Here is a 52,200-nt window from a genome sequence, read left to right on the forward strand (position 1 = left end):
AGCACCGGCCCGCGCGCGGCGATGACCGCCGCGGTCAGCGCGACCAGCACGGCCGCGCCCAGCACGATCAACGAGTTCGGCTGCGCCGCGGCGAGGTAGAGCACCGCCCACGCGGCGATGACAAGGGCACATACCAGCACCACCGCCGTCCGAACCCGCGCAACCATGCGCCCGACACTACCCATAGATCACCCCACTCGCCCGGCACGTGACCTGATCAATTGATCACCGGGAACTCATGGCGGGACCGGGGGTGAAATCCCGCCGCGAGTTCCCGGTGATCGCATGTCCAGGTGGGTGTCACTCGGCGACGAGGCGGTGGATGATCATCGGCTCGGCGAGGATGCCTTCGAGCACACCCGCGATATGCCGGAAATGGGGAGTGTTGAAATGCTCCTCCAGGTCGGAGGCACTCGCCCATTCCTCGACCACGACCATGTGCGCGGGCTCGTTCGGGTTGCCGAACGGCTGATAGCTCAGGCAATTGGGCTCGGCGAGCGATGGTTCGATCATGGCTTCCAGCGCGGTGCGGAGGCGATCCTCCTGGCCGGGGTGCGCGCGGAGTTCGGCGACGACATGCAGGGACATTGGGGTGCTCCTCGGAGTTTCGAAAATGGCCAGCCACCAGGGAGTTGAGGCCGGGATCCGCCGAAACCCGTTGGGGGTCCGGGGTGTGGATCCCGGCCACAAACACGCCGGGATGACGAGGACGATGGGGGGAGGTGGGAAGTCAGGCGCGGCTGGGGCCGGTGCCCGCTCCGGTGGTGGTGATGGCGGTGGCGATCTCGTCGAGGTCGGCCGAGGTGAGCTCCAGGGCGAGAGCGCCTGTCCAGCCGTCGATCTGGGTGGTGCTGCGGGCTCCGACGATGGCACCGGTGATACCGGGCCAGGCGTTGACCCAGGCGAGGGCGACCTCGGCGACGGTTACGCCGTGGCGGGTGGCGATGGGGCGCAGGGCATCGACCAGGGCCAGGTTGGCGGGCAGGCCGGTGGTGAAATCGGCGCTGCCGGAACGCCAGTCGTCGGCGGCGAGTACGCGGTCGGCGGTGAAGGCGCCGGTGAGCAGGCCGGAGTGCATCGGCGAGTAGGCGATCACGCCGGTGGAATGCGCCTTCGCCCAGGCGATTTCGGGGGCGGAGCCGCGGTTGATGGCGGAGAACGGCGGCTGGATGGCATCCACGTGCGCCACCGCTTCGGCCCGAAGCAGTTCCGCCACCGAATGATTGGACAGGCCGATGGCGCGGACCTTGCCCTCCTTCTTGAAGTCGGCCATCAGCTGCCAGTACTCCTCCAGCGGGGTCGGCTCGGCCACACCCTCGCCCTCGCCGCCGTAGACGAAGACCGCGCCGGTATCCGGCCAGTGCACCTGGTACAGGTCGATATGGTCGACGCGCAGCCGGCGCAGCGACGACTCCAGTTCGGCGCGAATGACTTCCGGGCGCATGATGCGGCGCGGCGGACCGGTGCGATCGTCGCCCTCCTCCCAGATGAGCCCGGTCTTGGTGAACAGATACGGGCGGTCCGCCTCGGGGAGGTCGGAAATCGCTCGGCCGACCAGGGTTTCGGCATGGCCGAGGCCGTAGGCGGGAGCGGTGTCGAGCCAGTTGAGCCCGCTGTCCACCGCGTGCCGGATGGCGGCGATGGATTCGGCGTCATCGGTGGCGCCCCACGAGTACTCCCAGCCGGAACCCGCGATCACCCAGGTGCCCAAGCCCAGCGGGGTGATGGCCATTCCGGTGTCGCCCAGGGGCCGGGTGTTCGCCCGATCCGCGCCCTGGACGGAGTTGTCGCGTGCTGCTGTGGTCATTGCAATCTCCCGATGGAAACCTCTCGCGGCGAGCCGCGGAGCCGGATCCGTTCCGGCTGTGACCACTACTTTCGTACGGCGCGATCGGGGTAAACAGTGCCGCGCGAGCCTGGGCACGGTATGACCAGGATGCGACCGTGGGGGCAGGCCCGGACAGCTCCGCAGGGTGATGCGGGCGGATGCGCGCGATTCCTAGCGTCGATGGAGTGAAGAGCACATATCGTCTCGGAGCCCTTGCGGCACTTACGGTGCTGTCGGTTTCGATGATCTCGGCCTGCCGCACGTCCCCCGCCGCGGCGGCCCCGGAGTGGCAGACCTGTCGGGGCAGCGGACTCGATCCCCGGCAGGAATGCGCGAATATTCAGGTGCCGCTGGACTACTCCCATCCCGAGGGCGAGCAGATCACCCTCGCCCTCTCCCGTATTCGCAGCGCGCATCCGGAGTCCCGGCACGGCGTCATGCTGCTGGTTCCCGGCGGCCCGGGCGGACCGGGTCTGAACCAGCCGAGCGCCGCGAGCGCGACCCTGCCCGCGGCGGTGCGCGATGCCTACGATCTGGTCAGCTTCGATCCGCGCGGTCTGGGCGCGAGCACCACGGCCGATTGCCGGCTGAACCCCGACGACCTGATCCTGGAGCGATTCCGGGGCTGGCCGGGCGGTGACGGGGACATCTCGGCGAATATCGCTGTGGCCCAGCGCATCGCGAAGGGCTGCGCCGAGAACGGCGGTGCGCTGGTGCGCAGTATGAGCACCCGCACCGAGGCCCGCGATATGGATCGTATTCGAGCGGCGCTGGGCCAGGACAGGATCTCGATGTGGGGTGAGTCCTACGGCACCTACGCGACCTCGGTGTACGCGACCCTGTTCGCCGCGCGTACCGATCGAATCCTGTTGGACAGCAATGACGATCCCGCTCCGGGACGGGTGGAGCAAGTGTGGAACGCCAATTACGCCGTCGGCGTGACGGATCGGTTCCCGGATTTCGCACGCTGGGCGTCCGATCCCGCCAACCCCGATCGCCTCGCCGAGACCACTGAGGCGGTCCGCACCGAATTCCTCACCCTCGCAGCGCGACTCGACGGCGCACCACTGCCCTGGCCCGGATCGCAGCTGGGTCGGCTGACCGGCAATGGGCTCCGGCAAATGCTGCTGGACGGCCTCTACCGCGATGACCGCTTCCCGGATCTGGCGCGCATGATCCGGGCGGCTGCCACGGCCTCGACCACCCTGCCCGCCGCCGAGCCCGGCCCGCCGGAGAGCGCCGTCCAGCAGCGCACCGCGGTCGCGGTAGGCACCATCTGCAATGACGCCGCCTGGCCCACCACGATTTCGGACTATGTGAGCGCGGTGGCGCGGAGCCGGGCCGAGCATCCCCTCACTGCCGGTTTGCCGCAGAACCTGTCCCCCTGCACGTTCTGGCCCTACCCGGCGGTCGAGCAGACGGTCGTCACCCCCGACGGCCCGTCGAATGTGCTCATGATCCAGAACCTGCGCGATCCGGCCACACCGTACAGCGGCGCGCTCGAGCTGCGCCATGCCTACGGCGACCGCGCCCGCATGATCTCCGTCGATGCCGGTGGCCACGGCGCATACCCCTCCCCGAGCGCCTGCGCGAACGATGCCGTCGAACGCTTCCTCCGCGACGGCACACGCCCCGACCAGGACATCCTCTGTCGCTGACCGGCGCGCCCGCGCGCTCGAGGCCCTTCGTCATCCCGGCATGTCGGCGGCCGGGATCCACGCCAAGGATTCATCAACGGGTTGCGTCGATCCCTGCACAAGCGGCGCCGCGATGACGGTTTCCCCGCAGGATTGACAGCCACCCGGAAGGCTGGGCCTGACGTGACCAGGAATAGCCGCGGGCCGACCCGCGATACTGAACGCATGACCTTGGACCGTCGTGCCGAACTCGGTGAATTCCTGCGCTCTCGGCGGGCTCGATTGAGCCCGCAGGAAGTGGGTTTTATCGATCACGGGGCGCGACGCCGGGTCCCCGGTCTGCGGCGCGAGGAGTTGGCGCTGCTGGCCGGGGTGAGCGTGGATCACTATGTGCGTTTGGAGCAGGGTCGCACCCTGCACTTCTCGGAATCGGTGCTCGATGCGGTGGCGCGGGCGCTGCGCTTGAATCCCGTGGAGCGCGAGCACTTCTATCGGCTGGCCCGGCCGTGGTCCGAAGAGGAGCAGCCCGGCGAGCAGCAGGTTCGGCCGGGTTTGCGGCGGCTGCTGGAGTCGGCGTCGGATGTGCCCGCGTACATCGTCGGCCGGGGCACCAACGTCCTGGCCTGGAATCGGCTGGCGGCGGCGCTGATCACCGACTTCTCCGCCCTGCCCCCGCGCGAGCGGAACCTGGCCCGGCTGATCTTCCTGGACGAGGGCATGCGCGCGCTGTACGAGGACTGGCCCGCCAAGGCCGCCGATGTGGTGGCGTATCTGCGATTGGACGCCTCCCGCCATCCCGGCGATTCCGGCATCGCCGATCTCATCGCCGAACTGCTCGACACCAGCCCGGAATTCCGCGCGGTGTGGGATGAGCACGCGCTCAAGGACAAGACGCACGGCCGGTACGTGTATCTGCACCCGGTGGTCGGCCGGATCGATCTCGGCTTCGAAACCCTGCGCCTGCCGGACGATCCGGATCAGGGCTTGATCGCGCACACCGTCGAGGCGGATTCGCCCAGCGCCAACGCATTACGCCTGCTGAGCAGCCTGGCCGCCGAGACCCAATCCGTCTAGGCGCAGCGCGCCCGCAATCGGGCACACCGTCGCCGGAGAGGTCATCGAGTGCGACGATCCGGCCGACCATGGCCAGCGCCAAGGCTCCCCGGGTCCGCGCACCAGCGGTCCGGTACCGCGCGACCAGTCGACATCGGTTGCCTCCCAGCGCATCCCTTCCGATACCGCCGGGGCCGGGCGAACGGATCGGGATGGTCCAGGACCGCGATCAACCGTTCCGCCGGAACCTCGCGCTCGCGCCCGAGTGGTCGCCGAATATCCTGCTGGTGCACGAAGGCGGCCGCGAGCGCGGTCTTGGGCATATACCGCGAGAACCACCCGGGCGCCCGCTCCAGCCGATCCACCAGTTCGGCCGTGGGCAGGGTCGAGAACTGTTCCACCAGTGCGGCATTGGTGCCGTCGACCGATCCCGCCTGCGCTCCGATGAGCAGATAGCTCGGCAGCCCCACCGCATCGGTTTGCAGATGCCCCATCACATCTCGCACCCGCCGGCCCGCACAGAGCGACGGGGTCTCCCACTCCGCATCGCTCAGCGACCGCGACAACTCGACCGGTTCCCCGCGCTCATCGCTGAGCAGCCGGCGCACGTTCATATCGCCGGCCTAACCACCCGGGCAGGCGCGCAACAGCCCCGCGGAAACCGTGGCCCGGCCCGCAAACGCACTGCGCCGCACCGGAATCCCGGTGCGGCGCGGTGGTTATGCGATGGTACGACTACATCTTGGTATCGCTGTCGATCTTGAGGGTGCCGCCGCCCGCGTCGATCACCCGCAGGGTGAAGGATTTGGTCTGCCCGCCCGCCGAGACGCTGCCGACCGAAATATCGGCCGAGCCATCGGAATTCACGCTGTCCGAAGCTCCGCGCGCACCGGTGATGGTGGAGTACCGCTGCACGCGATTGTCGGTCCAGTAGGACTGGAAGGCCGACTGGCTGCCGTACACCTGCTGTGCGGCGGGGGTGAGCTTGTTCCAGGCATCGCCGAAGCTGAGGTAGACCAGCCCGTCGTAGAACGCCTGGACCGTATCCGCGCCGCTCTGCACGGTGACCTGTCCGGCGCTCTTGGTTTGGCCGAGTGCGCCCGCGGTGCCCTTACCGGTGGTGGTCTGCACCGAGGCCTTGGTGGCACTGGTGTCACCGGAGGTTCCGCCGGTGCTGTCCGAGCCCGAGGAACTCAGAATGCCCGCGACCACGGCGCCGACCACGACGACCGCCGCGATCAGGGCCGCCCACACGATCTTCTTGTTCGAGCGCGGTTCGATATCCGGACGCGGAGTGGAGCGCGTCGGCGGACCGCCGTTGACGGGCGGGCGCGGCGGCGGGGTCTCCAACAGCTGCGCCTGACTCATGGCCCCGGTCGGAATGTCCGCATTGGCGCCGCGGCGATCCAGTTGCCGGGTATTGCCGCGCTGCGGCGCGGGCCGAGCACCGGCGGGTTTGGCCGGCGGCGTCATGACCCCGCCATTGCGGCGTGCGGCCATGACCCGGGTGGCCTCGGCATCCGGGCCGATCTCCGCGAACTCCGCCATGATGTCGCGGACCTCGGTCATGCTCGGCCGGTCCTCCGGCTCGAAGCCGAGCAGGGCCAGCAGCAGATCGCTCAGCGGTCCGGCATTGCGCGGCGTGCTGATCTGACCATTGGCCGCCGCGTACAGCAGGGCCAGTGGGTTCGGGTTGGTGCCGTAGGGCGGTTCACCCTCGAGGGCATGGAAAAGCGTTGCGCCCAAGGCGAATACGTCGGCAGGCGGACTCGGTTCGGCGCCGCGCGCGACCTCGGGTGCGAGGTAGGCGGCGGTGCCGGAGATGAGTCCGGTGGCAGTGAGGGTGACATCGCCCTTGGCCTTGGAGATGCCGAAGTCGGTGATCTTCACCGCCCCGTTGTCGCCGAGCAGGATATTGCCCGGCTTGACATCTCGATGCACGATGCCGACCCGGTGCGCGGCGATCAACGCCGACGCGACCTGTTCACCGATGCGGGCGACCTGCGGCAGCGGCAGGGTGCCCTGTGAGGAGAGCACCACCGCCAGACTCTGCGATGGCAGGTACTCCATCACGAGGCATGGATCGCCCTCGTGCTCGGTAATGTCGAACACCACGATGGCGTTGGGATGCTGGAAGCGAGCGGCATTGCGGGCCTCGCGGGCAGCGCGCTGACGCACGATGTCCTTGTCGGCCGCGGACAGGCTCGGCTGGGTGATGATCTGTTTGATCGCCACCGAACGCTCCAGCCGCTCGTCGACGGCTCGCCAGACGACGCCTGTGCCGCCGCTACCAATCCGTTCGACCAGGCGGTAATGCCCTGCGATCACTTGGCCGGTTTCGATGGCACTACTCCGAAATTCTGCGCGATGGTGACTGTGACGACGCGGTTGCCCGCGTGTTTCCCCGCATGAGTGTAGCGGGCCGTAGGCGTCGCGCCGACGTCAGCGTGAGATATGAGCGAGATCTCGGTGAGATCTACACCGCAGCCCGGTGACGTTTATGTGACGGGCCACGTGAATCCGCTGCTCAGAGTAGTTCCATGACATGACAGCGAATTCTGCCGCACAAACCCGGATCTCACCGCATGGGACGGGATTTCAGATCTCGCGTGTCGCGGCGGACCATTGCGCGCGGGTGAGCTGCGCCGCATCGGCGTCGGTGAGTTCGATATCGAACACCTCGGCGAGCACCTTGGACAGTTCGGCCGTGTCCAATTTGCGCACTTCGCCCGTTCCGTCCGGATGGCTGATCGTCCAGGTGGTGGCATCGATCTGATGGTGCACCTCGGGCAGGAAGCGCTGGATGAACGGGCGTGCGGTGAACGGCGAGCGCGGCGAGGTCGAGACGAAGTGATTACCGACCGTATAGTCCGCTCGATACTGCGGATTCGGCCCGAAGGTATAGCGATCCACCCAGCCGTCCCGGCCGAACTGGAAGAGCGTCCAGAGCTCACCGCCGAGCGCGTCCGCCCCGAGCTCGAGCCGGTAACGCCATGCGCCGAGCGAGAATTCGCCGCGATCGGGAGTGAGCTCGATCGGTTCGAGCGGACCGGAGCCGAAACCGACATCGCAGAGCCAGGCGCGCTCGTCATCGACCGGGCGCACCCGCAGCAGCGCGTGCGTGGCGGGCCGCAATCCACTGGCGCCCATGGTGACTCGGGCGGAGATGCCGGTGAACTCGAAGCCGAACCGCTCGAGCGCGGCGGCGAACAGCAGCACGTTCTCATAGCAGTAACCGCCGCGGCGCTGCCGGATCAGCTTGTCCTGCAATGATTCCAGGTCCAGCGGTACGCCGCGGCCCAGAATCGACTCCAGGTTCTCGAACGGGATGGTGGTGGTGTGCGCGTGGACGAGCGCGCGCAGCGTGGCCAGGGTCGGCGTGCGCTCACCGGTGAATCCGATGCGGTGCAGATACGCGTCGAGATCCAACTCCGCACCGCTCCACAGATAGGACGGATCCACCCGGTTCGTCATCACAGCCTCCGTTTTCATTCACCTTCTACTGCGCCAACTCGTCACAACACGAAGATGTTCCGATTTCACGCATTCTTCCCAAGTTTGCCCGGAGATCGCTGGGCGGTATGCGCCCGGGACCGCCGGGCGGCGGCCGGAACCGATCGGATGGACCAGGTCAGTTGGCGCACTTGGAGTTCGGCGGCGGTGGCGGAGCGGTATCGACGCCGTTCGCGGCATCGACCAGGAAGTCGGGGCCGGGAGGTTCGGTGTCGAAGAGCAATCGCTCCACGACACAACCGGATTCGTAGAAGACCGGGCCGAGTCCGTGCCCGGCGGGGCCGACGCTGCCATCCAGGTCGCGACCGCTGACGACGGTGTACATCGACACCGGTTTTCCGGCGGTCGCCAGGGCCGCGCGCATCTCCAGCGATGAGGTGATCGGGACCAGGGGGTCGGCGGTGCCGTGCAGCAGAACGGTGCGCCGCACGGTGATTCGCGACGCCTGCAAGGCCGGGGAGCGCGCGGCGTAGGCCGCGGGGCAGGTCGCTGGGCCGCAACCGCCCGCATCGCGTTCGATCTGCGGGCGCAGGTCGGGACCGGCGAGCGGGGCTTCGGTCCAGGAGGTGAAATCGTCGGCCTGGCCGAAGGTGTCGACCCAGTAGTCGTAGGTGCCGGGCGGGGCGTAGGCGGCGGCCAGGCCGCTGGTCAGTCCGCCCTGACTCCAGCCCCACAGCACGGTGCGGCCGCCGGGATGCTCACCCCGATACCACTGGGTCGCGGCGACGATGTCCTGCCAGCCCGCCCAGACATTCCACTCGCCGGTGCGCCAGCGGCCGGTGGCCGAGCGCTGATCCATGGTCAGCAATGCCGCACCGGTGTGCTCCGCGATCGAGGCCATGTATTCCGGGAAATCGGCGGCGCTCCCGGCATGTCCGTGCACCGCCACGATCAGATCCCGCGCTCCGCCGTCGGGCTCGTACACCCGCCCGGTGGCCTGTTCACCGTCGACGGTGAGGGTCACCTCGCGCACCCGAACCGGCCGTTCGGCCGAAACCTCCGGCGCGGCAAGGATCATGGCGGCGAGAACGCCGAGAGCCGTGCCGAAAACCGCCCATCGCCGACCTGACATCGCCGAATCATGACATGTACCGGATGCCGGTTCACGGACCCGGCGGCGAGTGTCCGCCGGATCGATCCAAGCTGTAATACGCGGCGCCGCCCCGATTCGAGCGCGTGGGGGCGCGGTGCGCGCCGAATGTCGTACGTGGCGGCTAATATTCGCCCATGCGTTCGATGGATGTGGCGGAGCGGCGGGCTCGGGTCGGGGTACGGCATCGGCTGGCCCTGGCCGAGCGCACCGATGATGTGCGTGCGATCGCGCGGTCACTGGTGGTATTGCACGCCACCGATCCGGCGACGGTATTCCTGTCGGTGGCCGCGCGCGGCCGGAGCCTCGAGCCCGGGCATGTGGAGAAGGCGCTGTACGAGGATCGGACGCTGCTGCGCATGCTGGCCATGCGGCGCACCATGTTCGTCGCGCCGATCGAATTGGTTCCGGCGCTCCAGGCCTCGTGCGCGGACGCGCTGGCGCATAAGCAGCGCAAGACCTACGGTCGTTATCTGGAGAACGCCGAGGGGGTGGGCGGCGATGTGTCCGCCTGGCTGAGCGAGGTGGAGGCCGAGACGCATCAGGCGCTGCTGACTCGCGGCACCGCCACCGGGGCGCAATTGAGCAAGCTGGTGCCGCGGCTGCGCACGCAGGTCGATACCGCGCCGGGCAAGTCGTACTCCAAGCCGACCAGTATCACCACCTGGGTGCTGGTGATTCTGGGCGCGGAGGGCCGCATCGTGCGCGGACGGCCCAATGGGAGTTGGAGCAGCAGCCAATACACCTGGGCGCCGATCGAATCTTGGCTGCCCAACGGTATTCCGTCGCTCACCGCCGAACAGGCGCGCGCCGAGCTGGTGCGAAAGTGGCTGTACGCCTTCGGCCCCGCACCGGAGAGCGATATCAAATGGTGGACGGGCTGGACGCTGGGCGAGGTCCGCAAAACCCTCGCACGGCTCGATACCGCCGAGGTGGATCTCGGTGGTGAGACCGGACTGATACTCGCCGACGACCTGGATCCCGTACCCGCCCCCGACCCGTGGGTCGCCCTACTGCCCGCCCTGGACCCCACACCCATGGGCTGGCAATCGCGCGACTGGTATCTGGGCGAGCACGGTCCGGCGCTCTTCGACCGCAATGGCAATGTCGGGCCGACCATCTGGTGCGACGGCCGTATCGTCGGCGGCTGGGCGCAGCGCACCGACGGCGAAATCGTCTGGCGCCTACTCGAGGACATCGGCTCCGAAGCCGAATCCCACGTCGCGGCCGAAGCCGCCCGCCTGACCACCTGGTACGGCGAAGTCCGCCCGATTCCCCGCTTCCGCACACCCCTGGAACGCGAACTCACCGCCTGACGAAGGGTTCGAATGCCGCACGGGCGGAATCGTTCTCACGTGCGGCAATCAGCGAATGCCGGATTTCGCGCAGGAATTTCCCAGTCCCCGGTGGGTATCGGACTGTTAGGGTCTGTTCGTACATCTGCACAGTCCGGACACCGACGCGGGGGTCTGTGAGTCCGGGAGATCTTTCGGAGTGTGTCATGGCCTTCCTGAACCGCCTGGTCCCCCATTCGATCTCCCTCGGCCGGTTGCCGGAGCAGTCGGTGCTGTGGCGCGAGCAGCTGCTCACCCGGCGAAACGACCTGCGCGGCGGGTCGTTCCGGGATGCCACCATCGCCCTGTGCGCCCTGGTGGCGGCGGCGGACGGCGGTATCGATCCCGAGCATCGCGCACGCCTGGCCCAGCGCATCGGCGCCGACCCCGCGCTGCAACAGTTTCCGGCCGATGAGCTGCGAAATCTCTTCGAGGACAACTGCTCTCGCATGAGTATGGATCCGGCCTTCGGGCGCGCCTATGTAATGGCGCAAATCGCCAAATGCACCGATACTCCCATTCAGGCGCGGGCCGTAATGCAATTGGGAATCATGATCGGTGCGGTGAATGGCGCATTGGCCGCCCACGAAGTCGCGGCCGTTCTGGAGGCGTGCCAGGTGTTGCACCTGGATTCACACGAATTCGGCGTGTAAAGGCCTCTGGATTCCGCTTTACTTCACTCGGCGAATATCGCACCCTTGGTGAGTTTGGATTCCGAGCGAGGAGTGTGCGCGTATGGCGATCCAAGGTTTTCTGAATATCCTTTTCGATACCGTGGCGCCGAATAGGGGCTGGCGGTACTGCGCAATGTGCGACGGCCAGGGCGATTATGGCCTGGTCAACGGCGCGGTGCAGTGGTGTTCGGTATGCGGTGGCACCGGCTGGATTGCCGAGGCCCCGCAATACCGTCGCTGAACTCGCAGTGAAATTCCTGGTTGAATTCGGGAATTTCAGACATTTCGGATGGCGATTTACATATCCAAACCCAGGTCCAATACCTGGACCGAATGGGTGAGTGCGCCGACCGCGAGATAATCCACCCCGGTACCCGCGTACTCCGCCGCCATATCCAGCGAAAGACCGCCCGAGGATTCCAGCTTGGTCCCCGGTGAACGATTATTGCGCCGCTGCACCGCCGCCTGGGTCGCCCAGAGCGGGAAGTTGTCCAGCAGTACCAGCCGCACATCCTCATCGAGGACGGCATCGAGCTGCTCCAGACTGTCCACCTCGACCTCGCATTCGATGGTCGGGTTCAGCTCGCGCACCGCGCGCAGCGCCGCGACCACCGAACCGGCGGCCACCACATGGTTGTCCTTGATGAGCGCGGCATCGCCGAGCCCCATCCGATGGTTGACGCCGCCACCGGCGCGCACCGCGTACTTCTGCAGCGCCCGCAGACCGGGCAGGGTCTTGCGACTGTCGCGAATCCGGCAATCGGTGCCCGCCACCGCGTCCACCCAGGCGGCGGTCGCCGTCGCGATACCGGACAGATGGCAGACCAGATTGAGCATGGTGCGCTCCGCGGTGAGCAGACCGCGGGTCGGCGCGACCAGGCTCAGGACGGTATCGCCGGGCTGCACCCGGGTGCCGTCCGCGACCCGGCCGGTGACCTCGTAATTGCCCGCGCCGATCACCTCGTCCAGCACCAGCAGCCCGACATCGAGTCCGGCGACGGTGCCGGGCTGGCGCGAAGCCATCTCGGCCTTGGCCACCGCATCGGCGGGAACCGTTGCGGCGGTGGTGATATCGGGTCCGTAGCGCAGGTCCTCGTCGAGAGCCCGGCGAATGAGCGCGATCACCTCGTCGCGATCCAGTCCGGCGTCGAGAGTCATTGCGGCACTCCTTCTTCAGTGTGCGATCCAGGACGCGCTGGATCACCGGCGAATGCGTGAACTAGTGGGCGGCGGGTACGGCGTCGCGCCAGGACGGCGTCATCGCGGAACCGTCGGTGATCAGTTGCGGGCGTCCGTACGCGCCGAGCCGCACCCCGATGCTGTGGCGCTGCTCCTCGCGCGGGTCCGGATGGTCCGAACGGGTATGGCAGCCACGGCTTTCGGTGCGCGCGGCGGCCGCGAGCAGCAGGGCGCGCGCGGCCAGGGTGAGCGCGGCGTCCTCCAGATCACGGATGACCGCGGCCGGATCGTCGGCGCGCACCTCGGCGCTCTCATCGGCCTCACCGCCGCTGATGAGGCCGACCAGGCGCAGCACCGCACCGCGCAGGCCGTCACCGTCGCGGACAACCGCGGCGTGTTCGGACATCAACTCCTGCAACAACTTCCGGTCCGCGCGCGGCAGCTCGGCGACCCCGAAGTGGGTATCCGCGGGGATGCGCTCGGCGCGGCCCCGTCTTTCGGCGGCGGCCGCTCCGGCGCGCTCGCCGACCACCAGCCCTTCTAGCAGGCTGTTGGAGGCCAGGCGATTGGCGCCGTGCAGTCCGGTGCGCGCGACCTCGCCCGCCGCGTACAGGCCGGGAACCGTTGTGCGACCGCTGGTATCAGTCACCACGCCACCGCACTGATAGTGCGCGGCGGGCGCGACGGGGATGAGGTCGACGCGCGGATCGATGCCGACGGCCAGGCAGGAGGCGGTGATGGTCGGGAACCGCTCCTCGAAGCCCGCGATGGCGCGGCCGTCCAGGTACACGTGATCGGTGCCGAGTTCGTGCATACGGGCGGCGATGGCGCGCGACACCACATCGCGGGGTGCGAGATCGCCGCGCGGATGCACCCCGGCGGTGACCGAATTCCCTTGGGAATCCACCAGAATCGCGCCCTCACCGCGGACGGCCTCACTGATCAGGGGTCTGCGGCCCACCCCGCCCGGGGTGAACAGCACGGTGGGATGGAATTGCAGGAACTCCAGATCCGCGACCACCGCGCCGGCGCGCAGGGCCAGCGCGATACCGTCGGCGGTGGCGCCGGGCGGATTGGTACTGCACGCGTACAGCTGTCCGAGGCCGCCGGTGGCCAGCAGTACGGCCGGTGCGTGCACCATGCCGAAACCCTTGTCCGACACCGCGATAACGCCGCGCACCCCATCGGGTCCGGTCACGATCTCGATGACGGCGGCACCGAAGAGCACCGGCAGTCCGGCCGCGTTCAGGGCGCGCTGCACCTCGGCGCCGGTGGCGTCGCCCCCGGCGTGAATGATGCGCCGGGTGCTGTGCCCACCCTCGCGGGTGCGCGAGACCTCGCCGTCACGACCGTGGTCGAAGACCGCGCCGAGGTCGGTCAGCGCCGCGACGGCGTGCTGACCGCCCTCGACTATCGAGCGCACCGCATCGGGATCGCAGAGTCCGGCCCCGGCGATAACGGTGTCCTGCACATGCGATTCCACCGAATCGCCGTGCGGCGCGACCACCGCGATTCCGCCCTGCGCGTACTGCGTGGAGGTATCGGTGGCCCCGCCCTTGCTGAGCGTGAGGACGCGCAGTCCGCGCAGTGAGGCGGTGCGCGCCGCGGTCAATCCCGCGACACCGCCGCCCACCACCACGAGATCCGCTTCGGCCTCCCACGTGAGGGAAATACTCACGGCTGTCACCCTTTCCGGCGAACGACCGAGTTCCGGGCTATTCCCCGCCGCCGGGGTTGCCGATCTCGATCATGCGCTGCACCGAATTGCGAGCCAGGGCAGCGGTTTCCGGGTCCACATGCACCTCGTCGCGGTTCTCCACCAGGCAGCGGAGCAGGGCGGCGGGGGTGATCATCTTCATGTACTGGCAGGAGGCGCGGTCGTTGACCGGCTGGAAGTCGATGCCCGGGGCGGCTTTTCGCAGCTGGTGCAGCATGCCGACCTCGGTGGCGACCAGGACCTGGTTCGACTTCGCCGCCTTGGCGGCGTCGATCATGCCGCCGGTGGACAGGATGTGCACGCGGTCGGCCGGGAACTCGCCCGCACCGGCCAGGTAGAGAGCCGAAGTGGCGCAACCGCATTCGGGGTGCACGAAGAGTTCGGCATCCGGGTGGCTCTTGGCCTGCGCGTTGAGCTCATCGCCGTTGATGCCGGCGTGCACGTGGCATTCGCCCATCCAGATGTGCATATTCTCGCGGCCGGTGATGCGCTTGACGTGCGCGCCCAGGAACTGGTCCGGCAGGAACAGCACCTCGCGGTCCGGATCGATGGAGGCGACCACGTCGACGGCGTTCGAGGAGGTGCAGCAGATATCGGTGAGCGCCTTCACCGCGGCGGTGGTGTTCACGTACGAGACCACCACGGCGTCGGGATGTTCGGTCTTCCACTCGCGCAGGTCGTCGGCGGTGATGGAATCCGCCAGCGAGCAGCCCGCGCGCTGATCCGGGATCAGCACGGTCTTGCTCGGGCTCAGGATCTTGGCGGTCTCGGCCATGAAGTGCACACCGCAGAAGACGATGGTGTCCTCGGGCGCTTCGGCGGCGATCCGGGAGAGCGCGAGGGAATCGCCGACATGATCGGCGATGTCCTGGATCTCGGGGAGCTGATAGTTGTGCGCCAGGATCGTGGCATTGCGCTCACGCGCGAGTCGCTTGATCTCCTGCGCCCACTCGGGGGTGGCGTCGACGCCGGTGTACCCCGCGGGCCCGTCCACAATGCGCTCGGTCAGCGGCATCGTCGCACCTAGTGCAGCCATGGTATGGCTCCTTCTCTCATGCGCCCGGCCCCTTCGCCGATTCGCATACAACCGGTTTTCGACTTAGAATCGAAAACGTGGCCCATCGTAGCACTGTTCACGAAACGCTCACCGCCGTGTTCCAGGTTCGCCGCTTCCCCGACAGAATCAGCGCAGGTCAAGGGTTTTCAGCCGTCGCGGTAAGCGGTACCGGCAGCAGAAAAGCTGCTGGCTCGCGCAAATCCGCGCCTACCGGACGCGGTAACGCGGAACTCGCCGTGCTGCTGTGGGAACGCGCCCTGGACCCCGCGATCGGCACCTGGTCGCTGCCCGGCGGCAAACTGCGCGACGATGAGGATCTGGACGCCTCGGCCGCCCGTCAGCTCGCCGAGAAGGTCGATGTCCGCGAACTGACGCACCTGGAGCAGGTGTGGGTCTTCAGCGATCCGCAGCGCGTGCCCGGCGACCGCCGCATCGCCTCGGCCTACCTCGGCCTGGTCCCCCTCACCGCCGAACCCGCACTACCGCCGGACACCCGCTGGCATCCGGTATCGGCATTGCCCGCCATGTCCTTCGACCACGGCGGGATCGTCGAACACGCCCGCAACCGCCTGGCGGCGAAGCTCTCGTACACGAATATCGCCTTCGCACTGGCCCCCGAACGCTTCACCATGTCCACCCTCCGCGAAATCTACTGCGCCGCACTCGGATACGACGTGGACACCACCAACCTCCAACGCGTACTGACCCGCCGCGGTGTCATCACCCCCACCGGCGCCACCGCCTCCCCCGGCCGAGCGGGCGGCCGCCCCGCCGCCCTCTACCGCTTCACCGACTCCGAAATCCGAGTGACCGACGAATTCGCCGCCCTGCGCCCCCCGAGCTGACATCACCGGGACACCCGCGTCAGCGTTTGCAACGCATCACGCAGATGCGCGCCCCCACCGGTGGCCGATCCGCGAAAGCGCGGCCCTCCAACTCGGCGACGGCCGCCTGATGGTCGCGGCGGTGAACAGCATGTCATGGTGGGCGGCCGGTGCCGGTGGTTGCGGTTCAGAGGGGTGGGAGGGCGGCGTCGGCGACGACCGCGGTGGCCGCGGCGACGGTGAGTGCGGCGGTCGTGAGGTGGGTACGGCGGTAGTGAGTGGTCAGGACCGCGACGAACTCGCGCAGGAAGGCGGCCGGGATGAAGTATGCGGCGGTGCGGGAGCCGACCACCGCGGCGTCGATTCCGGCGCGTCGAGTGAGTGCCGCGGTTCGCAGTACGTGAAAACTGCTGGTGACGACAGTCATTCGAATCCGGTCGGCTGGGATGCCGCGAATATCAAGCTGGCGCAGGCAGTTTCGGATGTTCTCCGCGGTATTGCGCGAATATCGTTCGCGGACGATGGCATGTGCTGGAATGCCGTGCGCCACCAGGTACCTGGCCATGGCATCGGCTTCGCAGGTGCCCTCATCGCCGCCCTGACCGCCACAGGTGACGACCACCGGTTGCGCGCACTCCACCGACGCGGCGTGATAGGCGGTGATCGCGCGGTCCAGGCGACCGGCCAGCAACGGGGTGACCGACCTGCCGTCGAGCCCGCAACCGAGGATCACTATCGCATCGGCCTGTGATCGAGCGGGCAGGGTGCGATAGAGCAGCGCGTACCCGCCGAATGCCAGCAGATGCAGTATGAGATAGCCGCCCGCGGCGCACACGAGCATGGCCAGCTCGATCAGCGCCGCCGGGACCGGCACCGCGATCGCGATCGCGGCGATCACGACCCCCATCATCACCAGTCCCGCACCGACTACCGCCGGGGAGAGCGTGGTCAGCGACCGCCCTTCTCGCCGCACCACGGTGAACCCGTTCGCTATCAACGCGATTCCGATGCAGCACAGCGCCAATGCCGCGGCGCACGAGCCCTGCGGCACCGTCACCGAGATCGCGACCACATCGGCGGCGACTGCGGCCGACCCGGCCACGAGTAGCAGTACCGCCCCCAGCAATACGAACCCCGTCGACAATCGGCGCGGTTCGCGGACCACGCGAAAAGCCCCGAGGGCCAACAAGAACAAGCCGATGGACAGCAACGCCGCGGTCATCATCAGTCCTCCCTACTCATTGCCATCGTGGAACCACAGCATCGGCGCCTGTCACCGACACAGAGTCGATTCCCCTTCCTGCCCGTGGGCAAACACACTGTTTCTGGAGAGCAAAAGCCCGGCAAAGCGGAATGCGATCCGACATCCCAGTGCCCAGAATCGCACCTTCGCCGGAATCAGCCGCACCGGCAATACCGATGTCACGACGCTCCCGCGCGGATGCAAAATCGTTGGTATGCAGCGCATTCCGTTCGATATGGACGCTTACGTCCAGCGTGTACGCTCGGGCCCCTGTTTCATCTGCGAGGTCGTTGCCAACTCCGGCAGCGACGGATGGCACGAGGTCGTGGCCCAAACCGACGACAGTATCGCCTTCCTCTGCAAATACCCGACCTTGCCGGGCCATGTGCTGGTTGCGCCGAAGAACCATCACGAGCACGTAGTCCGCGACTTCAGCGAAGAGGCCTTTCTCCAGCTGATGCGCTTGGTGCATCGCGTCGCGAGGGCAGTGGAGGCAACGCTCGAAGTCGAGCGAACCTACCTACTGAGCCTGGGCAGCCGACAAGGCAATTCCCATGTGCACTGGCACATCTCGCCACTACCCCCTGGTATCCCCTACCGCGAGCAACAGTTCCACGCATTGATGGCGGAGAACGGCGTGCTGGCGTGGACAACCGATCAGGCCGGTGCGCTGGCCGCCCGTTTGCGCACAGCCCTCTCGCGCTGAATCGAACCGCTGGCCCAAATCTCGGCATACCTCTGAATTAGAGGCATGACCGACAGTCTCATACTGCGGGGCCTGGCGGGCGATCGATTATCACGGCACCACGGACCAGTGGTTTTATGGGATTCGTAAGCGGATTCCCAGAGTGATCATCCTATAGTCGGCCTTGTTCGGACGTGGGCAGTCGGCCTGCTGAACGGGGGGATGATGAAGCGAATACTGGTGGCGCTGGGAGCATTCGGGATGGCTGTGGGCCTGGCCATGGGAACTGCGCATGCGGACAGCTTCTCCGGGAGTTCGTCGGGGAGCTGTTCGGGGACGGTGGGCAGTTGGGGTTACTTCTATGCGTACACCTATCAGTTCGCCTCGATTTCGAACAATACGATCGAAACCGAGGATCATGACTTCGACTTCGACGGCTTCTTGTCCGGAGCCGAGAACGCGCGCCTGCTCAATGGGAAGAAGAATACCTGGCTCGTGTACCGCCAGGGTGATTTCGACCTCGCGGTGCCGTATGTGAAAGGGGCGGGGCTCTTCGTCCGTGACAACCGCGACCGTGACGAGGAGTGGATCAAGCTGTGCAGCTATTGAAAATGAGTAATTGGCGACCGTGGTCGATATACCGGTCGATTCGCATACGTCCGGTTCATCCGACGTGAGGTCGAGATCACCTGCGACATAGCCGCGAACCCACCCACTGCGCTCTTGACCTCGACCGCGCTCGAGGTTGCACCATCGGTGGATGCGACTCAATCAGGTCACCGTGGGAAGTACCGATCTTGCTCGTTCCGAGCGGTTCTATCGGCTTCTCGGGCTGAGACTTATCGTCAAGAACGACCACTATCTGCGGTTCGAATGTCCGGACGGGGGTAGTACGTTCTCGCTCGATCTGGTCCGGGGGGTCCCGGAGGATGAGCGGGTGACCGTCTACTTCGAGGCGGACGATCTCGATGAGGAATGCGCGCGGTTGGTGCGGGCGGGGATCGTGTTCGACCGGCCGCCCGGCGACCAGCCTTGGCTGTGGCGCGAAGCGCGGCTTCGTGATCCCGACGGGCACCTCCTGTGCTTGTTCCGGGGCGGCGACAATCGGCGCAATCCCCCATGGCGGCTTGCTGATTCAGCTCTCGGGTGAGATACGTTCACATCCCGTCCATCCGCGGCGACCGCGCGTAGGGTCGGCGCATGGCATGCAGGATTACCGAACTTGTCATCGATTGTGCCGACCCGCGCCGGCTGGCGGACTTCTGGTGCGAAGTCCTCGGGTATGTCGAGATCGATTCGGACGATGCGGATGTGGAGATCGGGCCGCCGGGATCCACGGTGGGCGGACCGTCGATCACGCTGTTGTTCAGCCGGAGCGCGGATCCGCGACGCGGGAAGTTGCCGATGCATCTGGATGTGAACGCGACCGATCGCGATCAGGATGCGGAGTTGCGGCGGTTGTTGGCCGCGGGAGCGCGGAAAGTTGATATCGGGCAGACCGGGGACGAGTCATGGCATGTGCTGGCCGACCCGGAGGGGAATGAGTTCTGCCTGCTTCGGCCGCGGGTTGCCGCACTGAATCCGGTTGGCGCGGAACGCGAATGACCGCCCCCGCCACGAAAAGACAGGGCGGCGGCGGTTGGACGCGGCGCTGAATGCGCGCGGAAATCACCAACCGCGGTTGCGGTGTTTGGCGGTGCGCTTGTACTGGCGTGCGCTCGGAATCGGTTGCGCCGCATTGGATTGACGGAGGGCGTGGCGCTGCCGCCAGGCGCTGAGGTCCGGTCGTTCCGCCGGGACCGTCGCGGTGTCCGGGGCACGATCGGCGTGTGGTGCGGCTTTCATGGCCGATCTCCCTGCGATGTCGTGAGCACACCACGGTAGGGGGATTCGGCCGGTGGATCCAGCGAATTTCAGCGGGTGGTTTCGGAGCCGGGGGCGTCGAAGGGCACGACGGGATCGCGGGGGCCGTAGTTCGCACCGACGTTTCCACCGGGGCCGTCGTATGGGCCGTAGCTGATCGCGGAGCCGTACTGCCCGGGCGCCAGCACGATCGGCTCCTGCGGGCGACCGCCGAAGGGCAGGAATTCGCCGCTGCCGAGGTCATCGGAGGTGCTCAGAGCCGCCATGATCAATACGACCAGCACCGCGACCAGAGGCTGCACCAGCAGCGCGGGCCACCCCTCCACGGTCGGCGCGAACTCGACGATCGTATGGACCGCCGGATGCGAGGGCCGCGAATGTCGTTGCTCGGCAATGGCTTCGCCCACCCAGCGCAGCATCGACGATCCGAGCGCGGATCCGGCCAGTAGCCCGAGCAGCAGCAACGGCCCGCGCACGCTCCGCCAACGCCAGGCCGCGGCGGTCGACAGCACCGCGATCACCACGCCGAGGAGGACGAAGATCGCGACCGCGTCGAATCGATGCGTGCTCTCCCCCGTCAGCGCCGCACCTCGTTCGGGATCGACCACCAGCAATTGCTCGGCGGGTGCGAGGAATCCCCACAGCACCCCGCCCAGCGCGCTCACCGCGGCGATGCCGGCGAACACCACCGCCGCCGCGCGCACCTCACGCATCAGGGTGTCGATGCGGGCGGCGGGCTGCTCGGCAGCGGTGAATGTGGTTGCCACTAGCGGCGTTCCAGCTGATGTGATTCGAGCACACCGTGCCGTGAGCATTTGGCCCACCAGCCGTCGGGGCTCACCTGCACGATCATGCGGCGGCCGCAGTGCTCACAGAACCGCGGCGGCTCCAACCCCATGGCGGCGGCCGGCGGAATCGGATCGTCGAGACCCGGCACCACTCGCTTACCCGTGAAGGGGTTGTAGCGCTCCTCTATATCCACGTTCACGCCCACCTGTGTGTTGAGATTCTCGATGCCTCAGCGCAGGACACCGCAAACGAGCCCTTCGTAGATTACCGGTTTCCGATAGCCCGCCGATGTCAGAGGGTTTCGTTGAGCGCCTTGATCGGCATCTTGAGCTCGCCGAGCAGATCGATATCGGCTTCGGCGGGTCGGCCCAGGGTGGTGAGGTAGTTGCCGACGATGACGGCGTTGATACCGCCGAGGATGCCCTGCTTGGCACCGAGGTCGCCGAGGGTGATCTCGCGACCGCCCGCGAAGCGCAGGATGGTGCGCGGCAGCGCCAGGCGGAAGGCGGCGACGGCACGCAGCGCATCCGCGGCGGGCAGCACCTCGAGGTCGCCGAAGGGGGTGCCCGGGCGCGGGTTGAGGAAGTTCAACGGCACCTCGTCGGGCTCCAATTCGGCCAGCTGCGCGGCGAATTCGGCACGCTGCTCGATGGATTCGCCCATACCGAGAATGCCTCCGGAGCACACCTCCATCCCGGCCTCGCGCACCATGCGCAGAGTGTCCCAGCGCTCTTCGTAGGAGTGCGTGGTGACCACATTCGGGAAGTGCGACTTGGCGGTCTCGAGGTTGTGGTTGTAGCGGTGCACGCCCATGGCGGCGAGCTGATCGACCTGCTCCTGGTTGAGCATGCCCAGCGAGCAGGCGACCTGGATGTCGACCTCATTGCGAATGGCCTCGACACCGGCGGCGACCTGCGCCATCAGCCGCTCGTCCGGACCGCGCACGGCCGCGACGATGCAGAATTCGGTGGCGCCGGTCTTGGCGGTCTGCTTGGCGGCCTCGACCAGGCTCGGGATATCGAGCCAGGCGGCGCGCACCGGAGACTGGAACAGGCCGGACTGTGAACAGAAGTGGCAGTCCTCGGGGCAGCCGCCGGTCTTGAGCGAGATGATGCCCTCGACCTCGACCTCGGGACCGCACCACTTCATGCGCACGTCGTGGGCGAGCGCGAGCAGCTCCTCGAGGCGGTCGTCGCCGAGGCGCAGTACCTCGACGGTCTGCTCCTGGGTGAGGCCGACGCCGCGCTCGAGCACCTGCTCGCGGGCGATCGTCAGAATGTCTTCGCCTGCCGCGCTGTCGGCTTCGGTCCTGACGGCTGCTTGGGTCATTGACTCGAATCCCTTCGTCCGGCCGGTGTGGCCGAGCAACTTGAACGGTGTTCAGGGTAGGCTAGCAGTCCGGAACGTGAGCCGGAACACGAAGGGGTCGGATTCTCAGTGCAACTGCACCGCACGGATGTGGTCGACGGGGCCATCGCCATTCTCGACCGGTACGGACTGGCCGATCTCACCATGCGGCGGCTGGCGGGATCACTGCACGTGCAGCCCGGTGCGCTGTACTGGCACTTCCCCAATAAGCAGGCCCTGCTCGGTGCGGTCGCGGACCGCATTCTCGCCCCCATGGACGAACCGGTCGAGACAACCGAATGGTCCGGCCAGATCACCGAATTGGCGCACCGTCTGCGCTCCTGCCTGCTCGCCTACCGCGACGGCGCCGAATTGGTCTCCGCCACCTACGCTTCCAGGCTCACCACCAGCAAGGGCCGAGAGCGCATGGCCGGAGCCGCGATTCGCGCGGGCATGACCCGCGAGGAAGCCGACCTCGCCGCCTACACCCTGCTCTACTACGTCCTGGGCCAAACCGTGGACGAGCAATCCCGCATCCAAATGGATTCCGTCGGAGCACTTTCCGAGGAAACCTCCCCCCTCTACGACACCCCCGACGCAACCTCCCGCTTCGACTTCGGCCTGCAACTGTTCATCTCCGGCGTGCGCCACCTACTCGGCACCCGCGTGCGCTGAGTACAAACCGCCCTGTCGCAGGGCTGATTCCCGCCTGCGATACGCGGCCATTTTTTGCGCTGAACTTCCCGGCAGCCGACACATCGACATCCCCTCGATATTCGGTTGAGATAACGCATGTTTCAGTATCCGATTTCGGCAGCGGCCGTGGCACAGTAGGCTTCTCGAGCGAATAGCTCGGATAGGTGCGGTGACCACCTCGTGTCGCGGTAATTCTTCTACGCAGTGTTCGACGCGCAAGGCAACCGATTTTCCACGACTCAGCGGGGCGGGGCGGCGACCGAGATCGGCTCGCGCTGGGCGAGGCGGATGAAGGGGACGACCTGCTGTTCTATGACGGTGTTGTACTCCTGAGGGCGTTGAATCGGGTTGGCGTGGGCCGTGGTTCGGGTGGTGACTACCAGGAGTGAGCCGTTGATGCCACCGGATTGTTCGATGAGAACGCGGTGCGAGTAGTCGACGTCGACAATCGGATCACGGTAGGCGTCGTGGGGGCGGATGAAGACTATTGCGGGGCGGGGTTTTCCATTCGCGGGTTTGGACAGCGCCTGGAGGTCGTCTATCGCACCGCCCGCGACTATTGCCTTGAATTGGGCTTCGATAAGACCATTGCTGGCGGTGTCGGTGTTGAAGATCTTGTCGTGCAACACATTCTTCGCGGCCTCACGCAGGCGGTCGGCGCGGAAACCGTAGCGACCGCCGCCCATGAAATTCTCATGGCGGGCGTACATTTCGACGGTGAAGCGCAGCAGGCGGCTTTCGCGGGCACCGGGAATCCAACCGGTCCAGCGCATCATCTCCTCGCCCTGATCGCGGGCTTCGGGGCGGACGGCGTGCAAGTCCACGGGCGTGCAATCCAGGATGACCGCCAGGACGCGGCGATCACTGCCGGTGTGCAGATGTTTGGCGATCTCCAGGGCGATGACACCGCCCATGCTGTGTCCGGCCAGGATCACGTTGCGCGCCTTGGACGCCTCGGTCACCTTCACGATCAGATCCGCGATGACCTTGGTATCGATACCGGCATTGTCATACCGCACCGCCCACACCGACCCGAGTTTGCTCAGCGACGGCAGGGCGCGCGCGGTATCACCGGCATCGAGGACGCCGAGCCCGACCAGATCGAAGACGGCGGTATCGGCGGCCTGCGGGGTGGAGGGACCTGCGATCGACATGACCGCCGGTTCGGTACGCGCCAGCCGGGTGCGCTCGGGCATCACGTCCCAGGCCAGATACTGGGCGAACAGGCCCAGCAGCACCAGCGGAATCAGGCTGCCGCGCAGGATGATCAGCCTGGTGCGCCGCCAATCCACCCACTCGCGGCCGAGCCGGGATTCGCGCAGGCGGGCCTGCCGCCGCCGATCGTCGTATTCGGAGGCAGTGGACGGACGTGGATAGCCCGGCAACGCCATACCAATCCACCATAGGCACTCGAGCGGTGATCTCGCATCCGACCGCTCCCCGGCGATGGACCGGCGGACGCCCCGGACCGGGTATTCGCTACCGCCCGGAGGAATCAGCTCGGCGGCGCGGCGGCCTCCTCCCGCTCGGCCAGATCGGCGAGCTTGGCCAGAGACATACGGAAACCGATCCCATTGTCGTCCGGGGAGAGGCCGGGCGGGAGATTCTCATGCCGGGCGATGACGCGGGTGCCGCCGCGTTCGGACTCCAGCGAATAGGTGATGGTCATTTCGCCGCGTAGGTCCGGATTCTCGGTTTCGAATTCGACGCTCTGCACCACCTCCGTATCGGGGACGAGGCGCACGAAATGGCCGTGGAAGGTGTCGGTATGCGCGGAGGTCTTACCCGCCGCGGTGGGGATGTCGTAACTGAGCGAGATTCGGAAGCGGCCTCCGACGCGCGGGTCGAATTCGTGGATGCGACTGGTCATCCCATCTGGGACCATCCACGTTCGCACGGACCGCGCATCGAGGAGCGCCCGGAAGACATTCGGGCGGGGAGCACTCACGAACCACTCGACGCGGGTGGAGTTCATGGCCGCGACCATACGCCGGAGGTACGACCGCGCGAGGCCGGTTCGAGTGGACAGCGCGCAGGTCAGAGCTGGGGTGGGGCGGGCAGGGTGAGCGTGGCTATCGTGCCGCCATCGGGTGCGGAGCCCAGGGCCACCGACCCGGAGTGCGCCCGGGCGACCCACTGCACGAGCGAGAGTCCGATGCCGTGCCGCCCGCCCGCACCGGTGGAGCCGTGCGCGAACGGATCGGCCAGGTCCGGATCCAGACCGGGTCCATGATCACGCACCGTGACCGCGTGTTCGGCGACCGTGATCTCCACGGGCGTGCCGCCGTGCACCAGGGCGTTGTCGATGAGATTGCGTACCGCCAGGGCAAGTAGATCCGGATCCGCTTGCACCACGGTCGGTTCGGTCCGCAGCTCGATACCCGCGACTCCGCATTCGGCGACCACGCCCTCCACGAGTTGGTCCAGATGCAGTCGCTCCGAATCGAGTTCACCGAGTCCGGTCTCGGTGCGGGTGCGCGCCAGCAGGCCGGTGACCAGCCGTCCCATCCGATCGGTGAGCGAGCGCGCCTCGGTGACCGCGCGCCGGGAATCCTGCGGATCACGCAGTGCCGCATCGAGATACAGGCGCAGCGTGGCGAGCGGGGTGCGCAGTTCGTGCGAGGCGTCGGCGAGAAAACGCTCCTGTTCGGCGAGCATGCGCACGGCCGGACGCGTACTCACCCCGGACAGCAGGTGGCCGATGACCGCCGCCAGTGCGATCAGGGCCAGACCGCCGAATTCCAATGCCAGCACCAGACTTCGATGATCGCGCTGCGAGGGTGCGGGATCGGAGCCCGCGAAGACCACGGCGCTGATGGCGGCGTCATTGTCGTACACCGGCGCGGCGGCCACCCGAATACGCTGCCCCGCACTATTACCCATGGTGCTGAATACGGTGTCCTCCGCCGCGGCGGTCTCCTCGGAGGGCGCGGTCAGATCCGCGGGCAGGGTGGAGCGCAGGTGCCCGTACCCTTCCCGCCACCGCCCGTCGGTCCCCCGCACCATGACCGCGACCGCGGAGTTGCCCTGTGCCAGATCGTCTTCCCGCAGGGTCTCCAAGTCGATGGTGCCGTCGGCATTCCAGTACACGACCCGCGCCAATCCGGTGACCACCCGATCCACTCCGTCATCGAGCGCCCGCTCCCGCGAATGCGAATCGATGGACGCCGCCACCGTGGCGAGCACCAGCAGGCAGGCGGCGGTGAGGGCGGTGAAGAGCGCGGTGAGCAGCCAGCGCATCCGGCGCAGCCGCCCGGGCGTGGTCGGGTTCGCTCTGCGACTCGCACCGAAGCGCCACCGGGAACGGCTGTCGTTCACGGGGATTCGGCGATCGTGAAGCCGACCCCGCGCACGGTATCGATCAGCGGTGGTTCGCCGAGTTTGCGGCGCAGCTGGGCGATGACCACATCCACCACATTCGAGGCCGGTTCGGCCATTTCGTCCCAACAGCATTCGATGAGTTCGGTGCGTGAGACGACTGCTCCCGCGCGGTCGGCCAGCAACTCCAGGACGCCGAATTCCTTGGGCGTCAAGGTGAGTAGCACTCCGGCGCGATACACCTTGCGGCGCGGCCTGTCGACGGTGAGGTCGCCCAGGACCGTGCGGGTCGGCGCGGGCTGTTCACGGCGGCGGCACAGCGCGCCCACCCGTGCGGCGAGTTCATCCATGGCGAAGGGTTTGACCACATAGTCGTCGGCCCCCTGGGCGAAGCCGTCGAGCCGATCGGCCAGCGCATCGCGGGCGGTGAGCATGAGCACCGGTGTCCGCCGTCCGGATTCCCGCTGCGCGCGCACCAGATCCAGCCCGTCCCCATCGGGTAGGCCCCGGTCCACGACCAGACAGTCGTACTGATTCACCGCGATCTTGAGATCGGCGTCGGCGTAATCGCGGGCCAGATCGACCGCGAACCCGGCAGCCCGCAGCCCGGCGACCACCTCGTCGCCCAGATGCCGATCGTCCTCACATACCAACACCCGCACTTTCGCCATTAGAACATCACCCGCGCCCGCCCGGCCAGCACCTGCGCGGTGCGCCATCCAGAATTCGGGCACACGTCCAGGTCAGCGGTGGGCATGGTGCACCCCGGTGCGTCGGCGGCTGCGGTCACCCGTCTCCCTGTCGCGGCCGGCCGAGAAACGCTCATGCCGCGATCACGCCGGGGATAGCGCGCGGGTTGCCGGTCAGGACGTCGGAGGCGGGGATGTTGAACCACGATTCGGCGACGGTCGCGTAGAACTCGGTCATATGGACGGTGGGCCGCAGATTGTCATCGGCGTCGAGGTGGCGCAGGGAGGGAAGTGCGCCGAAGACGCCCGGATTGGTGGGGCCCAGCAGGAGCGCGGTACCGGCCGCGCCGTGGTCCAGACCGGTGGAGCCGTTGTCGGGGACTCGGCGACCGAATTCGCTGTACGCGGCGATGAGGACGCGGTCGGCGATACCTCGGGCGGACAGATCGCGTCGTAGTGCGGCCAGGGCGGCATCGAGGTCGGCCATGAGGCGCGCGTAGCGGGTGGGATGTGCTGTGTGCGTATCGAAATCCGCGCCGACGGGGACGTGGACTATCCGCAGACCGTGCTGGTCATCGGCGAGAAGTCGTGCGGCCAAACGCAATTGGATACCGAGATCGGTGCTCGGATAGCCGTCGGCGGCGGGAGGAAGTGTGGCGGCCACGTCCGAGAAGCGCAGGGCCGCCGCGTTCGCGGCGCGGGCGGTGGCCAGCAGCGGGGAATCGGCGCGGTCCGGATGGGCCATGGCGCGCTGGGCGGCGAGCCAGGCGGCGCGCAGGTTCTCATCCTCGAAAACCGGGAAGAGGCCGTCGTTTCCGGCGTCGACCGACAGGGTGGTGACGTGTTCGCACGCCAGGGCCTGGGTCGAACCGACGCCGAGGGAGACCCCGACCGCCGGAACGCTCGGATCGCCGAGATGGTCGCACAGGCGGCCGAGGAATCCGGTCGAGGGACGGACGGTGCCGCTCGGATCGCCGGTCTGCCAACGGTGCAGCATTTCGAAGTGCGAGAGGTCGGGATCGGCTACGCCCACGCCCGGGATCACCGAGACGCCCGCCTCGGCGAGTTTCAGCAGATCCGGATGCAGGCCGACCGCGGCATCGATCGGATGCACCGTATCGGGGCGCAGGGCGGTCGACGGCCGCAGATCGTAGTAGCGGGAGTCGGTGTAGGGCACGGCCATGGACAATCCGTCACTGCCACCGGCCATTTCGATCACCAGCAGGCGCCGCAAATCGGGGGCGGCGGCACGCACCGCCGGGGGTGGCTCCCAGATGTCCGGTGGTTGCCAGGAGAGCGTTCGGACGGCGGCGATACCCGCGGTGGTCGCGGCGACGCCCAGACCTACGCCCGCGCGCAATGCGGTGCGTCGAGTCATAGGGAACATGAGTTTCCTTGTTGTTCAGGGCCGTTCAGGCGAGCGCGAATTCGGGCGAGGTGAGGGTGAGTGCCAGCAGTGCGGTCGCGACCTGCTCCGGATCGCGCCGGAGCTCGAACGCCAGATCACGTGCGGCCACGGCGGTTTCGGGTGTCGCGTCGTAGATTCCGGCGCGAGCGAACACGGCCGCCACGGGGTCGGAGGCTCCGGCCAAATCGGGAATGACGGGGGCGTCCACGGCCAATACGGCCCGGGCGACCGCGACGCCGGGACCGAGCAGGCCCGGGCCGAGCGGCCAGCCCGCCACATTCGGTGGGAAGAACGGGGATTGGCCGAGTGCGGTCATATGCTCGAAAGCCGCTGCCGGATCGTCGATTCCGCAGACCGCGAAGGCGGCGGTCACCCATTCGACGGGAGAGCGCGGGCGGGTGCGGACGGCGGTGCGAAATCGATCTCCCCGGACGATCGCCTCCACCAGAGGCCGAATCTCCAAGCGCGCCCGCGTGAACACCTCCGCCAGCTCGGTCAGCCGCGGTTCCTCCGGCCACTCCCCCACCAGAAACGCGTGCAGCTTACCCGCGATGTGCCGCGCGGTCTCGGGTCGATCGCAGAGCACGTCCACGGCATCGCGCACGGTGGTGACGGGTCGGGAAAGCAGCTGCACCGCACGCTGATTCCCGGACTCCCGGTCGAACACGGCCTTCCCGTCGTCAACGCTCCAGCCGGACAGCGCCACCGCCGCGGCTCGCACATCCGCCTGCGAGTAATTCCCCCGCCCGACGGTGAACAACTCCATGAGCTCGCGCCCGTGATTCTCATTCGGCGCGGAGGCGACCGATCCGGCGCCATCGAGCCACTGGAGCATGGCCCCGTCCACGGTGATCGCCTGCGCCAGCTCACGAAAGTTCCCGAGTGCGTGCGTGCGCAGCAGTAAATGCTGCTGCCACATGAGATCCCAGGTCTCGACCTTGTCGTGACTGGACGTGAAATGCGAGTGCCAGAACCAGACCAGCTTCTCGTGCACCCCGGCCGCCGGATCGGCCATGAGCCGCAACCACCGCACCGCGGGTCCATCCGCCCCCGCCTCGGCCTCCTCGTCGAACACCGGAGTGCCGGGCGTCAGCGGCTGCGCACCCAGCACGAGGTCCAGCACACCCGAAACCCCCTGCGCGGCCAGCGCTTCGGTCCGGCCGGGAAAGGGGCCGAAGGTAGTGCGCCGCAGCACATGCGCCACGGCTGCCAGGTCATCCATGCGCTCAACCTGACAGATCGCGTATTAGGAAATCGTGAGCCCGCCGTGTGCGCGCCGAGGGTATGGATCCCGGCCGGAAGAACGCCGGGATGACGAAGCGACGCAGTTCCGCCGTGCTCGACCGAAGCAGTGCGGTTCGGTCGCGGTCGACCGGGGCGGCGCAACTCCGCCGCGTCCGGCGGAGACCATGCAGTTCCGCCGCGTTCGATGGGGACGATGCTCCGCACCCCGCATTCACGGGGCAATGCTCCACGCCCCGCCCTCACGAGGCCGTGCTGCTCGAGGTCAGGGGTGGAGGTAGCGGGTGGTCCAGGTGGGGTCGAACCAGGTGGGGGCGGTGGTGGTGAAGCGGGGGGCGGGCCAGGAGCCCGCGCCTGCGGGGAGGGCGCCGACTATGTCCACGCCGGTGACGGCGGGGAGGTCGGTGCGGTTGCATTCGGAGGCGAGGTCGGGGGTCTCGGGCCAGGAGCCGATGACCAGGCCCGCACACCGGATGCCGGCGGATTGCAGTGCGCGCGTGGTGAGTTCGCTGTGGTTGAGGGTGCCCAGGCCCGCGGCGGCCACCAGGAGGACGGGGGCGTTGAGTTTCTGGGCCAGGTCCAGGAGGGTGAACTCGCCGATGCGGACGAGGAGGCCGCCCGCGCCCTCCACCAGGGTGAGGTCGGCGTCGGCGCAGGATTCGATGCCCGCCACGGTTTCGGCGAGGGTGAGCAGTGGCTGGCCGCAGCGCCGGGCGGCGGTGTCGGGGGCGAGGGGCTCGGGGTAGCGGGCCAGCTCGAGGGTGCGGGTGACGCCGGACAGGCGGGTGATTTCGGCGAGGTCGCCGGGTTCGCCGGGGGCCACACCTGTTTGGGCCGGTTTACACACCGCGACGGTGGCACCGGCCGCGCGGGCGGTGGCCGCCAGGGCCGCGGTCACGATGGTCTTGCCGACATCGGTGGAGGTGCCGGTGATGAACAGCAGGCTCATGACGCCACCACCGTCCGGCCACGGGCCTCGGCCAATACCTCGGTGAGAATGGTGGCGATGGTGGCGATGTCGTGGTCGGTGAGGTTGGCCCGGGCGGTCAGGCGCAGGCGGGAGGTGCCTTCGGGGACCGAGGGCGGGCGGAAGCAGCCGACGCTGAGGCCGCGCGCCAGGCAGGCCTGGGCGGCGTCGTAGGCGACCTGGGCTTCGCCGAGGACGACCGAGACCACGGCCGAATCCGGTTCGGGGACACCGGCGATGCGGGCCAGGTCGGCGGCGCGGGCCAGGACGCGGGCGGCCATGTCCGGATCGCGGCGCAGGACGCGCAGGGCGGCGCGGGCCGCGCCGACAGCGGCAGGGGCCAGGCCGGTGTCGAAGATGAAGGTGCGGGCGGAGTCGATGAGGTGGGCGCGGACACGGGCGCTGGCCAGGACCGCGCCGCCTTGAGCCGCAAGGGCTTTGGAGAGGGTCGCGGTGATCACCAGATCGGGCTCACCCGCGAGGCCGACCTCGTGGACCAGGCCGCGGCCGCCGTCGCCGCGCACACCCAGGCCGTGCGCCTCGTCGACGATGAGCACCGCGCCATTGGCCCGGGTCACCCGGTGCAGTTCGGCCAGCGGTGCGAGATCGCCGTCCGCGCTGAACACCGAGTCGGTGAGCACCAGCGCCCGCTCCTCGGTGCGCTCGGCCAGCAATCGATCCACCGCGGCCGGATCCCGGTGTGCGGCAACCACTACGCGAGCCCGGGACAAACGGCAGGCATCCACCAGGGAGGCATGGCTGCCCGCGTCCGAGACCACCAGGGAGCCGCGTCCGGCCAGTGCGGTGACCGCGCCGAGGTTTGCCGCGTACCCGGAGGCGAAGACCAATCCGGCTTCGGCGCCGACGAATTCGGCGAGTTCGGCTTCCAGCAGTTCGTGCGCGGCGGTGGTTCCGGTGACCAGTCGCGATCCGGTGGAGCCCGCGCCCCATTTGCAGACCGCGTCGACCGCGCCGTCGATCACCTCCGGATGCCGGACCAGGCCGAGGTAGTCGTTCGAGGCCAGGTCGATGATCGCGGTCTCCGGTGCGCGGGGGCGTAGTTCTCGGCGCAGCCCGGCGTCCACGCGCTCGGCGGCGCGTACGTCCAACCAACTCAAGGGATCGGCACTCACAGCTCCGCAGCATACTTGAACACCGTTCAGGATGCATCCGCCGGGCTATGCTGGAAGTCATAAGGAGGCTGCGCGATGCCACGATGGGCAATAGTGGTCGAGCAGACGACCGGCTTCGGAGACAGCAAAACCTGGTCGCCGAAGGTTCTCACCGAAGTGGTCGGCACCCGCGAACAAGCCCTCGCCAAGGTGCCCGATCTCGTCCAGAAATTCATTCCCGATCATCCGAAGTTGATCAGCCGCCGCACCATCCTCCGCGACGGCGACACCTTCATGCTGATCGCACGCGGCTGGTCCGACGACTACCACTGCGTCTTCCGCGTCTGGGAAGTGCTGTCGGACAGCGAGAATCCCGATCGAGCCCGGGAGAAACGCGCCAGCCGCTGAGCGTCACACCGCCGCGGCGGCGAGCACCGCGGCGGTGATGCGCTGGACATCCCGTGCCGAACTGATGAAGGGCGGCATGGTGTAAATGAGGTTGCGGAACGGCCGCAACCACACGCCGGACTCGACTGCGGCGTGGGTGGCCTTGCGCATATCCACCTCATGATCGAGTTCGACGACGCCGATCGCGCCGTGCACGCGCACATCCGCGACACCGGAAAGATCTTGTGCGCCGGCCAGACCCGCGCGCAGCCCGGCCTCGATCGCGCGCACTTCGCCCTGCCAGTCCCGCGACAGCAGCAGTTCGATCGAGGCCACCGCCACCGCACAGGCGAGCGGATTACCCATGAAGGTCGGCCCGTGCATGAGCCCGCCGTGCGATCGACTGATGGTCTCGGCGATCTCCGTGGTGCACAGCGCCGCGGCGAGTGTCATATACCCGCCGGTGAGCGCCTTGCCCACGCACATCACATCCGGGCGCACCCCGGCGGCGTCGGCGGCGAAAAGCGTTCCGGTGCGGCCGAATCCGGTGGCGATCTCATCGAACACCAGTAGTACGTCATGCTCGTCGCAGAGTCGGCGCAGTTCGGCGAGATAGCGCGGATCGTGGAAGCGCATCCCGCCCGCGCCCTGCACCACGGGTTCCACGATCACCGCCGCCAATTCGCCCGCGTGCGTGGCGATCAGCCGCTCCAGTTCCGAAACGTACTCCGGCACATAGTCACTCGGTGGTACGGGCGCGAAGATCTGCTGGGCTAGCACATCGGTCCAGAGCGCGTGCATACCACCGTCGGGATCGCAGACGCTCATGGGCGTGAAGGTGTCGCCGTGGTATCCCCCGCGCCAGGTGAGCAGGCGGCTCCTCTCGGGTCGGCCGAGCGCGCGCTGATATTGCAGGCACATCTTCACCGCGACCTCGACCGAGACCGATCCGGAGTCGCAGAGGAAGACCTTGTCCAAGCCCTCGGGGGTGAGCTCGACGAGCAATTGGGTGAGCCTGGCCGCGGGCTCGTGGGTGAGTCCGCCGAACATCACGTGACTCATGCGCCGGGACTGCGCGAGCAGCGCCGCGTCGAGCACCGGGTGCCGATAGCCGTGCACGGCCGCCCACCACGAACTCATTCCGTCCACCAGTTCGCGGCCGTCGGCGAGGGTGAGCCGGGTGCCCGAGGCCGAGGAGACGATCAGCGGTGCGGTGGTCGCAGGGAAGCCGCCGTACGGATGCCACACGTGTGCGGCGTCGACGGCGGTGATCTCGTCAGGTGTCAGTGCCACGGGAGATTCCTTCGCGGGCGGCGGCTTGAACGCCGTTCAAGTTACCAGAATCGGTGCGCGACAAACCCGGAAGGCATATTCTTTGACCGCGTCAAAGGATTGGAGGAATCATGACGACAGCCGAACGCGACGTGCACACCTCCCACATCGCCGCCGTCCGCGCCTTCAACCGCCGGTACACCCGCGTCATCGGGGTGCTCCAGGGCGGACTGCTCGGCACCGAACACTCCCTCACCGAGGCGCGAATCCTGTTCGAACTCGCCAACTTCGGCGCCGCCGAGGTGGTGGACCTGCGCCGCGAACTCGATCTGGACGCGGGGTACCTGAGCCGCATACTGACCCGATTCGAAGACAAGGGCCTGGTCGCGCGCCGCCGCTCGGAGACCGACGGCCGCCGCCAGGTGGTCGAGCTGACCGATCGGGGCCGCACCGCCTTCGCCGAGGTCGACGCGCTCACCCAGCATCAGATCGGCGAACTCCTGCGATCGCACTCCCCCGACACCCGCACCCGATTGGTCGGGGCCATGCACACCATCGAGCGGATTCTGGACCCGCACTCCGAGCCCGACCCCGCGGCCGTGCTGGTGCGCGAACCCCGGCCCGGTGAGCACGGCTGGGTGATCGCCCGCAATGCCGAGCTCTACGCCCGCGAATTCGGCTGGAACGGCGACTACGAATCCCTCGTCGCCCGCATTGTCGCCGACTTCCTCAATTCCCATGACCCGCAACGGGAACGGGCCTGGATCGCCGAGTACGACGGTGCGCCGGTCGGCTGCGTCTACTGCATGCGCGAGAACGACGACACCGCCCGGCTGCGCCTGCTCCTGGTCGAACCCTCGGCCCGCGGCCTCGGCGTCGGCAGTGCCCTGGTCGAGGAATGCCTGCGCTTCGCCACCGCCGCCGGATACCGCGAGATGGTGCTCTGGACCAATGACGTCCTGACCTCCGCGCGGCACATCTACCAGCGCGCCGGATTCGAACTGGTGGAATCGAATCCGCACCACAGCTTCGGCGTGGATCTGGTCGGCCAGACCTGGCGGAGGGCACTTGATTTCCGAGCCGATCCGGACCGATAGGGTCTGGGCATGGCTCCCGCGACGACCGATACGGCACCACCGGGTGTCTGGCCGGGAACCGCCTACCCGCTGGGCGCCACCTATGACGGGGCGGGCACCAATTTCTCGGTGTTCTCCGAGGTCGCCAAGCGGGTCGATCTCTGTCTGCTGGGCGCGGACGATCGCGAGACGCGCATCGCCCTGGACGAGGTGGACGGATACGTCTGGCACGCCTATCTGCCCGGCATCGGCCCGGGACAGCGCTACGGCTTCCGGGTGCACGGACCGTTCGATCCGGCGCGCGGGCTGCGCTGCGATCCCAGCAAACTGCTCCTGGACCCGTACGGCAAGGCGTTCGAGGGCGATTTCGGAGCCGATGCCGCGCCCTACAACTACGGACAGAACACCCTCGGGCACACCATGACCGGAGTGGTCATCAACCCGTTCTTCGACTGGGCCGACGATCGCGCGCCCAAACGCCCGTACCACGAGACGGTCATCTACGAGACCCACGTCAAGGGGATGACCATCACCCACCCGGAGATCCCGCCGGAGTTGCGCGGCACCTACGCGGGCATGGCGCATCCGGCGATCGTGGCGCATCTGCGGAGCCTGGGCATCACCGCCGTCGAACTCATGCCCGTGCACCAGTTCCTGCACGACCGCATCCTGCTCGATCGCGGACTGCGCAACTACTGGGGCTACAACAGTTTCGGCTACTTCGCCCCGCACCTGGAATACGCCGCGAGCAAAACACCCGGTGCGGCCGTCACCGAATTCAAGGCCATGGTGCGCGCGCTGCACGCCGCGGGCATCGAGGTGATCCTGGATGTGGTCTACAACCACACCGCCGAGGGCAATGAATTCGGGCCGACACTCTCCTTCCGGGGCATCGACAATGCCGCGTATTACCGTCTGGTGGACGATGATCCGCAGCACTACATGGATTACACCGGCACCGGCAACAGCCTCAATGTCCGGCATCCGCACACCCTGCAACTGATTATGGATTCGCTCCGGTACTGGGTGCTCGATATGCACGTCGACGGTTTCCGGTTCGACCTCGCCGCCACCCTGGCCCGCGAATTGCATGATGTGGACCGGCTTTCCACCTTCTTCGACCTGGTGCACCAGGATCCGGTGGTGAGCCAGGTCAAGCTCATCGCCGAACCCTGGGATGTCGGCGAGGGCGGCTATCAGGTCGGCAATTTCCCGGTCGCCTGGACCGAGTGGAACGGGAAATACCGTGACACCGTGCGGGATTACTGGCGCGGGCAACCGGCCACGCTGGGCGAGTTCGCCTCTCGGCTCACCGGCTCCTCGGATCTGTACGAGGCCACCGGCCGCCGCCCCAGCGCCAGTATCAATTTCGTCACCGCGCACGACGGTTTCACCCTCGCGGATCTGGTGTCCTACAACGACAAACACAATGACGCCAACGGCGAGGGCAATCGTGACGGCGAGCATTACAACCGCTCCTGGAACTGCGGCGTCGAAGGCCCCACCGACGATCCCGAGATCCTGGCCGTGCGCGCCCGGCAGAGTCGCAATCTGCTTGCCACCCTGCTGCTTTCACAGGGCACCCCGATGCTGCTGCACGGCGACGAACTCGGCCGCACCCAGGGCGGCAACAACAATGCCTACTGTCAGGACGCACCGCTGTCGTGGATGGACTGGTCCCTCATGCACACCAATACCGAGCTGCTCGAATTCACCCGCCGCGCGGTCGCCGTGCGCACCGCGCATCCGGTGTTCCGGCGGCGGCGTTTCTTCGACGGACGGCCCGCCACCACCCATGACCATCCCGTTGACATCGCCTGGTTCACCCCCGCCGGAACCGAAATGACCGATGCCGATTGGGAAACCGGCTTCGGCCGCTCACTCACCGTATTCCTGAACGGCGACGGGATACGCGAACCGGGCCCGCGCGGGGAACGCATCGGCGACGACTCGTTCCTGCTCTGTTTCAATGCCCATGACGCCGACCTCGACTTCACCCTCCCGCCCGCCGAACACGGCGCGGCCTGGTCGGTGGAGCTGGACTGCTCCACACCCACCGGTGCGGCAGCGCACGACCAGCAGTTTCCCGCCTCGTCCACCATGACAGTGCCCGCACGCTGTCTCCTCGTCCTGCGCCGTACGGCATGATTCAGAAGGCCATGACCAGCACGCCCGAACATCACACCGGCCCCATCGCGCGGCAGACGCCCGTGCGCAGCACCTATCGACTCCAGCTGCGCCCCGACGCACTGACCTTCGCCGATGCCCGAGGCATTGCCGAATACCTGCAGCAACTGGGGATTTCGCACCTGTATCTGTCCCCCGTCCTGACCGCCGGGCGCGGTTCCACACACGGCTACGACATCACCGATCCGACCACCGTCTCCTCGGCGCTGGGCGGCCCGACCGGACTCAAAGCGCTCTCGGACGAGGTGCGCGGCCGCGGTATGGGTTTGATCGTGGACCTGGTGCCCAACCATGTCGGCGTCGCCGATCCCCGGCAGAACCCGTGGTGGTGGGATGTGCTCACGCACGGGAAGGATTCGAAGTACGCGCACTACTTCGATATCGACTGGAGCCCGTCCAATGGCGCGGGCGGGCGGCTGGCGCTGCCGGTGCTCGCCAATGAGAACGATCCGGCGGCGCTGTCGGTGGATCGCGCCGGACTCGAACCCATGCTGGCGCTGCGTGATATGCGCTTCCCGATCGCGCCCGGCACCGATGGTGAGAACGCGCTGCGGATTCACGACAAGCAGCACTATCGGCTGGTGAATTGGAAGTCCGGGCTCTGCGGCTATCGGCGGTACTTCACCGTCGGCGGGCTGGCGGCGCTGCGGCAAGAGGATCCGGTGGTCTTCGAGGCCACCCATCGCGAACTCGCGGCCTGGTGTGAGCACGATCTGATCGACGGGGTGCGCGTCGACCATCCGGACGGACTGGCCGATCCCACCGAATACCTCAGGCGTCTGCGCAAACTCATCGGACCGCACCGGCTGCTGCTGGTCGAGAAGGTGCTCGCGCACGGCGAACCCTTGGACTCCGGCCTGCCCATCGACGGCACCACCGGTTACGACGCGCTCGCCGATATCGGTGGCGTACTCATCGATCCCGATGGCGAGAAGATCCTCACCGATCTGTCCCGGCAGTTCACCGGGCACGGCAGCGACCGCGTCTGGTTCGAGGAGCATGAGCATCGGATCAAGCGGGCGGTAGCCGAGACCATGCTGGTGCCCGAGGTGCGGCGACTGGTCGCGGCGATCAAACGCGATGCGCGCGCGGACGCCTTCGACACCATGGCGCTGACCAACGCCACCATCGAGGTGCTCTCGCATATGCCGGTGGCGCGCGCGGATTACGCGCCGCTGGCCGGGACCATCGGCCGGGTGGTGGCCGAGGTGGCCGGGCGCAACAGCGAACTCACCGCACCGCTACAGGTGTTGGTCACCGCGCTCGCGGTCCGCGGCGAGGCGGCCACCCGCTTCCATCAGGTCGGCGGGGCCGTCACCGCGAAAGCCGTGGAGGACACCATGTTCTACCGCGCGGCGCGACTGGTCTCACTTCAGGAGATGGGCTCTGATCCGACGCGCTTCGGCGGTTCGGTCGTCGAATTCCATCTCGCCAATGCCGAGCGGGCCGCACGCTGGCCCGCCACCATGACCACGCTGTCCACCCACGACACCAAACGCGGTGAGGACACCCGGGCGCGCATCGGCATGCTCTCGCAGGTACCCGATATCTGGGCGCGATCGGTGGCCGCGTGGCATGAGATGGCCCCCGGCCCCGACGGCGCGACCGCGCTGTTCCTGCTGCAGAACATGTATGGCGCGTGGCCCGCGGACGGCAGACCCGCCGGGATCGTGCCGGGCTTCCGCGAACGCGTACATCAGTTCGCGGAGAAGGCCATTCGCGAGGCGGGCACCCAAACCTCATGGGAGGAGCCGGATCTCGAATTCGAGAACTCGGTGCATCGCTGGATAGATGCGGTGATCGACGGTCCGGTCGGCGTCGAAATGGGGGAATTCGTCACCGATCTGGCGACGCACGCCTGGACCGACGCCCTGGCACAGAAGCTGCTTCAGCTGTGCGGGCCGGGAATTCCGGATATCTATCAGGGCTGCGAACTCTGGGAGGATTCGCTGGTAGACCCCGACAATCGCAGACCCGTCGATTTCACCCACCGGTCACTGCTCTTGCAATCGCTCACCGGGACACCGGATCTGGACCCCACCGGCGCGGTGAAAATGTGGATAGTCGCCTATGCGCTATGGCTACGGCGAGAACGCCCCGAATGCTTTGTCGGCGGGACGTACACGCCATTGTTCGCCTCCGGTGATCACGCCAAACACCTCGTGTCGTACGCCCGCGGGCGTAATGGCGAGACCCCGGAGGTGATCGTCGCCGTCACCCGGCACAGCATTCGGCTCGACGAAGCCGGTGGGTGGGGCGATACCGTTCTCGATCTGCCACAGGGACATTGGACCGATCGGCTGACCGGCCATACTTTCTCCGGGCGATCGCGATTGGAGAAGCTGTTCGCCCGGTTGCCCGTGGCCCTATTGGTGCGTTGAGGGAAATAGGTTTCAGAGGGTCGGGCACCACGCGCCGGCACCCGGCGGGGGCGCGGGAATAATCTTCTCGGGGGCCGGGACCACCTTTTCCGGCGCCACACCTGCGGGCAGGGACTTTCCGGGTCCGGCTCCGGGTACCGGCGCGGCGGGGCCGGTATCACCCGAGGCCCAGGCCGCGGACGGATTCAATGTGAATACGGTGGCGCAAACAAACGCACCGACAAGCAGGCCGATGGGCTTCTTTTCCGTCATGCGTTGTGACGATACCGGTGACACAACAGGATTCGCGGTATCTGAAGGTCGTTCGGCGGGTTACCGGCATGTTCGCACGCGATCGCCCGGGGCGAATACCGCTTCGGCGCGCCGAGAAACCGCGTTTCACGGTGCGTCGGGAAAGCCGAACAGCGCGACCAATCCGGGGTTGTGATGAAACGCGACCACTTGTGAAACACCGGTATTCGTCACCGTCAGCACCACAATTCCGTCCGGGCGCGGGACGCCGTCCGCATCCCGGCGATAGATCACCGCGGCGGGCTGGCCGTTGGCGGCGGTGGGGACCATCCGCCAATCCCCCGACACGCCCATCACGTGCGTGTCGAGCAGCCGCAGACACCGAACCCGCCCCGCCTGCCAGTCGCGGAACGGCGTGGCCTCGAGGGTGGCGTCCGTGCGCAGCACCTGTTCCAGCAGTCCGGCATCGGACCGCTCGAAGGCCGCGATGTATCCGTCGAGCAGTGCGCGCGCCCGCTCATCGGTCGGCTCGAGCGACTCCCCCGGCTCCGGCCGGAGTTCCGCGAGCCGGGCCCGGGCCCGTTGCAGCCCGCTCTTGACCGCCGCGCGGGTGGTGCCGAGTATTTCGGCGGTCTCCGCCGCCGAGAAGGCCAGCACCTCGCACAGAATCAGCATCGCGCGCTGCCGGGCCGGCAGGTGCTGCAGGCTCGCGATGAGCGCCAACCGCAGCGATTCGCGTGCGATCACGGTGGCCGCCGGATCGTCCACGGCCGGGGCGATCCAACTGTCCGGCAATGGTTCCAGCCACGAAACCTCGCCCGCTGCAAGAGAACTCGGCCTTCGACCGGAATCCTCGGCCGGTCCGCCCAATCCGGAGGGCAGCACCCGCATCCGCCGCGGCTGCACCGCGGTCAGGCACACATTGGTGGCTATCCGATACAGCCAGGACCGCACCGAGGCCCGGCCCTCGAATCCTGCGTAGGCCCGCCAGGCTCGCAGGTAGGTCTCCTGCACCAGATCCTCGGCGTCATGCGCCGAGCCGACCATCCGATAGCAGTGCGCCAGCAATTCCCGCCGATACGGCTCGGTATCGGCGGCGAACCCGTCCCGGTTCGGCTCCGCCGCGGTCGATCCCCTGCCTGCCATGCACTACTCCTCGTCCGGGCCGGTCCCGACGTGCGGGACTGTCACCCTTACGACTCGGGCACCGCCGCGCAGGAATCGAACCGCAGGTCGGAGCGCCGGGGCTCAGGGCAGCAGGGCCAGTTTGCCGATGGTAGTCCGGTTCTCCAGCTCCGCGAGCACCTTCGGCCCGTCCGCCAGATCATGGGTGCCGGGAGTGCCGGGGCGCACGACACCGGCGGTCAGCAGCGCGCCGAGTTCGGCCATGAGCGCGCCGAACAATCGCGGCGCGGCCTCGGCGAGCACGCCGATATTGACACCGAGGAGCTGAATCTGGTGCCTGTACACCAGATCCCAGTTGGTGAGCGCGGCCTCGCCGCCCGGTAGGCCGAAGACCACCACCCGGCCGGTGATCCGCTTGGCCGCGCGCAGGCTGGCGTCGAAGGTGTCACCACCGACGCATTCGAGTACCAGATCGGCCCCGCCGTCGGTGCAGGCCAATACCTCGGCGGCGAGCCGATCGGAACGGGAGTCCACGACGTGATCCGCGCCGAGCGCCCGCACGATCTCGTGTTTGGCGGGTGCGGCCGCGGCGATGACCGTCGCGCCGTAATGCTTGGCCAGGGTCACCGCGGCCTGCCCGGTCGCACCCGCGGCGGCGTGGATCAGCACGGTCTCCCCCGCGGCGATCCGGCCGAGGATCTTGACCGCGGCCAGGGCCGTGGGCCAGTTCACGGCGAGACCCAGCGCCTGTTCGGCCGTCCAACCGGGCGGCACCGGCAGGACGGCCCGCGCGGGCAGCACCATGTACTCGGCGAAGGCCCCATAGCCGACGCCGGTGACGCATGTGCCCGGCCGCGGATCGCCGACCCCGTCGCCGATCGCCACCACCTCACCGGCCCCCTCGAATCCGGCCAGGTACGGCGGTCGGGGACCGTTCCCGAATGCGCCGTGGGCCTGGGAGACATCGGCGAAATTGACCCCGGCGGCGGCGACGCGGATGAGCACCTCACCCGGCCCCGGGCTCGGCACCGGTGCGTCGGTGATCGAACGCATATCCTGCGGGCCGCGCAGCGAGGTCTGTCGCAGGGCGCGCATGGTGGTCGGAAGAGTCACGGCGGTCAGCTCTCTCATCGCGGGCGACCTCTCGGACGGGTCGCGCCATCGACGGGTAGACCCGGCGCACCGTGCGAAGGAATCGCGACCGATGCTCACACCGCCTGCTTCATCGCCTCCGGGATCGGTTCGGGTTCGGGCTCCGGGGTGTCGAGCGGACCCAGTTCGGTGGGTTCGATCAGGGCGGAAGGGATTGGGCCGACCAGACTTTCATGCCAGCGCCTGAGATTGTCGGGGTGGTAGTCGCGCGCGTGCCGGGCCGAGGAGGCCAGATAGCTGGCCTGGTCGGTGGGGGTGAGAATGCGCCGCCAGGAATCCCAATAGAAGCGCGGACTGCGCGGATTGCGGAGCAGGCGGATGAAATTGAGCACCCGGAATGCCGGGCCCAGCGAATTGTGCAGCAGCAGATGCTTTTTCGGCGGATGCGGGCAGTGTTCGCGCAGGGTGGTGAGGCGGGTGTGATCGAAGCGAAGGCCCTCGGCCTCGGCCTCGCGAATCATCCAGTGCAGCGTGATGTCCGAGAGCGCGCATTCGGGGTAACCGCCGCCGATATCGCTGTGCACGCCCTCGAACCAGACCTGTTTCACCCGATCGGTGCGGCGGTATTTGTGACCGATCTCGACCGGGACCTCCCACAGACAGGGTTCGAAGGCGCGGCGGCGTTCGTTCAGCGCCAGCGCCTGCCGCGCACAGTGGACGGTATTGGACAGCCGCACATCGTGGAAGCGGTGCCGCCAGGCGGTGATACCGGGAATGCCCATGGCGCCCACGGTGTCGAAGACGCCCAGGAAGTTGATCACCACCGGATCGGGATAGCAGTTTGCCCTGCGGAATTCCGCCCATTCGGGGGGATCCGGATCATCCGGGTGCGCCTTGCGGGTGTGGTAGATCTTCAGCGCGTCCGGATATTTACCGTCGATCATGGCCCGGTAGGTAAGGATGCCGAGGCGATGGATCATCCCGGCCAGGCTGCGTGCGGTGTACGCGCCGCGGCTGAAGCCGAAGATGAATATCTCGTCGCCGGGCTCCCAATTGAGCGCCAATTGCCAGTAGGCGGCCGAGAGATTGGCCTCCAACCCGAGCCCGAACGCGCCGCCGAGCAGCCGGTCGGTGGTGAATCCGCGGGCGCCGGGACCCGAGATGTAATACACGCGCTGACCGACGGTATCGCCGTGCGGATCGGCACCGGCATGGCAGACGGTCTGGGCGATTTTGACGATGTTCGAGACCGTCGTGGACGATTCGGCCTTCCAGGTGCCGTCGCAGCACACCACAAGTCTTTTCATGAACAGATCCTCCCGCCGCGAGCATCGGGTCTCCTGCGTAGTGGACTACTCGGATTCATCGCGGGAACCGGGTGTTCGCGTTATCCCGGACCGCTCATAATTCGTTCATGATCGAGATGGCACCGTGGGCGCATGCCCGACGATCGGATGACGACCCGCAGCCTCTGGATTCTGGTGTGCGAGGACGATGACGATCTGGGCGATCGGGTGGCCGCCGGATTGCGCGAGGCCGGTTTCCTGGTCGATCTGACCCGAAATCTGGCCGAGGCCCGGCGGAGCTGCGGGGAACGCCGCTACGACTGCCTGATCGTCGATCGCGGGCTGCCCGACGGGGACGGGCTGGAGTTGGTTAGGCGGCAACGGGATTCGAAGCAGCGCACCCCGGCGCTGGTCATCACCGCGCGGGACAGCCCACTCGATCGCACCGAGGGCTATGCCAGCGGCGCGGACGACTATCTGGCCAAACCGTTCTCGCTGAGTGAACTGGCCGCCCGGGTGCGAGCCCTGTGCGGCCGCCGCCCCCGCTCGCCCGCACCGGTGCTGACCGTCGGTGATCTGGTGGTGGATCGACTGCGCCGGCGCGTACAGCGCAATGGCGTCCTGCTCATTATGACCTCGCCCGAATTCTGCGCGCTGGAACTGCTCGCGGCGCGCGCCGGGACCATGGTCAGCCGCACCGAGATCGCCGAATACTGCGGTGCGACACCGTCATCGGCGAATGTGGAGGATGTCATCCACCGGCTCGACCGCAAACTCGGTGAGCCGCAACTCATTCACCCGGCCGGACGGGGATATCTGCTGCACCTGTGACCCCCCGAACGCGCGATCCCAGTGGGGTGGATCGCGAACGACCGTCCCGGGCAGGGTCTTCCCTCCTGCCCGGGATCGCGTCGATCAGGTCAGATAGCGGTACGCGGGCGAACCGGGATCGAGACGTTCGCCGCGAATCGGGGATTCGTCCATCCGCTTCTGCAGCGGCTCCAAACCCTCCGGCGATCCGAGTTCGATACCGACCAGCGCCGCCCCGGTCTCCCGATTGTTGCGCTTGACGTATTCGAACAGCGTGATGTCGTCATCGGGTCCGAGCACCTCGTCCAGGAAGCGCCGCAGCGCGCCCGGCTCCTGCGGGAAGTCCACCAGGAAATAGTGTTTGAGCCCCTGATGCACCAGCGACCGCTCGATGACCTCACCGTACCGCGAGACATCGTTGTTGCCGCCGGACAGCAGGCACACCACCGTCGCGCCCGGCGCGATCTCGATATCGCGCAGCGCCGCGGTGGCCAGCGCGCCCGCGGGCTCGGCGACGATGCCCTCGTTCTGATAGAGCTCGAGCATGGCGGTGCAGATGGCGCCCTCGTCGACGGTCATCATGCGGAAAGCGCCTGCGCCGCCACCGGATTCGGTCGCGGTCAGTAGAGGCAGCGAGGCGTGCGAGCGCACCCCGCCGCCGAGCCGGGAGACCGCGGTATAGGGCACCGCGCCGATCCGGCGCACGGCCGCGCCGTCCACGAAGGGATCGATCTCCGGGAGGGTGACCGGACCCCCGGCCACCAGCGCCGCGGTCATGGAGGCCGCGCCCGCGGGCTCGACGCCCAGAATCATGGTGTGCGGCGACCGTTCCCGCAGATAGGTGCTGATTCCGGCCAGGCAGCCACCGCCGCCCACCGGCACCACCACCAGATCCGGGGCCCGGTCGAGCTGTTCCAGGAATTCCGCGGCGATGGTGCCCTGACCCGCGGCGGTGCGCGGATCGTCGAAGGGCGGCACCATGGTCGCGCCGGTGCGCGCCACATCGTCGGCGGCGGCCGCGGCGGCCGCGTCATAGGTGTCGCCGAGGGCGATCAACTGCACGAATTCGCCGCCGTGCACGCGAATGCGATCACGCTTCTGCTTGGGAGTGGTTCTCGGGACGTAGATGCGGCCGTGGATCCCCATCGCCTTGCACGCGAAAGCCACACCCTGGGCATGGTTTCCGGCGCTGGCCGTGACCACGCCGGCGGCGCGTTCGGCGGCATTGAGCTGGATGATGAGGTTGTAGGCCCCGCGCAGCTTGTAGGAGCGCACGGCGGTGAGGTCCTCGCGCTTGAGGTAGACCTCGGCACCCGTCGCCGCCGACAACCGCGCGATTCGCTGCAGCGGCGTCGGCTCGAGAATGACGGAAATTCGCTTGGCGGCAGCATCGATTTCGTCCGCGCTCAGCTCGGGCACGTGACTGGATACTTTCTCTGCGACTACAAGCGGATCGGACACCCGGCACATGTTACTGAGCCGGTCCGGGCAGCAATACGCCGACCGGGCGAACCCGGTCGGCGTAAGGGACGGAAGCGACGGACGTCAGTCGCGTTCGGTCAGCACGAAGACCGGAATCTCGCGATCGGTCTTCTTGGTGTAGTTCTCGTAATCCGGCCACGCCTGCACTGCGCGCTTCCACCAGATGGCCTTCTCGTCGCCGGTGACCTCGCGAGCGGTGTAATCCTTCACCACCGCGCCGTCCCGCAATTCGACATGCGGATCGGCCTTGATATTCCAGTACCAGACGGGATTCTTGGGTGCGCCGCCGAGTGAGGCGACGACCGCGTACTCACCCTCGTGCTCGACCCGCATGAGCGGGGTCTTGCGCAGCTTGCCGGACTTCGCGCCGCGCGTGGTGAGCAGAATGATGGGCTTGCCCTGAATGGTGTTGCCCTTCTCGCCGTTCGAGCCCTCGTACAGCTCGGCCTGCTCACGGGCCCAGGCGGTGGGGCTGGGTTCGTATTCTCCGGTAAGTGGCATGACCCAGCTAACACTCCGGGATCCTGTTATGTTCCCGACAGAAAAGTTAGCTTGCCCGAACTTTCGGTCGGCGGGTAGCCTGATGCAATGACAGTGGTTCACCCGACGCAGATGCGCCGCCGTCGCGCGCGCCTCGCTACCGTGACTATCGCGGGTACGGCCTGGCCGGTCTTCAAGCTGGAGGCCCTCGCGGTCGCCGTACTCCTGGCCCTGACACTGCTACTGATCACCGGTTCCGCGCAGCTCGCCGTGCTGGCGGGCGCGACCGCGGCGGCACTGCGCTGGATTATCGCGATCGCCCGGCCCGGGATGATCGAACGGAGCTGAATCGCGACCAGTCGGTTCGTGTCATACCGGCTAGTCATGCGGTTTCTCTATTACCGTAGGCGGTATGCGGTCGAAACCGGTCGGGATGTTCCTTATCACCAGCGGAATCATGCTGTGCGCCGCGCCGCCGAGTCAGGCCGATGTCGTCGATCTGGCCTCGCACGAGCGCACCTTCGCCTCGCCCATCGGAAGTTTCACCGTCGGCAACCGCACCGAATCGGTCAATCGCATCGCCCCGCTGAATCAGGTCGGCACCTCGCGTGAGGCGCTGGTCAGCACCGTGGCCTACGGTCGGGTCGACGGTGTGGCCGGTGGTCAGCTCAAGACCGGCTATCACGTCGGCTGCGCGGTGAATCTGCTGAACGGAAACGTCGGCGCGATCCCACAGGCCTACGCACCCACCGTCAATATTCCGGTGATCCCGGATCCCGGCCTCGGGGTGGCGGTGATCGGACCCAATGTGCAGGTGCCGTTGAGCGTCAATCTGAGTCCGGGTGAGGTCAAGGATGTGCCGGTCGCGGAGAAGGATCTGATGCCGGGCAAGGAGGTCCAGATCGTGATCCGGGACTTCCATATCGCGGTCAATCAGTGCACGGGACCGGTGGCCATTCGCCAGTACACCTATCTCTACGCCAAATCTGCCGAAGTAGACGACAGTGGCGCGGTTTTCGGCGACCCGACCTGGCTGTAAGGGCGGCGCGCGACCCTTCACAGGAGACCAATTCATGAGTTTGCGTGCGGCGACAGCTGTATTCGCTCTGCTCACAGCGGCTTTCACCATGACGGCGGTGCCCGTGATGGCGGTGGCCGAACCGGTGGATCATCCGATCGCCCTGCCGGGTCTGGGTCTGGGCAGGACCCTGGAGTTCCCGGGGCGCGAGCACGAGGTGACGCTCACGCTGCCGATCCTGCCCGGGCTCGCACCGACCGCGCTCGTGGGCGCGATGCGGTTGCCGCCGAATGTGGCGCGGGCGACCCTGGACGCGCGCTCGGGCGACCGTTTCCTGGATCGGGTCACGCTGCCGACGGATCCCCGTGCGCCGGTGCGCATTTCACTGCTCGGGGCGGCGGTGGAGAACAACGCCGTCACCGTCACGCTGACCTCGTCGCTGGTGCCCGAACCCGGAATCTGCGTCGATGACTGGATGGGCAGGCCCGCGACGCTGGCCGACGCCTCGGTCGTCTACTTCGGCGAGGAGGCGCAACCGGCCACGGTAGCCGAATTCCTGCCGCCCGCGTTGCAGCGCCTGACCATCTACATGCCCGGCGATCCCACCGAGGCCGAGAGCGCGGGCGTGCTGTCGCTCAGCACCGCGGTGACCGCCCGGTACACCCGCCAGCCGGTCGCGCTGGATATTCGCCGAATCGAGTCGGGCACAACACTTCCCGACCATCCCCCGGCCTTCCTGGAGCGGCAGATCGTGGTGCGCACGGGCACCGAAGCCGGATTGCGGCTCTCCGGCGGTCCTACCCCGGTGCTGACCGTCTCCGGTGACGAGAAGTCGCTGCCCACCCAGATCCGTTTGCTCACCAGCGATTTGGCCAAGGCGGCAATGGCCTCGGCCGCCACCGCGGTGGGACTGCCCGCCGCACCGCAGCTGGCCCCGGACACCACCACGCTCCAGGAGCTCGGCCAGGGCAAGCTCAGCGCGACCGCCATCGGGTATGTGCGGGTGGACTTCGCCATCGATCAGACCCGGCTCGGGCGGCCGTCGAAGAATGTGCGAATTCATGTGCACGGCAACCACACTCCGCTGCCGCAGACCTTGAACGGGCAGCTCGCGGTGACCGTCGGCGAGCGGCAGATCGCGGCCTGGCCGGTCGAGCCGACCGGTACATTCGATCAGTGGGTCACCATTCCCGATGAGCTGCTGGGGCGCTTCACCACGGTATCGGTGACCCTGCAGCAGGCGGGTCTCACGCACGGCTGCGGACTGGAGCAGCCGGTCACCCTCACCATCGACCCGGACGGCGAGGTGCGCGGGGAACTCGCGAAACCGCCGGTGCCGCCGGGCCTGGGCGCGGTGCCGCAGGCGCTGCTGCCGCGGGTGCAGGTCGGCCTGGAGACCCCCGGATTCGCCGATACCGTCAGGGCCGCACAGATTCTCATCGCCGTACAGCGTCTGACCGCGGTGCCGCTGCGACCTGAACTGGTCTCGATCGAGGAGGTCGAGCGCAGCGGACTGCCCGCCATTCTGGTGGTCCCGCACGGTCAGAGTCCGGAGGTTCCCACCCTGCCGTTGAGCCGCAATGGCGAGACGCTGGTCGTCTACGGCGACGACGCCTATCTGCGGTCGCGGATCGATCTGACGCCGCCCCTCGAGTTCGGTTCCCTCCAGGCCGTGTGGAGTGGGCGGCGCACCGTGCTCGTCGCGACCTCGACCAATGCGCCCGACCATCTCGATCGCGTGCTGAATTGGCTGGTGGCCGATCCCGATCGGTCGTTCCAGCTGACAGGTCCGGTGCTATTGCAGGCCGGTGACCGGGAACCGGAGTTCTTCGATCCGCTCGCCGGGACCGCCGAGGCGGACGCGGCGGCGGCCATGGACGATTCCGGCATTCCGGTGGCGCACACGCTCGCCCTCGCGGGCGGGATACTGCTGGCGGCGGGCGTACTCGCCGGGCTGGTCATCCTGCTGCGGCGTCGCCGCAGGCGCTGACGCCGATGACGGCCACCCTGGAGACTCCCCCGACGCCACGGCCCGCGCGCGGACATCGCGTGCCGTGGCCGACGGCCATGCGTTTCGCGATCGTGCTCGCCTGCACCACGGCGGCGTTCTGGAAGCTGTGGCTCGAACTGATCGAGGATGTGCGCCAGGGTTCGGATATCGGCTATGTCTTCGCGCTGCCGGTGCTGGCACTGTTCGCGGCCATCGGCATCGCCCTGCGGCATCGGGACGAATTACCCATCTACGACCGGCAATCCGACATTATCGTGGGCCTGCTCGGATTGGCCGGCACCGCCGCGCTCGAGGGTCTGCTGGTGCTGCGCTACCGGTACGAGTACGAGGTGCTGCATCTGGATCTGCTCGCCGCGCCGCTGTTTCTGATGAGTGTCAGCATTCTGATGTTCGGGTTGCGCCCGGTCTTCCGGTTCTGGCCCGCGTGGCTGCTGTTCCTGGCGGCGTTCCCGTGGGTCTTCCGCGGCATGGTGGTGCAGTTCGGCGGCACCAAGGTCGCGCAAGGCATTGCGGCGCTGGTGTTCGCGATCGCCGCGGCCGCCATCGCCTCGGGTCGTACCCGGCAGCGGGCGCTGGCCGCGGCCCTCGGGGCGGTGGTGCTCGGGGCGGTGGTGCTCACGGTCATGGCGGTCGGCTTCCCGCACGCGCCGCAACTGGCGTACGAGCTGATCCCGCCGATCACGACGGTATTCGTGGTGTGTGCGGTCATGTATCTGTACCACCGCGATTGGGCGCATGTGCGGCCGTTGAATAGGCCGATCCGTCCGCTCACCGCCGCGCAGTCGCGCGCCGCGGCGGTGACCGCGGTGGTGGCGGCGGCGCTGTTCGCGCTCATTCCGATGCCCGAGGACTACCGGCTGCCGAGCCTGGAAGTGCCCGGGCTGATCATCGCGCACGCGCCCGCCGTCCCACCGGGCTGGACCCTGCTGGGTGAGCGCGAATACCCGTGGGCCTCCAGGTATTACGGCCCGGACACCACCTGGGTGCGACAGCAATTGCGCGCCCAGCGCGGTAATCCGGAGTGGGACAAGGATTCCCGGCGCCGGCGCATCATGGTCGACGTGGTGCGCTCGGACAGCCCACACAATGTGGACAAGTATCCGGAGTTCACCATGTACAAGCTGGTGCAGCCGCGCGTGACACCGGGCAGGCGAGTCGATCTGGGGCACGGGGTGACCGCGCGGCTCAATACCGTGCTCGATGATCAGCGGCTGTTGAGCTGGAGTTATCTGAGCTGGAATTGGCAGGGGCAGGGCGGGGCCGAGCGGGTCAGCCTGATCGCCGCCGACAACCATCTGCCCGGGGCGGACTTCCCACAGCCGGAGCCGTGGGCGGGCAGCAATCTGAACAATCTGCTGCATCAGTTCCTGCGCGGCAATGCGGTCAATGTCGATCCGAACAATGCCATGGACGAGGTCGACATCGAAGTGAAGGACGGCGAGATGCTGATCTCCGTCGGCCGCGAGATCGTGCGATTGGGGGCGGGTGGATGACCGGCGAGCTGCCCGGTCTGGCCACCCCGGACGAGCGGGAGTTCGCGCTGCGCGCGGCGGTACAGGGCCTGCGGGACAATGATCCGATGGCCTCGGCCGCGGTGGCTTTCCTACCGTGGCAACGCAATACGGTGCTGGCGGCGCTGGCGATCGTGCTGGTGTGCGCGGTCTTCGCGCCCATGCGGACGCTGACCGTCCTGGTGGCGGTCTGCACGCTCGGGTACATCGCGGTGATCGCGGACCGGGTGCTGATCTTCACCCGGGGTATGGCGCGCGACGCCATTCTCACCGTCACCGATGAGCAGGCGCTCGCGCTCGCCGACGACGCCCTGCCGCCGTACACGATTCTGGTGCCCGCCTACGGCGAACCCGAGGTGGTCGGCGATCTCATCGCGGCGCTGAACGGACTGGACTATCCGCGCGATCGCATGCAGGCCCTGCTGCTGCTCGAGGCGGACGACGCGCCCACCATCGCGGCCGCCCGCGCCGCCGGAATCGGCGCCGCCGGAAGCGAACACATCACCATCGTGCTGGTGCCCGCCGCCGATCCGCGCACCAAACCCAAGGCGTGCAATTACGGATTGCACGCGGCCACCGGGGATATCGTCACCATCTACGATGCCGAGGACATTCCCGATCCGCTCCAATTGCGCAGGGTGGTGGCGGCTTTCGCGAGTCTGCCGCGCTCGGTGGTGTGCGTGCAGGCCAAACTCGCCTTCCACAATGCCCGGCAGAATCTGCTGACCGCCTGGTTCACCATGGATTACGGGCTGTGGTTCGGGTTCCTGCTGCCCGGGCTCATGCGCAGTAGTGCGCCGATTCCGCTGGGCGGCACCTCGAATCACTTCCGGCGCGGTGTCCTGATCGATATCGGGGCCTGGGATCCGTACAACGTGACCGAGGACGCCGATCTCGGGGTGCGGATCGCGGCGCGCGGATACTCCACGGCCGTCATCGATTCCACCACCCTGGAGGAGGCGAATCCGGATCCGATCAACTGGATTCGGCAGCGCTCGCGCTGGTACAAGGGCTATCTGCAGAGCTGGCTGGTGCACGCGCGGCGGCCGATTCAGCTGTGGCGCAAGATCGGCCCGGTCGCCTTCTTGCGCTTCACCCTTATTCTGGCCGGGACGCCGATCATCGCCTGCCTGAATCTGCTCTTCTGGTTCATCACGCTGACCTGGATCTTCGGACAGCCGTGGATTATCGAGAAGCTGTTCCCGGCGGCGGTGTACTTCCCGGCGCTCATCGCCCTGGTGCTCGGCAATGCCGCGACGGTGTACATGAATCTGGTGGCCTGCCGGGAGAACGATCGACCGGATCTGCTGCTGCCGTGTCTGCTGTCGCCCGCGTACTGGCTCCTGATGGCCATCGCCTCGACCAAGGGGTGCTGGCAGCTGATTCGTAATCCGTCCTACTGGGAGAAGACCTTTCACGGTCTGGGCGCCGCGAGGGAGACGGCCGAATGACCGGCGGGCGGATCTCCCGGATCATCTTCGCGGTCTCCGCGCTGATGTATCTGGGCACCGGACTGTTGCTCACCGCCGGGCGCGGCTATCTGATGGGCGATGCGCTGAGCCGGGTCTCGGCCACTCAATCGGCGCTGTTCAGCCGGGATCCGCACCTGTCCGCCATCGGCTTCGTCTTCACCCCGCTCACCTCGCTGGCGCAGCTGCCGTTCGTGGCGTTCGCGCCGTGGAGTTCGGCCATCACCCGCTGGGGCGTGTCCGGGGTGGTGATGACCGCGCTGTTCATGGCGGGCGCGGTGACCGTGGTGTGGGGTATCGGCGTGGATCGCGGTGCGCCGCGCTGGCTGTGCGCGGTGATCACGGTGGTGTTCGCGCTCAATCCGATGGTGGTGGTGTACGGCGGCAATGGCATGAGCGAGGCGCTGTTCCTGTTCTGCCTGTGCTGGGCGGTGCGGCGGCTGATGCGCTGGGTGCGCACCGACGGCGTACACGACCTGGTGGCGGCGGGCATCGCACTGGGCCTGGGCTATCTGACCCGATACGACGCGCTGGCTCCGGCCGCCGCGGCGGGGCTGCTGGTCTTCGCGCTGAGCTACCACCGCAGGCGCGTCGGCGATCATCGATTCGCCGGGGCGGCAATGGATCTGGTGCTGGTGAGCGCCCCGGTGGCGCTGTCCTTCGTGGTGTGGGCGGTCACCAGCTGGTTGATCACCGGACAGGCGTTCCAGCAGTTCACCTCGCAGTACGGCAATTCCGCGATTCTCGCGCAATCCGGTGCGACTGTGCCCGGGAATCCGGTGGCGGCGCTGGAGTATTCGCTCGCGGCCATGCTGATTCTGGCTCCGCTGCTGCCGCTGTTGATTCCGATCAGCGGCGCGCTGGCGGTGCGGCGCGGGGATGTTCCCGTGGTGGTGCCCGTGCTGCTGTTCGGATCGGTGCTGGCCTTCCAGATGCTCAGTTACGCAACGGGTTCCACCTTCGCCTTCCTGCGCTTCTATGTGGCGGTGATTCCGTTCGCGGCGATTCTGGCACTGCTCATCGCACCCGCGCACGGATTCCCGCCGACCAAACGGCTCGGCAAGTACGCCGAGACCGAAACGCCCGGCCGCCCGGCCCGGGTGCGCGCGGCCGCACC

The 52,200-nt window shown here is 67.5% G+C and carries 51 protein-coding genes; 22 read left to right on the plus strand and 29 right to left on the minus strand.

From position 1 onward, the window contains the following. Nucleotides 1-300: 300 nt before the first annotated feature. On the minus strand, nt 301-588 hold the full coding sequence (locus tag NA10_RS28320; protein WP_067573359.1) for a putative quinol monooxygenase: 288 nt from the start codon (nt 586-588) through the stop codon (nt 301-303). Between the two features lie 142 nt (nt 589-730). Beyond that, a complete protein-coding gene (locus tag NA10_RS28325) occupies nt 731-1,807 on the minus strand; it encodes an aldo/keto reductase (protein WP_067573361.1) in 1,077 nt (358 codons plus the stop codon). Nucleotides 1,808-2,013: 206 nt separating this feature from the next. On the opposite strand from NA10_RS28325, the gene NA10_RS28330 reads away from it, so the two are divergent. Next, nucleotides 2,014-3,486 (plus strand): alpha/beta hydrolase, encoded by a 1,473-nt coding sequence (locus NA10_RS28330; RefSeq protein ID WP_218021601.1) that lies wholly within the window; start codon nt 2,014-2,016, stop codon nt 3,484-3,486. A gap of 204 nt (nt 3,487-3,690) precedes the next feature. Continuing rightward, nucleotides 3,691-4,539: a helix-turn-helix transcriptional regulator gene (locus tag NA10_RS28335; RefSeq protein WP_067573365.1), complete on the plus strand. Its 849-nt coding sequence runs from the start codon at nt 3,691-3,693 to the stop codon at nt 4,537-4,539. Nucleotides 4,540-4,580: 41 nt separating this feature from the next. On the opposite strand, the gene NA10_RS28340 is transcribed toward NA10_RS28335, so the two are convergent. From NA10_RS28340 to NA10_RS28355, 4 genes are all read right to left on the minus strand, one after another. Next, nucleotides 4,581-5,132, minus strand: coding sequence for a maleylpyruvate isomerase family mycothiol-dependent enzyme (locus tag NA10_RS28340; RefSeq protein WP_067573367.1), 552 nt, complete (start codon nt 5,130-5,132; stop codon nt 4,581-4,583). A gap of 121 nt (nt 5,133-5,253) precedes the next feature. Beyond that, nucleotides 5,254-6,846 carry a serine/threonine-protein kinase gene (locus NA10_RS28345; protein ID WP_067573369.1) on the minus strand — a complete coding sequence of 531 codons (1,593 nt, stop codon included), beginning with the start codon at nt 6,844-6,846 and terminating at the stop codon, nt 5,254-5,256. Nucleotides 6,847-7,116: 270 nt separating this feature from the next. Beyond that, on the minus strand, nt 7,117-7,992 hold the full coding sequence (locus tag NA10_RS28350; RefSeq protein WP_067573370.1) for an arylamine N-acetyltransferase family protein: 876 nt from the start codon (nt 7,990-7,992) through the stop codon (nt 7,117-7,119). A 157-nt stretch (nt 7,993-8,149) separates the two neighbouring features. Then, on the minus strand, nt 8,150-9,103 hold the full coding sequence (locus NA10_RS28355; RefSeq protein WP_067573372.1) for an alpha/beta hydrolase family protein: 954 nt from the start codon (nt 9,101-9,103) through the stop codon (nt 8,150-8,152). A gap of 155 nt (nt 9,104-9,258) precedes the next feature. Between NA10_RS28355 and NA10_RS28360 the strand changes: the two genes are divergently transcribed. From NA10_RS28360 to NA10_RS37155, 3 genes are all read left to right on the plus strand, one after another. Further along, complete coding sequence (locus tag NA10_RS28360) at nt 9,259-10,437, plus strand: winged helix DNA-binding domain-containing protein (RefSeq protein ID WP_067573374.1); 1,179 nt, start codon at nt 9,259-9,261, stop codon at nt 10,435-10,437. Between the two features lie 185 nt (nt 10,438-10,622). After that, nucleotides 10,623-11,108 (plus strand): tellurite resistance TerB family protein, encoded by a 486-nt coding sequence (locus NA10_RS28365; RefSeq protein ID WP_084515340.1) that lies wholly within the window; start codon nt 10,623-10,625, stop codon nt 11,106-11,108. Between the two features lie 82 nt (nt 11,109-11,190). Then, entirely contained in the window at nt 11,191-11,370 is a 180-nt protein-coding gene (locus NA10_RS37155) for a hypothetical protein (RefSeq protein ID WP_157556785.1), read from the plus strand. A 56-nt stretch (nt 11,371-11,426) separates the two neighbouring features. Here the strand turns inward: NA10_RS37155 and nadC are convergent, their stop codons facing one another. The 3 genes from nadC to nadA all read right to left on the minus strand — a co-directional run bounded on the left by nadC (nt 11,427) and on the right by nadA (nt 15,061). Next, nucleotides 11,427-12,287 carry a carboxylating nicotinate-nucleotide diphosphorylase gene (gene nadC, locus NA10_RS28370; RefSeq protein ID WP_067573376.1) on the minus strand — a complete coding sequence of 287 codons (861 nt, stop codon included), beginning with the start codon at nt 12,285-12,287 and terminating at the stop codon, nt 11,427-11,429. Between the two features lie 61 nt (nt 12,288-12,348). Beyond that, complete coding sequence (locus NA10_RS28375) at nt 12,349-13,986, minus strand: L-aspartate oxidase (protein ID WP_373862437.1); 1,638 nt, start codon at nt 13,984-13,986, stop codon at nt 12,349-12,351. Between the two features lie 37 nt (nt 13,987-14,023). After that, complete coding sequence (gene nadA, locus NA10_RS28380) at nt 14,024-15,061, minus strand: quinolinate synthase NadA (protein WP_067573380.1); 1,038 nt, start codon at nt 15,059-15,061, stop codon at nt 14,024-14,026. Nucleotides 15,062-15,138: 77 nt separating this feature from the next. On the opposite strand from nadA, the gene NA10_RS28385 reads away from it, so the two are divergent. Then, on the plus strand, nt 15,139-15,927 hold the full coding sequence (locus NA10_RS28385; protein WP_084515342.1) for an NUDIX hydrolase: 789 nt from the start codon (nt 15,139-15,141) through the stop codon (nt 15,925-15,927). A 166-nt stretch (nt 15,928-16,093) separates the two neighbouring features. Here the strand turns inward: NA10_RS28385 and NA10_RS28390 are convergent, their stop codons facing one another. Then, on the minus strand, nt 16,094-17,128 hold the full coding sequence (locus NA10_RS28390; protein WP_169812657.1) for a YdcF family protein: 1,035 nt from the start codon (nt 17,126-17,128) through the stop codon (nt 16,094-16,096). Between NA10_RS28390 and NA10_RS28395 the strand changes: the two genes are divergently transcribed. The 4 genes from NA10_RS28395 (at nt 17,106) to NA10_RS28410 (ending at nt 19,439) form a co-directional block, all read left to right on the plus strand. Beyond that, the gene (locus NA10_RS28395; protein WP_218021602.1) at nt 17,106-17,855 is read left to right on the plus strand and encodes an HIT family protein; all 750 of its coding nucleotides are present in this window, start codon (nt 17,106-17,108) and stop codon (nt 17,853-17,855) included. The two genes, NA10_RS28390 and NA10_RS28395, sit on opposite strands and share 23 nt — an antisense overlap. A 240-nt stretch (nt 17,856-18,095) precedes the next feature. After that, entirely contained in the window at nt 18,096-18,443 is a 348-nt protein-coding gene (locus NA10_RS28400) for a hypothetical protein (protein ID WP_157556786.1), read from the plus strand. 151 nt (nt 18,444-18,594) lie between these two features. Continuing rightward, nucleotides 18,595-18,984: a VOC family protein gene (locus tag NA10_RS28405; protein ID WP_067573386.1), complete on the plus strand. Its 390-nt coding sequence runs from the start codon at nt 18,595-18,597 to the stop codon at nt 18,982-18,984. A 50-nt stretch (nt 18,985-19,034) separates the two neighbouring features. Beyond that, nucleotides 19,035-19,439: a VOC family protein gene (locus NA10_RS28410; protein ID WP_067573388.1), complete on the plus strand. Its 405-nt coding sequence runs from the start codon at nt 19,035-19,037 to the stop codon at nt 19,437-19,439. 63 nt (nt 19,440-19,502) lie between these two features. Here NA10_RS28410 and NA10_RS37735 read toward each other — a convergent pair whose 3' ends face one another. The 4 genes from NA10_RS37735 to bioB all read right to left on the minus strand — a co-directional run bounded on the left by NA10_RS37735 (nt 19,503) and on the right by bioB (nt 21,815). After that, nucleotides 19,503-19,679 carry a hypothetical protein gene (locus tag NA10_RS37735; protein WP_169812658.1) on the minus strand — a complete coding sequence of 59 codons (177 nt, stop codon included), beginning with the start codon at nt 19,677-19,679 and terminating at the stop codon, nt 19,503-19,505. Nucleotides 19,680-19,747: 68 nt separating this feature from the next. Beyond that, nucleotides 19,748-20,464 carry a DUF2567 domain-containing protein gene (locus NA10_RS28415; RefSeq protein WP_169812659.1) on the minus strand — a complete coding sequence of 239 codons (717 nt, stop codon included), beginning with the start codon at nt 20,462-20,464 and terminating at the stop codon, nt 19,748-19,750. Beyond that, nucleotides 20,464-20,679 (minus strand): biotin synthase auxiliary protein BsaP, encoded by a 216-nt coding sequence (gene bsaP, locus NA10_RS28420; protein ID WP_157556792.1) that lies wholly within the window; start codon nt 20,677-20,679, stop codon nt 20,464-20,466. The genes NA10_RS28415 and bsaP overlap by 1 nt, the downstream gene beginning before the upstream one ends. A 98-nt stretch (nt 20,680-20,777) precedes the next feature. Next, on the minus strand, nt 20,778-21,815 hold the full coding sequence (gene bioB / locus NA10_RS28425; RefSeq protein WP_067573390.1) for a biotin synthase BioB: 1,038 nt from the start codon (nt 21,813-21,815) through the stop codon (nt 20,778-20,780). Between the two features lie 108 nt (nt 21,816-21,923). Here bioB and NA10_RS28430 point away from each other — a divergent pair, with 108 nt between their 5' ends. Next, nucleotides 21,924-22,508, plus strand: a complete 585-nt coding sequence (locus NA10_RS28430; protein WP_067573392.1) for a TetR/AcrR family transcriptional regulator C-terminal domain-containing protein — start codon at nt 21,924-21,926, stop codon at nt 22,506-22,508. 260 nt (nt 22,509-22,768) lie between these two features. Here NA10_RS28430 and NA10_RS28435 read toward each other — a convergent pair whose 3' ends face one another. From NA10_RS28435 to NA10_RS28470, 8 genes are all read right to left on the minus strand, one after another. After that, on the minus strand, nt 22,769-23,920 hold the full coding sequence (locus NA10_RS28435; RefSeq protein WP_067573394.1) for an alpha/beta fold hydrolase: 1,152 nt from the start codon (nt 23,918-23,920) through the stop codon (nt 22,769-22,771). 104 nt (nt 23,921-24,024) lie between these two features. After that, complete coding sequence (locus NA10_RS28440; protein WP_067573444.1) at nt 24,025-24,504, minus strand: SRPBCC domain-containing protein; 480 nt, start codon at nt 24,502-24,504, stop codon at nt 24,025-24,027. Between the two features lie 62 nt (nt 24,505-24,566). Further along, nucleotides 24,567-25,847, minus strand: a complete 1,281-nt coding sequence (locus tag NA10_RS28445; RefSeq protein WP_157556788.1) for a sensor histidine kinase — start codon at nt 25,845-25,847, stop codon at nt 24,567-24,569. Next, a complete protein-coding gene (locus tag NA10_RS28450) occupies nt 25,844-26,509 on the minus strand; it encodes a response regulator transcription factor (RefSeq protein WP_067573446.1) in 666 nt (221 codons plus the stop codon). The genes NA10_RS28445 and NA10_RS28450 overlap by 4 nt, the downstream gene beginning before the upstream one ends. A gap of 160 nt (nt 26,510-26,669) precedes the next feature. Then, nucleotides 26,670-27,914, minus strand: coding sequence for a DUF1501 domain-containing protein (locus NA10_RS28455; protein WP_169812660.1), 1,245 nt, complete (start codon nt 27,912-27,914; stop codon nt 26,670-26,672). A 34-nt stretch (nt 27,915-27,948) separates the two neighbouring features. Next, nucleotides 27,949-29,166 carry a DUF1800 family protein gene (locus tag NA10_RS28460; RefSeq protein ID WP_067573399.1) on the minus strand — a complete coding sequence of 406 codons (1,218 nt, stop codon included), beginning with the start codon at nt 29,164-29,166 and terminating at the stop codon, nt 27,949-27,951. 285 nt (nt 29,167-29,451) lie between these two features. Further along, a complete protein-coding gene (bioD, locus tag NA10_RS28465) occupies nt 29,452-30,135 on the minus strand; it encodes a dethiobiotin synthase (protein ID WP_067573401.1) in 684 nt (227 codons plus the stop codon). After that, nucleotides 30,132-31,286, minus strand: coding sequence for an 8-amino-7-oxononanoate synthase (locus tag NA10_RS28470; RefSeq protein ID WP_067573403.1), 1,155 nt, complete (start codon nt 31,284-31,286; stop codon nt 30,132-30,134). Before NA10_RS28470 ends, bioD begins: the two co-directional genes overlap by 4 nt. A gap of 75 nt (nt 31,287-31,361) precedes the next feature. On the opposite strand from NA10_RS28470, the gene NA10_RS28475 reads away from it, so the two are divergent. Next, the gene (locus tag NA10_RS28475; protein ID WP_157556789.1) at nt 31,362-31,673 is read left to right on the plus strand and encodes a hypothetical protein; all 312 of its coding nucleotides are present in this window, start codon (nt 31,362-31,364) and stop codon (nt 31,671-31,673) included. 3 nt (nt 31,674-31,676) lie between these two features. Here NA10_RS28475 and NA10_RS28480 read toward each other — a convergent pair whose 3' ends face one another. Beyond that, the gene (locus NA10_RS28480) at nt 31,677-32,945 is read right to left on the minus strand and encodes an adenosylmethionine--8-amino-7-oxononanoate transaminase (protein ID WP_067573407.1); all 1,269 of its coding nucleotides are present in this window, start codon (nt 32,943-32,945) and stop codon (nt 31,677-31,679) included. 110 nt (nt 32,946-33,055) lie between these two features. Here NA10_RS28480 and NA10_RS28485 point away from each other — a divergent pair, with 110 nt between their 5' ends. Genes NA10_RS28485 through treY form a run of 3 tightly spaced genes read left to right on the plus strand, consistent with a single transcriptional unit; the run spans nt 33,056 to nt 38,568 of the window. After that, a complete protein-coding gene (locus tag NA10_RS28485; RefSeq protein WP_067573410.1) occupies nt 33,056-34,021 on the plus strand; it encodes a bifunctional helix-turn-helix transcriptional regulator/GNAT family N-acetyltransferase in 966 nt (321 codons plus the stop codon). 9 nt (nt 34,022-34,030) lie between these two features. Then, a complete protein-coding gene (gene glgX / locus NA10_RS28490; protein ID WP_067573411.1) occupies nt 34,031-36,148 on the plus strand; it encodes a glycogen debranching protein GlgX in 2,118 nt (705 codons plus the stop codon). An 11-nt stretch (nt 36,149-36,159) separates the two neighbouring features. Continuing rightward, entirely contained in the window at nt 36,160-38,568 is a 2,409-nt protein-coding gene (gene treY / locus NA10_RS28495; RefSeq protein WP_067573448.1) for a malto-oligosyltrehalose synthase, read from the plus strand. Nucleotides 38,569-38,580: 12 nt separating this feature from the next. Here the strand turns inward: treY and NA10_RS28500 are convergent, their stop codons facing one another. From NA10_RS28500 to NA10_RS28515, 4 genes are all read right to left on the minus strand, one after another. Beyond that, nucleotides 38,581-38,820 (minus strand): hypothetical protein, encoded by a 240-nt coding sequence (locus tag NA10_RS28500; RefSeq protein WP_067573413.1) that lies wholly within the window; start codon nt 38,818-38,820, stop codon nt 38,581-38,583. Nucleotides 38,821-38,946: 126 nt separating this feature from the next. Beyond that, nucleotides 38,947-39,945: a sigma-70 family RNA polymerase sigma factor gene (locus NA10_RS28505; protein WP_067573415.1), complete on the minus strand. Its 999-nt coding sequence runs from the start codon at nt 39,943-39,945 to the stop codon at nt 38,947-38,949. 102 nt (nt 39,946-40,047) lie between these two features. After that, entirely contained in the window at nt 40,048-41,055 is a 1,008-nt protein-coding gene (locus NA10_RS28510; RefSeq protein ID WP_218021603.1) for a zinc-binding dehydrogenase, read from the minus strand. Between the two features lie 77 nt (nt 41,056-41,132). Beyond that, nucleotides 41,133-42,323, minus strand: a complete 1,191-nt coding sequence (locus NA10_RS28515) for a T6SS phospholipase effector Tle1-like catalytic domain-containing protein (protein WP_067573417.1) — start codon at nt 42,321-42,323, stop codon at nt 41,133-41,135. Nucleotides 42,324-42,455: 132 nt separating this feature from the next. Here NA10_RS28515 and NA10_RS28520 point away from each other — a divergent pair, with 132 nt between their 5' ends. Beyond that, the gene (locus NA10_RS28520) at nt 42,456-43,133 is read left to right on the plus strand and encodes a response regulator transcription factor (protein ID WP_245677958.1); all 678 of its coding nucleotides are present in this window, start codon (nt 42,456-42,458) and stop codon (nt 43,131-43,133) included. A gap of 84 nt (nt 43,134-43,217) precedes the next feature. On the opposite strand, the gene ilvA is transcribed toward NA10_RS28520, so the two are convergent. Next, nucleotides 43,218-44,582, minus strand: coding sequence for a threonine ammonia-lyase IlvA (gene ilvA, locus NA10_RS28525; protein ID WP_067573419.1), 1,365 nt, complete (start codon nt 44,580-44,582; stop codon nt 43,218-43,220). Nucleotides 44,583-44,657: 75 nt separating this feature from the next. Continuing rightward, complete coding sequence (locus tag NA10_RS28530; RefSeq protein ID WP_067573421.1) at nt 44,658-45,095, minus strand: nitroreductase family deazaflavin-dependent oxidoreductase; 438 nt, start codon at nt 45,093-45,095, stop codon at nt 44,658-44,660. Between the two features lie 87 nt (nt 45,096-45,182). Between NA10_RS28530 and NA10_RS28535 the strand changes: the two genes are divergently transcribed. From NA10_RS28535 to NA10_RS28560, 6 genes are all read left to right on the plus strand, one after another. Then, entirely contained in the window at nt 45,183-45,422 is a 240-nt protein-coding gene (locus tag NA10_RS28535) for a hypothetical protein (RefSeq protein WP_067573423.1), read from the plus strand. Between the two features lie 64 nt (nt 45,423-45,486). Beyond that, on the plus strand, nt 45,487-46,113 hold the full coding sequence (locus NA10_RS28540) for an MspA family porin (protein ID WP_245677959.1): 627 nt from the start codon (nt 45,487-45,489) through the stop codon (nt 46,111-46,113). 34 nt (nt 46,114-46,147) lie between these two features. Beyond that, nucleotides 46,148-48,082: a hypothetical protein gene (locus tag NA10_RS28545; RefSeq protein ID WP_157556790.1), complete on the plus strand. Its 1,935-nt coding sequence runs from the start codon at nt 46,148-46,150 to the stop codon at nt 48,080-48,082. Between the two features lie 5 nt (nt 48,083-48,087). Beyond that, nucleotides 48,088-49,596 carry a hypothetical protein gene (locus tag NA10_RS28550; protein WP_157556791.1) on the plus strand — a complete coding sequence of 503 codons (1,509 nt, stop codon included), beginning with the start codon at nt 48,088-48,090 and terminating at the stop codon, nt 49,594-49,596. Then, on the plus strand, nt 49,593-51,065 hold the full coding sequence (locus tag NA10_RS28555; protein WP_067573430.1) for a glycosyltransferase: 1,473 nt from the start codon (nt 49,593-49,595) through the stop codon (nt 51,063-51,065). Before NA10_RS28550 ends, NA10_RS28555 begins: the two co-directional genes overlap by 4 nt. Further along, on the plus strand, nt 51,062-52,200 hold a 1,139-nt coding region (locus tag NA10_RS28560), incomplete at its 3' end, for a glycosyltransferase family 39 protein (protein ID WP_067573432.1). The genes NA10_RS28555 and NA10_RS28560, both read left to right, overlap by 4 nt.

The organism is Nocardia acidivorans NBRC 108247 (genome assembly GCF_001625085.1).
GTDB lineage: Bacteria > Actinomycetota > Actinomycetes > Mycobacteriales > Mycobacteriaceae > Nocardia > Nocardia acidivorans.

What these genes read in the sequence shown, in the direction of transcription:
- bioB (WP_067573390.1), bottom strand. Translation starts at nt 21,815, where the DNA reads ATGACCCAAGCAGCCGTCAGGACCGAAGCCGACAGCGCGGCAGGCGAA.
- NA10_RS28410 (WP_067573388.1), top strand. Translation starts at nt 19,035, where the DNA reads ATGGCATGCAGGATTACCGAACTTGTCATCGATTGTGCCGACCCGCGC.
- NA10_RS28455 (WP_169812660.1), bottom strand. Translation starts at nt 27,914, where the DNA reads ATGACTCGACGCACCGCATTGCGCGCGGGCGTAGGTCTGGGCGTCGCC.
- NA10_RS28475 (WP_157556789.1), top strand. Translation starts at nt 31,362, where the DNA reads ATGCCACGATGGGCAATAGTGGTCGAGCAGACGACCGGCTTCGGAGAC.
- NA10_RS28440 (WP_067573444.1), bottom strand. Translation starts at nt 24,504, where the DNA reads ATGAACTCCACCCGCGTCGAGTGGTTCGTGAGTGCTCCCCGCCCGAAT.
- treY (WP_067573448.1), top strand. Translation starts at nt 36,160, where the DNA reads ATGACCAGCACGCCCGAACATCACACCGGCCCCATCGCGCGGCAGACG.
- NA10_RS28540 (WP_245677959.1), top strand. Translation starts at nt 45,487, where the DNA reads ATGCGGTCGAAACCGGTCGGGATGTTCCTTATCACCAGCGGAATCATG.
- NA10_RS28395 (WP_218021602.1), top strand. Translation starts at nt 17,106, where the DNA reads ATGGACAGCAACGCCGCGGTCATCATCAGTCCTCCCTACTCATTGCCA.
- NA10_RS28510 (WP_218021603.1), bottom strand. Translation starts at nt 41,055, where the DNA reads ATGAGAGAGCTGACCGCCGTGACTCTTCCGACCACCATGCGCGCCCTG.
- NA10_RS28535 (WP_067573423.1), top strand. Translation starts at nt 45,183, where the DNA reads ATGACAGTGGTTCACCCGACGCAGATGCGCCGCCGTCGCGCGCGCCTC.
- nadA (WP_067573380.1), bottom strand. Translation starts at nt 15,061, where the DNA reads ATGGCTGCACTAGGTGCGACGATGCCGCTGACCGAGCGCATTGTGGAC.
- NA10_RS28340 (WP_067573367.1), bottom strand. Translation starts at nt 5,132, where the DNA reads ATGAACGTGCGCCGGCTGCTCAGCGATGAGCGCGGGGAACCGGTCGAG.
- NA10_RS28515 (WP_067573417.1), bottom strand. Translation starts at nt 42,323, where the DNA reads ATGAAAAGACTTGTGGTGTGCTGCGACGGCACCTGGAAGGCCGAATCG.
- NA10_RS28435 (WP_067573394.1), bottom strand. Translation starts at nt 23,920, where the DNA reads ATGGCGTTGCCGGGCTATCCACGTCCGTCCACTGCCTCCGAATACGAC.
- bioD (WP_067573401.1), bottom strand. Translation starts at nt 30,135, where the DNA reads ATGAGCCTGCTGTTCATCACCGGCACCTCCACCGATGTCGGCAAGACC.
- NA10_RS28505 (WP_067573415.1), bottom strand. Translation starts at nt 39,945, where the DNA reads ATGGCAGGCAGGGGATCGACCGCGGCGGAGCCGAACCGGGACGGGTTC.
- glgX (WP_067573411.1), top strand. Translation starts at nt 34,031, where the DNA reads ATGGCTCCCGCGACGACCGATACGGCACCACCGGGTGTCTGGCCGGGA.
- NA10_RS28350 (WP_067573370.1), bottom strand. Translation starts at nt 7,992, where the DNA reads ATGACGAACCGGGTGGATCCGTCCTATCTGTGGAGCGGTGCGGAGTTG.
- NA10_RS28550 (WP_157556791.1), top strand. Translation starts at nt 48,088, where the DNA reads ATGACGGCCACCCTGGAGACTCCCCCGACGCCACGGCCCGCGCGCGGA.
- ilvA (WP_067573419.1), bottom strand. Translation starts at nt 44,582, where the DNA reads ATGTGCCGGGTGTCCGATCCGCTTGTAGTCGCAGAGAAAGTATCCAGT.
- NA10_RS28555 (WP_067573430.1), top strand. Translation starts at nt 49,593, where the DNA reads ATGACCGGCGAGCTGCCCGGTCTGGCCACCCCGGACGAGCGGGAGTTC.
- NA10_RS28355 (WP_067573372.1), bottom strand. Translation starts at nt 9,103, where the DNA reads ATGTCAGGTCGGCGATGGGCGGTTTTCGGCACGGCTCTCGGCGTTCTC.
- NA10_RS37735 (WP_169812658.1), bottom strand. Translation starts at nt 19,679, where the DNA reads ATGAAAGCCGCACCACACGCCGATCGTGCCCCGGACACCGCGACGGTC.
- NA10_RS37155 (WP_157556785.1), top strand. Translation starts at nt 11,191, where the DNA reads ATGGCGATCCAAGGTTTTCTGAATATCCTTTTCGATACCGTGGCGCCG.
- NA10_RS28320 (WP_067573359.1), bottom strand. Translation starts at nt 588, where the DNA reads ATGTCCCTGCATGTCGTCGCCGAACTCCGCGCGCACCCCGGCCAGGAG.
- nadC (WP_067573376.1), bottom strand. Translation starts at nt 12,287, where the DNA reads ATGACTCTCGACGCCGGACTGGATCGCGACGAGGTGATCGCGCTCATT.
- NA10_RS28460 (WP_067573399.1), bottom strand. Translation starts at nt 29,166, where the DNA reads ATGGATGACCTGGCAGCCGTGGCGCATGTGCTGCGGCGCACTACCTTC.
- NA10_RS28365 (WP_084515340.1), top strand. Translation starts at nt 10,623, where the DNA reads ATGGCCTTCCTGAACCGCCTGGTCCCCCATTCGATCTCCCTCGGCCGG.
- NA10_RS28530 (WP_067573421.1), bottom strand. Translation starts at nt 45,095, where the DNA reads ATGCCACTTACCGGAGAATACGAACCCAGCCCCACCGCCTGGGCCCGT.
- NA10_RS28390 (WP_169812657.1), bottom strand. Translation starts at nt 17,128, where the DNA reads ATGACCGCGGCGTTGCTGTCCATCGGCTTGTTCTTGTTGGCCCTCGGG.
- NA10_RS28405 (WP_067573386.1), top strand. Translation starts at nt 18,595, where the DNA reads ATGCGACTCAATCAGGTCACCGTGGGAAGTACCGATCTTGCTCGTTCC.
- NA10_RS28325 (WP_067573361.1), bottom strand. Translation starts at nt 1,807, where the DNA reads ATGACCACAGCAGCACGCGACAACTCCGTCCAGGGCGCGGATCGGGCG.
- NA10_RS28335 (WP_067573365.1), top strand. Translation starts at nt 3,691, where the DNA reads ATGACCTTGGACCGTCGTGCCGAACTCGGTGAATTCCTGCGCTCTCGG.
- NA10_RS28545 (WP_157556790.1), top strand. Translation starts at nt 46,148, where the DNA reads ATGAGTTTGCGTGCGGCGACAGCTGTATTCGCTCTGCTCACAGCGGCT.
- NA10_RS28500 (WP_067573413.1), bottom strand. Translation starts at nt 38,820, where the DNA reads ATGACGGAAAAGAAGCCCATCGGCCTGCTTGTCGGTGCGTTTGTTTGC.
- NA10_RS28360 (WP_067573374.1), top strand. Translation starts at nt 9,259, where the DNA reads ATGCGTTCGATGGATGTGGCGGAGCGGCGGGCTCGGGTCGGGGTACGG.
- NA10_RS28400 (WP_157556786.1), top strand. Translation starts at nt 18,096, where the DNA reads ATGGCTGTGGGCCTGGCCATGGGAACTGCGCATGCGGACAGCTTCTCC.
- NA10_RS28520 (WP_245677958.1), top strand. Translation starts at nt 42,456, where the DNA reads ATGCCCGACGATCGGATGACGACCCGCAGCCTCTGGATTCTGGTGTGC.
- NA10_RS28485 (WP_067573410.1), top strand. Translation starts at nt 33,056, where the DNA reads ATGACGACAGCCGAACGCGACGTGCACACCTCCCACATCGCCGCCGTC.